Here is a 57671-nt window from a genome sequence, read left to right as displayed (position 1 = left end):
CTTGAAATATAAACGTAAACATATCATCCGTTTCTTCTATCGTTAATGGTACAAACTCAGATGATGCGCCCGTAATTATATCGAATTGACGGAAATCTTTTATACGCGTTTGAGATTTTGTCATTTCCAATTTCCAAATTTCTTTTTCTATTTGAAATTGATAGTTCATTGAATCAATTTGAATTGTTTTTTCCGTCATTTTTATCCTCTTCTCCTTTTGTTTATAAACCATAATAACAAAGCTATTTTTTGTAAAAAACTAAAAATAGGTAATATTCTTTACAAAACTTGTAAAATATCCCCATCTGTTATTTGATGATCTATTAAACGATCACTATCTGTTAAAACAATCGATTTATTTTTTACTTTTATTACAAAATGCGAACCTTCATGATTATCAATCTTTAGCGTATCTAATAAATTTTTCAATAAATATTTAATAGATTGATGATTTGGAATACGTAAATCATATGTATTTCCATTCCATTTACTAAAATCTACTGTTACGTTAATATGCGTTTGTATCGCCATTACCTTACCTCCAACTTTTGCGAAGAACCGTATAAATACCGATGCAAATAAGTACAATGCCGCCTCCAAACAATATTATTATTGTTGTACTAATTGGCTTTTCATTCATTGTTTGATTACTCGCTACTCCATCTGCGCTTTTTCTCACAACGTATTCACTACTAAACAAACTATTTTTCGTATCTTTAACACTATTTATTTCTTTTTGTTTTATAAAAAGAGAATCTCGTAAAGATTCCATCTCTTTTTGTTCTTTCTTTTTCTTTTTCTTAATTTCTTCTTCTATTTCTTTGTTAAATAACTCAATCGATGCTTTATCTAATTCTGTTTCCTTATGTTCCTTTTTATTTTTTTCTTGGTCCTTTTCTTCAACGCGGTCTACTTTAAAGTTTATCTTTCCATCATCACCAAGATAACTGTCAGCCGCGCTCCTTATCGGTAGCGCGACAAACAGTAAAAGGAAACAGATAAATGATAACTTAGCCACTATGCTCCATTGTTTGATCATTTACTTCTTTTTCCTCCCATTTCTTATGCCATACAAATAGATTACTAACCAATCCAATAATGGCAATTACAAACAACACAATAAAAATTACTTTTCCAGTATCTTTACCACTAATAAAATCATTCAGAAAACCTTCTATATACTGGAGGGGTGAAAATTGACGTATCTTTCCTACAGATGACATTTGATCTACTTTACTTCCAACTGCTTCAGTTAAAAATAGGTACATACTTAAAAATACTAATAATATAAACATCCCTACCATTTTCATTTGTCGCAATAAGTATGTTGAAACTAATACAAACGCCATCATAATGATTGTGATAAACGCAATCCACAGTAAACTTTGATCCTGACCGAACTGTAGCATACGTCCAGAAATGATCCCTATACTAATACCTTCTACTATCGATATACCGAATGCTACTACTGTAGTTGGTACATTCATATCGATTAACGAGAATCTTTCTTCAAAGTGATCTGTTTGCGTTCGTTTCTTTTCTTGATTCGCAATTGCGTATGCTGTAAATAGCGAAACGATGAAACATGCTAATACGATTAAGTATGGTGTAAAGGCATTACCAGCTACAATGACACCTTCATTTTGTTTCTGTACTGGACTAGATAAAAATTGATATAACATCTCATTTTGACGTTCACCAATACGGCTATTAGCCAAAATTTTCGTGAAGTTTTTCGAGAATGATTTATCATCTTCCATTTTCTTTGTGAAGTCATTTAATAACGAATCTGCTTTTGACACAATGGTTGTTCCGCTATCTTGAATTTCCTTAGCTTGTCCATTAATTTGGTCAAATGTTTTATATACATCGTCTGATGATGCTAAGCTATGTTTTGAGCTTTCAACTAATGATTGACTTTGCATCATTAATGATTTAATACCAGAGTCTAACGATAATGTGGCCGTTTGCTCACCAGCATTATTAGTCGTTAATACTTGCTGTTCCTCAACTAGCTTTAAGCTATTCTCACGCCATGTCGCTAAACCTTTTAAATATTCCCCTAAATTTTGATTCATACTATTTGCTTGCTGCGATGTTTCATTTAATTTCTCTGCTAGTAGCATTGAATTTTGATCCGCACTAGAAACAAGTTGTTGGTAGGAGTCTATCTTTTGTTTTAACCCTGTCATATCCTGCTTTACTTCTGCAGTAATATTAGATGAAACAAGATTTGAAATTAAATCAACTAAGCTTTGTTTGTTTAATAAATAGTACAGAGAGTGATCAGTCGCAATTGCATCTAAACTTCCCTCTTCTAGCTTAGGACCTACATCTTTCGTTCTTAAGTCAATCCCATAATACATTTGGTACAGACTAAGTAAACCTTGGTAACTTTGAACAGTATCTACTGCTTCTTTAATTAGTACATTAGATGTATTAGTTGTTAATACTTCTGTTTTTTGATGTACAACTTGATTCGTCGTACTTTCAATAGTCGTTGAGTTACCACCTTGATTTTGGTTTCCTCCGTTACCTGTTCCAGGGTCTGGGTTTCCTCCGTTACCTGTTCCAGGGTCTGGGTTTCCTCCGTTACCTGTTCCAGGGTCTGGGTTTCCTCCATTACCTGTTCCAGGATCTGGATTTCCTCCATTACCTGTTCCAGGGTCTGGATTTCCTCCATTACCTGTTCCAGGATCTGGATTTCCTTCATTACCTGTTCCGGGGTTTGGGTTTCCTCCATTACCTGTTCCAGGGTCTGGATTTCCTCCATTACCTGTTCCAGGGTCTGGGTTTCCTCCATTACCTGTTCCAGGGTCTGGGTTTCCTCCATTACCTGTTCCAGGGTCTGGGTTTCCTCCATTACCTGTTGCAGGGTTTGGGTTTCCTCCGTTACCTGTCCCAGTTCCACCTTCTTGGTTTCCTCCGTTACCTATTCCAGATCCACCTTCTTGGCTTCCTCCGTTATTCCCTGTTGTATTTTCCATTTTTTTGATAATAGGTTTTTTAGCATTGTGTACTAACGGCATTATGCCATACTGTGATTTATGAACCACATTTTCCACCTTGCTGTTTTCAGTTTGTGTTCCTTTATCTTCTTTATTAGGTTCTTCTTTTTCAGAACTAGTTTCTTTTTTATGATTCCCACTCAATTTCCAGTCCCACATTACAGGAGAGAAAACATCTATATTGATGTTTGGATTTTTTAACTTCACATGCAGATTAATCTTTATATCCCCTTCATTACGAGGCGGTATTGTAATTTCTCCTGCTTCGCTTTGAAGAAAGTCACTTGTACGATCTACATCATCAATATGTAAAGTCCCTGTATTTCCATATAGTTCAAATTCTTCTGGAATATTTATCTTCAAAGTTTGTGAAGATTCCATTTTAATTACGTTCGCCGTATCACTAAATGTAATTCCCTCTTTATAAAGTCTATCCTTTACTTCTTTAATGGCGTTTCCTAAAGAGATTTTATTTACAGAATCATAATTAAAGTTATTTTCTTTATTATATTTATTTGTAAATTGAATTACATTTTTCAGTTGTAATTTCGTTTCATCTGGCAAATCACTTTGAACGATTTCTTCCATATTTAAACTAGGTAATTTCGTAATTAAATTCTCGATTTGTTGCTTTATTCGAACATCTGGTTGTCTCATTAACGTATTTATAACTACTTCTTGTTGCCCATCATTTGAAAGAGACTTCTGTAATCGTTTATTTATCGTTGATTGAATGTCACTCTCTAACTTCCCTGCAAGTTCTGTATCATATTCTGATACTTGTTTTTTTACATCTGTTAAATATTTTTGAATTGCTGAAGCATCTGCTAAAATATTGGGTTCTTTCTCTGAAAGCGTAAATTGATTTGCAATAATTTTATTTGCCGATTCCAGTGTGCTTAACTGCTTTAAAGCATCGCCTGCACTCATCTCACTCATAAATTGATTAAATTGACTTGAAAAATTATTAGCTAACAAATTATTATCAGATTGTATTTTTTGAAAGTTATTAAAACCTTCCAAATAAGTATTATTAGATTTATTTCCTTCATCTAATGTTTGACCAAACCCTTTTAATACATCTTGAAATCCTTTAAAACTATTAACAGAAATCCCTGTATAGTCTTGTACCGTTTTAAATTGATTTGTATAATTTGCCAACGGGCTATGTACATCTTTTTTGTACATATTGGTTTGAGTGCTTCCTTTTTCAATTATTTTACCTATATTATCTTGTGCGCCTTGCAACTTTCCGATAATACTTGCAAAATAAACATCAATTATTTGTTTATTAAAGTCCTCTAAAATCATAGAAGCTGTATTTTCAGCCTCAGCTTTCAAATCTTTATTCCCAGTCGCGTTTACTTTGTAGTTTAACGTTAATTTCTCTGGAAGTTCTGAATCAATCGCAACGGCCTTCCTAGAAAAATCATTAGGTATTACAATCATCATATTGTAATTATTATTTTTCAAACCATTTTCTGCTACTCCGCGACTAACTACGTACCATTCTTGTTTCGTATTTTTATTTACATTTTTAACAAATTGATCTCCAAACGCTATTTTATTCCCTTCAAATACAGTTCCTTGATCTTCATTTACTAATGCAACTGTCATTTTTGGCGTGCTATTCTCATTAGCTTTCTTAACATTTTGATTTAATGCTAAATAGGAGACTCCTGTTGATAGCACAAGAGCTAAAATAATAAACAACAAGATGCTCCACTTAAACTTTTTCACTACTTATCACTCCTGCGGCTGCGAGTCTATTAAGTTAAGGACTCCTTATCTTACTCTAGTTTTAAAGCAATTTAGCCATACAACGAAAGTTGCATGGCTAAATTACATGTTTCTTTTTACCCGTTTTTATTGTAGACCGAAATTACGAGAAAGATCTTCGTCGTGTCTAGAAACAGCCTCTGCAGTTTTATTAAGCTGCATATTAATTTCTTGTAATAGCTCTGCGAAGTTTTGTACTTTTGGTTTTAATTGATTGAACTGTTGATCAAAACCTTCGAAAGCACGACCTTCCCATTCTCCTCTTAATTCATTTTGTAAGTTTTGTAACTGACGTAAAATGTCCTCAATTTGATTTGCACCTTGTCCATATCGAGTCGCTTTTGATTTAAGCTCCTCTGGTGACATACGAATTTGTCCTGCCATTATTAAATCCCCCTTAAAATTTTAAAATAGTAAAATTAACCCAAAATCAATTCTACAAATTGATTATAACAATAATTTAAAAATTTCTAAATAAAAAAATGATATTTTTCCAAAATTTCTCTTTTACTATAATAACATTATATTATATAATATAAATTTACTGTTTTTTTAAAAAAGGACTGCTAAGCGTTTCTACCTCTATTTAATAATAAAAAGAAAACATCTTTACTGAAAATCCAGAATATAACCTTTACAAATTACATACTCATTTTCTTTTTCTTGTTTCTTCGCCCACTTAAAATCGTTTTCTCACTTCAAAGTCATGATTACTTGTCTTTCAACGAAGCCAAAATCTTTGTACATTTCTTTTGCAAAGTTCCCTGCAAATACATTCAAGCGAATTTCTGAATACTTTTCTTGTAGTTCCTTGATCCCAGCTTTCATTAGTTTTCGTGATAATCCTCTCCCGCGATACTCTGAAAAAACATACAATTCATAAATAAAACCAAGTTTTTCACGAGAGAAATAGTCCACATTTCCTCCTATTAGTATCCATCCTACTACTTTATTTTCTTCCTTTGTAACTATATAATACGCCCCTTTTTCTACTAAAGGTTTTGTAATTTCAATCGCTTTTTCTGTACTTACCTGACAATTCCCCTTTGTTCCTTCGAAAAGAGATTGAGCTGCATAATGTAATATTTGTTTCGTTTCTTCCTCATTCGCTTTTGTAATCATTCCTTTCTCCCTCCTGCCCTCTAATCATCATTGAAATACCATTTTCAAGACCGTCTGACTCAATTACAATTGCCATCAATCCTTTTTCCGTACTCGTTTCATGTAACTCGCCCTTCGCCCAAAACGCAGCTTGTCCAGCTCCTATCTTCACTTTTTCTTTATCTGATCCGCAAACAAATCCTTCTCCTTGTACAATTAGAAGCAGTTGAGATACAACTGCTTCATGATATCCAATAACTCCATTCGGTTGTAGATGCATAGAACCGATATGTATATTCCCTTGATGTTTTAATATTTTTGACATTATAAAGTTAGATTGAAATGCTGATATATGCTTTCCCACTTTTTCACTGAAATCAAAAATTTTCATTTCTGATCCTCCTTATATGTATAAAACCATTCTCACTGTTTGCAGCATATGCCCTTCGAAATCTTCTTCAAATTGCTCTAAAGCCGCAAAACCTTTTGCTTCATAAAATCGTTTTCCTTTTTCATTTTCCGCTTCTACATGAATGTACATTTTTCGAATCCCTTTTAACGTCGTGATCCCTTTTTGTAACAAAGCTGTCCCTATCCCTTTCCCTTGCTGATCTGGCAACAAATAAATCGCACCTAATTCTGCTTCATTTTGCAGTCTAATTGGTGAAAAATTCGCAAAGCCAATTACTTCTCCTTCTTCTTCCGCAACGAATAAATGTGTATTTTTAAGACGATATTTCATTTTTTCATCAGAATATGCTTCATCTAAAAAGCTATCTTGAACCTCTCTCGGAATAATTCCTTCGTAAGTATCATGCCAAGCTATTTTTGCTACGTTTTGTACAGCATGAATATCTTCTTGCTTCATTTCTCTAATTACATATGTCATCTCGATGTCTCCATTCTCTTTAAATTATATTCTGCTAATATACTAGAAGAAATGGCAGAACCATTTTCATAATTTACCTTAATTAATTTTAACTTCTCAATCGAAGCTATTGTAACATCAAATTTTTCATATATATATTCCATTACACTTAAAAACTGATTTGAATTTAACCCATTAGCAATCGTGCAATGCGGAACCCATTTTCCTGGTACGTAATATGAATTCGAATTATCATGAAAAGTTTTGAGATAATCATGATAAGAATGATGAAATCTTAATAATTCATTGGTAATGGTCGGTGCTAGAAAGATCGTTCCGTTAGTAGGAAAAGTTCCAACAGAAGGAAAAGTTACAGCAGCAATGTTCTCTTGAAAAGCTACAAACTCCTTTAATTTCTCCGTATATAAATTAACATCTAACTCATTATAATCAGCCAATGTAATATGGGGTTCTACTCCAGCTAGTTGGTTTGTTCCGATTATATTCGTTAATTCACTTTGCAATTCTCTAATTTTATAAGTAAACACTCTATCAAATGTAGCAATAATAGCGTACACGCTTCCTCATCCCTTCGTTACACAAAGCTCTTCCCATTCTTCACGAATCATTCCCATTCGAATAGAATCATAGTATGTCCCGTTATAATATCGACAATTTCGCATTCTACCTTCTAATCGCATTCCTATTTTTTCCGCTACTTTCATCATTCGTTCATTTCCAGACCAAGTTGTGAGCCCTACTCTACCAATCTCCATATTTTCAAATAGTAAATCTCTATATAGTGTTAATGCTTCTGTACCGTAGCCACCATTCCAGTATGCTGGGTCATAAATAACGATTCCCATCTCTAACCAACGCGTCGGTTTATGTTCCCAATAAAAACCTACTGTCCCAATGATTTGACCATCATTTTCGACAATTAAATTCGATAGCGGTTCTTCTTTTAAACGTTTTTGTGAATTTTCTTTATATGGCGTGTATTCTTGCATTGATATTGGAAAGTATGGTGCATCCCATTTCTTCCATTCTGGGTTTTCTTCTTTATATACAATACTCCATAATGTTTTTATATCTGATTCCTCAATTGTACGAATTGTAACTTTGTTCCCCTTTAATATAACGTTTTGCATAATTTCCTCCTATATCTCTCTTTATTTCATATATAATTATAATGTTTTTTCTGAAAAATCAAAACAAAACTCTACTCTATATTGTATAATTTTGTTATAAGATACGAATTATTTATGTAAGTTCGCTAATTTTTTCGAGTTTAATTTAGAAACGGAACTTCAGAAAAAATTAGATGAGGTACGAACTCATAACATAGTTCACAAAAAATAGGAGGTTATATCCCTCCTATTTTAGCTAAATATTTTATTTCCCTTCTTTTCTATCTCAAGTAGAATCCCTTTCTCTATCCAGCCTTCTACTCCATCTTTTTTAATTAAATCATATCCCATGCAGCTATCATCAATGAGAGAAACGATATCCCCTTTTCTAACGCCTATTTGCGCACAAGAAATATCCGTTTTCACTGTATACTCACCTGATTCAAGTTGCTTTATATACTCGTTTTTTACATGAAGTAGTTCATTTGTTCCTTTTTGTTTACATACGGTAAAATCTTTCATTCTCTCCACAGGCTCTATGTAATAATGCGGATATGTAACCCCGCCCTGCATTACTGAATTCGTATTAAAATCGGCCAATACTTCATACTGCGGAAAATGATCTACATATGTATAGGAAAATGTATCATTTAAAATATCTCGATAAATAATAAATGCATTTAATTGCCCTGCTTCTTTAATCGCATTACCACCATCAATCGCAATAATTTTTTTCTCCTTATCAATAACTGGATTATTAGACGGCGCTTCTTCAGAATAGTTCACAACAGGCCAATGTCCAACAATTACGTACTTATCCGCTCTGTGTGCCTTATTAAAAAACTCTGGCATTGCAATTGCATTTTTCCTATCTGTTTGTTTCCAATCCTCTCTATCTTCAAGGCCAGCATGTACAAAGATATACTCCTCAGTTTCAATAGCAGTTGGCAATTCTGTTAGCCACTTTATTTCTTCTGAAAAATGGCTCATTAATATGTTTTTCAGTTCACGAATATCACTCTCTTCATGAACGGTAACGTTTAATTGCTTTAGCCATTCATTAAAAATTGTATTTTTTCGCGTACATAAATAATTTATTAGCGCAGGATTTTCATTTACAAGCGCTTCAACTACAACTTCACAATTCCCTTCAACAACATAAACATTTGACTTGCTAATTACTAGATCCATCACATAGTCTACGACGCCAATGCTATCGCTCCCCTTCTCACAAAGGTCGCCATTTATAATTAAATAATCATCATCTTTAAAATTAACTTTATGTAATAATTCTTTTAAAAGATTTAATTCCCCATGAATATCAGATATTACGATAACTCTTACACCTTTTGGGACTAATAGTTTCTGAATCTTTTCCAAGTATAAACTCCCCTAACCTTCTTTAAATTCAATATTATCGTCTCAATTGTAAAGAAACTATTCGACAAAATAAGCAATTAACCCTCTTCATCTTATACTTCTACATAAAAGTAGGTTCTATATGTTATCTCACATAGAACCTACTTAGTATTATAACTCTTTATAAAAAGAATAACTTACCTTATCATAGCCTTCTCTTTCATAAAAACGATGGGCATCAACCCTTTGAAACGCTGATGTAAGAACGATAGAACTGCACCCTTTCTCTTCCCCCCATTTTTCTACATATGATAGCAGAACCTTACCATACCCTTTTGATCTGTGAGCTTTCGCAGTTACAAGATCATATACAAAAACATGTTTCTCATTATAGAAATTCGTACAAATCGCTACACCAGCTAGACTAACAACTTCATCATCTTCATTCTGTAACGAGAGTAGTTTATAATTTTCGTCTTTCATTTTTTGAAATAAAGAACTTGCTTCTTCTCTTGAAAGTTTCGTTCGTAATTGCTGTAATACGAGGAATACATCATGTAAATCAGCTTCTGTTACTACTTCTCTAATATTCATTATGATTCTCTCCTTACTATTTATAAAATTTTCTAAATGTTATATCATTATTATAAAAAGTAACTGCCCCTAACTTAAGTGACAGTTCGATTATTTTTTATATGGCCAGTTTTTAAAGGAGAATTCATAAAATGGATCTTACTATCCCATTGCAATTAGAAAGTGAAATACCAATTTATTTACAAATTTACGAATATATGAAACGAGAAATCTCTCAGGGATTACTACCTGCCGGTACACGCCTTCCTTCTCACAGAAATTTAGCGGTACAACTTAATGTTAGCCGTATTACTGTTGAATCTGCTTATCAACAATTATTGGCTGAGGGCTATGTAGAAAGTAAACCGAAACGTGGGATTTTCGTTGCGGAAGTTGATATTGATGTCATTCAAAATAAACAACAAGTTGTGTCAAACAGCGCTAACAATATAAAGAAAGAACAATATGACTATGATTGTAGCCAAGGGCTTATTGATCAAAAAGCTTTTCCAATTACAAATTGGAAAAGAGCATTACACGAAACTTTATTCCAGTATGAAAATGAATTATTTGCTAAAGAAGATCCTCAAGGTGAGTTTGTTCTACGAGAGCATATTTCAAAATATTTATATCATGCCCGCGGGGTACATTCTTCACCTGATCAAATTATTATCGGAGCCGGTACGCAACCTCTTCTTTGGCTACTACTTCAACTTCTTGGTTCAAAAAAAGCATACGGAATCGAAAATCCTGGATTTCACCGTATAACTGCTATGATTCAAAGTGCTAATCTTCCCATTCACCCTATCCCTTTAGATGATAAAGGGATTCATATTTCAGCTTTACGTGAATCAGGTGCTAATGTAGCATACGTCACTCCATCACATCAATTTCCACTTGGAATAATTATGCCTTTATCTAGAAGACTCGAACTATTAAAATGGGCGAATGATTGCAAGGGATATATTATTGAAGATGATTACGACGGGGAATTCCGCTATGTAGGAAAACCTATTCCTTCTTTACAAGGACTGGATTCAAAGGAACGTGTTATTTATATGGGAACTTTCTCGAAATCCTTTTTACCTTCTTTACGAATGGGATATATCGTCTTACCACCTCATCTTTTAAAAACCTATAAAGAACTTGGTGGCATGTTTAAACAAACGGTTTCTACCCTGCAGCAACTCGCTTTTGCAACCTTTATTCACAATGGTGATTGGGAGCGTCATTTAAACCGTAGTCGTACGTTATATAAAAGAAAGCATACATTACTAGTTAAATCTATCAAAAATGAAATGGAATCTCGTGTTCAAATACTCGGCGAACAATCAGGACTTCATATCGTACTTCACGTTCATAATGGGATGAACGAACAAGAACTTATTCATGCCGCTGCGAAACAACGCATTAAGTTGTACCCTCTCTCAACATACGATTCTGTTCATAATTTAAGGGAGGCGTCGTATGTATTACTCGGTTTCGGCAGTATTCCAGAAGATTGTATCGAAACTGTTGTCAAATTACTGAAAAGAGTCTGGTTCCCTAACTAAAAATAACTCCAGGCAAGTTATACTTGCCTGGAGTTATTTTTAGTTACTATTTTTCTGATACTTGCCCTGATCTCGCTGTCCTTCCTGGACGCTTTACACCAGTTGTTTCTGTTGAATAAGAAGCTTCAATTATAGCACTTGGATCTACAGAGAGAACGAGATCTTTCATTTTCGGATAAATGAAACGGTTTGTAATACAATAAATAATTCTCTGGTGCTCTCCTAAAAAACCACCTTCTCCATGTAGATACGTAACAGACAGTTGTAATTCTTTCATAAGCAGTTCGCCAATTTCTTTATTTTTATTCGAAATAATCATGACGCTCTTTCCTTGATTAATACCGTCTAATATAAAATCAATCATCTTCGTAACAATATAGAAAATTGCTAATGAGAACATCGCTTGCTCAATTGAAAATAAAATAGCAACAAATACAAAAATAACCGCATTTACAGCAAGTAAAAATGTACTAATTGGTACTTTAAAATACTTATTCATCCAAACAGCTAACATTTCTGATCCATCAATTGCTCCGCCCATTTTTACAACAATCCCAACACCAACACCAAATAGAACTCCTCCATAAAGTACAATTAATAATTCCGAAGTCGTAATTGCTGGAAATGGTTTTAAATAAATTAATCCGAGTGTTGTAACAACATTTGCATAGGATGTACGGATAAAAAACTTCTTTCCCATTACTTTTGCAGTAAATAGTAAAATAGGAATATTAAGTCCTAAAAAAACTCCGTAAAGCGGTAATCCTGCAACTTTATTTGCCATAATAGCAATCGCAGTTACTCCACCATCTACTAATCCATTAGGCGCTAAAATAAGTTCCAGTGAACCAGCTACAATAATAGATCCAATTGTTAATAATACGTATTCGAATAATTTTTTCATTCATTACCCCCAAAACTTATATATTTTCTTAGTATTATCATAACTAATTTTTTTCGCAAATACAAAGAAATTGCTTTATATACACACATTCTTCACCTTTTTGGTAATTCTTATGTAGAACCTCAAACTTTAATACACTATATGTAGAAATAATAATATTCCCCTAATTTTCACCTCTTAATTACATTATGTTATATACTTAATTGATAGAATTCACAGAAAAAGGAGGGGTTTTATGCTACAACAACTCTTCACTTCACCTATCCTATCTGTTCAAGCACTACATCCAGGGTATGAAGACCATGCAAGCGACGTGTTTCTTGTTAAAACAGAAGCTGAAGAAGTTATTGTTCGCTCTTCAAAAATGACTGAAGAGCCAAACAATGATTTTTGGTGTGGATGTAAAAACCTTTTTGGAATTGATCCAAGAAATGTACATCATTTAGAAACAATACATACATTATTGAAAAAGCATACTACCTTACCCATCCCGACTATTTTGCAAAAACATGGTTTAAATGGACGAGAGTATGTTATCGTCGAAAAACTAACCGGAAGTACACTGCAATCATTTATCGGTCAACCTGATTCTATTTTATTCAGCCTTGGAAAAGGACTAGCAGAGATTCATTCATTTAAAGCTAATATCATAGGAAACCCTTCTGGTGCTTTCCAAGTTCCACTAGAAGAATTTAAATCTCACATTTTAAAAGTAAGCAAGAACCTTGTAAATATGTTTTATTCCGATAATATGAGTATACATAACGCATTTCATACTTTTGAGTCACAGCTCTCTTCCTTGCCGTCACCGAAGGAATCTACACTTGTTTTAATTGATATGGATCCTACTCAGTTTTTATCAGATGGAGAATCTATTACTGGTTTAGTAGATACAGAGGCTTATGCAATTGCCCCACGAGAGTTTGATTTTATTGGATTAGAATATGTACTTACTGAAAAAGAAGCACATACCTTTAAAAGAGGCTATGAAACAATTATGCCTATTCCTCATTTAGAACAATGTAGACAACCTTATCGATATTTATTCCGTTTATTATCTGTTCAAGGTAGTGTGGAATTAGAAAAGTGGTTAAGTCACCCATTCTATTTTTAATATATGATTGAGAGGGCCCATGAAATGAAAATTCAAAAAAAGAACTTTTTAGTTAAAAATGAAATACAACAGCTGAAAGATTTAGCTCATATTTGCGGACAACACGATCAAATTGATTACTCGTCAGATTTGCATGTCAACTTTTTAACTGCCCGTAATAAAGAAGTGGTAAATGATTTTCTATTTTATGATGATACTCAATTAATCGGTGCATTAAGTATGTATGACTTTGAAAGACCGACTAAGCTCGAGTTAATAGGGTTTGTTCATCCGAACTACAGGAAGCAACATATAGGCACTACTCTTTTACAAACTGCCATCAAAGAAATACAAAAAAGAGAGGCAGATGAAGCCCTTCTTATAATTAATGGTGACTCTATTTCAGGGAAATCATTTGCAAAACAAATGAACTTACCTTATTTATATAGTGAGTACGGTATGGAGTTCAAAATAAACGAAGCACAAAAAACAATGAAAAATCATATTAACCTTACCGTTGCATCTTCTGAATTACTTCCTGACCTTATAGAAATCGCTAGTAAAGCTTTTGGAGATTCGGCAGCAAATACATCCACATGGTTACAAAAAATGATGAAGTCACCTTCTCATCAAGTTTACATTGCTTTTATTAATGAAAAAGCAATTGGAACGATTACCGTTACTGAGCAAGAGCAGTCTACTACACTATCAGGATTCGCAGTTCATCCTTCTTATCAAGGTAAAGGATATGGTAAAGATATTCTTAGTTATATGGTACATACACTTATTACAAAAGGCGTTTCAACAATTGAATTAGACGTCGAAACGAAAAATAACAATGCCTTAAAACTTTATACACAGTGTGGATTTGAAATCATGACGAAGTATGATTATTATGGATTATTGGAATAGGAGTGACTTTTCTATCGAGGAAGCATGTTATTTTAGAGACGAAATTATTGCCTCTTTAAAATCTGTAGGATTTAACAATATACAACTACACGGTGCAAATAAAACATTTTTCATTTGCCAAAAGCAAAAAAGCTGAATCATAACGATTCAGCTTTTTTATTTTTTCTTAATATATTTACAACTGCAGTCGTTTCATCATTTTCTTTATAGACACGTGGAATTCTTCTGTCCAACATACATGTAACTTCATAGTTAATTGTACCTAGCATATCTGCTATTTCTTCCACCGCAATCTCTTCTTCACCTTGTTTGCCGTAGAATACAACTTCGTCTCCTACTTGTACTGGCATTGCATTTGTAACATCTAGCATAAGCTGATCCATACAAACACGACCAATAACAGGTACTCTAACTCCATTAATTAATGCATGCCCTTTATTAGATAACTGACGATTATAACCATCAGCATAACCAATTGGTACAGTTGCAATCCATTCTTCACCCGTTGTTACATACGTATTCCCATAGCTAACACCACGATTTTTCTTCGCATGTTTAACATGAGCTACTTTTGATTTTAAAGACAACGCTGGCTGTAAGGAAGCAACTGTATGATCCACTTCTCTTGAAGGATACATACCGTAAATTCCAATACCGACACGAACCATATTTTGAAATGTGTTACTAAGTTCCATTGATCCTGCACTGTTTGAACTATGAATATATGGAAAATGAATTCCTAATTCTTCCGCTGTATTTACAGCTTTCTCAAACAAACTTGTTTGCATATTTGTATAAGTTTTATCTATTTCATCAGCGGTAGAGTAATGTGTAAACATCCCTACTACTTCTACATATCGCATACGTTTTAACTCTTCAAAAAACGGTTTAACTTCTTCTTCCTGTAAACCAATACGGCTCATTCCTGTATCAATTTTCACATGAATTCGCACTTTCTTTTGAAAATGGTTTGCAACTTCATCTATACCATGTAAATCTTCTACTCTATAAACAGTCATCATAACGTCATATTGAATTACATCTTCTACAGCTGCTACTGGTGTATATCCTAAAATTAAAATAGGTACAGTGATTCCAGCTTCTCTTAATTCAATCGCTTCGTCTACAAATGCAACTGCAAGTTGGTTTATTCCTGCTTCAATAGCCGATTTCGCAACTTCAACTGCCCCATGACCATACCCATTTGCTTTTACAGCAGCCATCATTGCAATATTTTCATCATTCACACGGTTTTTAAATTCTTTTACATTATGTTTTACAGCATTTAAGTCAACTTCAACAATTGTATCTCTTCCATATTTCAAGCTCATTGGTCTAACTCCTAACTCAATAATTACATTCCATTCTATTTCATGTTTCATATGACCTTTTACAATATAATACTTTTCACTATGCTAGTCAAACTACTAGAATTTTCGGAATTTTGAGTATGATATAATACCCTTAAGAAATTATTATATACGGAGGCGAGAATAATTACAATGTTTGTTCCATCTGCATTGAATCAAGTTAAAATTGCTATCGATACTTCCATTCAAATACTGAACCAATATACTGAAAGTGATTTGAAAATACAACCGATTGAATCAAAGCGGTCATTATTTGAAATGTGTACACATCTTTCCCTTATTTGCCATGCTGATTTGCTCATATTAAATGGTATTACAGAAAAAGAATTACATACCTTTTATATAGAACAAACACCAGAAACAATTACTCAAATGCAACAAACGATGATACAAGGGTACGATTTACTTTCTAAAACTTTTTTATCCTATTCCAATGAAGAATTAGCAGAAATTATGACTGCTTATTGGGGTATTTCTTACTCTCGATTCGAATGGTTACTTGAAATCGTTGCACATTTTTATCATCATCGCGGGCAAATTCATGTTTTATTAGTTGAGCATATTAAAGATCCTTGCATTCCCTTATTTGAATAGCTTTTCCACCCATTCATTATTCTACATACATTCCTAATTTTTCGTTAATATGAAATCACCACTTTCTTTCTATATAAATGTAATTTAAAAATTTTGCATAAAAACGGTCACCCCCTGACAAAGTTAACATATAGAGAGAAAGCGAATGCCTGCTCACTTTATATAAACCATTTTCATGCCTTATCAAACATAGATTCGTTATTTATAAAAAGCGAAGCAACAAAACCAATAAAGAGTATCAACCCTAATAAAATAAACGTCTGAGCATAGTCCCCTATTTTCATAAGATAAATAGAAATAATAGGTCCTATACTAGTTCCTAAAAATAAAATGAAAGTATAAATAGAAACTGCTATTCCCCTTGATTTCCCTCCTAATTGGCCGACAAGAGAAACTAAAGACGGAACGGATATAGCAATACCTATTACAAAACAGACGCTCATCATTACAAGTAGCGGCAGGTTCGAAATAAAGCCCATTGAACTTAGACTAAAAATAGCGACCAACAATCCACCCTGAAAAACTTGCCTTACTTCGAACCTCTTTGTTAAGCGACCCGCAAGTGGTGACAGCAACATACCAAATAGCCCTGCTAAGCGAAAATAAAGAATTTGTTCTGCAGTTAAATTGTAAGTAGGAGAGCTCAAATAATTCCCTAAAACAGTATACATATTAACAAAAGCCATCAATAAAACAAACGCAATCACATAGCTCAATACTAAGTTTTTATTTGTAAAAACTTTACCCATCTGTTTAATTGGTGCCAAAATATCAGTATAGGATTGAGACGTTTCCCCTTTCGGAAGAGAATAATGAACCCATACAGCAGTAATGATATAGACAATACTAAGAAGAAAGAACACCATATGCCATCCAAAGTGCTGACTAACAACTGTACTTATTACTTGCCCTGCAATTCCAGCTACTAAAAAACCGGTACTAACAAATCCTATTGTTGTAACCTTTTTTCCTACTGGAAACATTTCTACAACGTAAGCTAACGCTACTGGAGAAAATGTAGCTGCTGCTATACCCTGTAATCCTCGAAGAATAACAAGCCAAAATAAACTATCCACAAACCCTAATAAAAAAGAAACAATCGACAGCGCAAGTAATCCGATAAAAATCACTTTCTTCCGCCCATATTTATCAGAGATTGCCCCAAATAACAAACAACCTATAGCAAAGCCTACAGAAAATATACTGCCTGTAGCCGCAGATTGTGCTAATGAAACCTTAAAAAGGTCTGAAAATAGAGCGATTAAAGGAATCGTCACATATAAGCTGGACATAACTACCATACCTGCCCAACATAACACCGCTGTCATTACTGCGTAGTTCCTTTCACTATTTACTTCTTTTGATATTTCCATCATAAAATCTCCCCCTTACAATGATTTTCCCCATCGGTTTAAAACATCTGAAGCAAATTACTCGAAAGGAAATTCCTTCAATACTCACTTAATTTGTTTACGTTAAAAGACATATCACCACCTTGATCAAATTAGCTAAACATATAATTAGGCAACCTAATTATATGTTTAAATAAAAAAGTTGACTCTCACAATCAACTTTTTTATCTACCTTCTCCTAATTTCACCTGCATAGTTACTTGCATTTTATTTAATAGCTTCTCTAAAAATTGACGCTCTTCTTGATTAAAGTCATCAACTAACGAAGCGCAAGATAACCAAAAAGTTGGTAAAGAATGCGTAACTAGTTCTTTTCCTTTTGAAGTAATTTTCACCTTTAATCTTCTTCGATCTTCAGAATGATGGAATCTGACGATTAACTCTCGTTTCTCCATCCAATCTAATAAGCCAGTGACAGAAGCACGTGTAATCCCTAATCGACTCGCAATATCCGAAGGACTCATGTTCACTTCTTCCCCATTCGATTCCATTTCACGCAAAATAAATAACAGTAAAAAATCTAATTTACTTTCCGAAATACCAAGCGGAGCTAAATCTACGTCAACAGCATCAAGAACATTATCAGACGTCCATAACATTAACAAACCAAGTTTTGCTGCGATTGGATCCGTATCCGCTGATGCTGTCTTTTTTATTAACTCTGCATAAGGCTCAATCCCTAAAGGAAGAGCACCTTTTTTTGAATCCATTCATTTTCACTCTCCTTCCTTTCATTTAATTAGCTTACCTAACTACTTTTCATTATACTCATTTCCTTCCTTTTATTGCAAGAATATTATTAGACAAAAAAATCCTGTTATTAAACAGGCTCTCTCTGCACTGGCTAGCTATTATTTTTAAATAATACGAAACTCTTTTAAAGCAAAAGCAATACCACCTTCGCTCGCCTTCTTTGTAACAAAATCAGCTTTTGTTTTTAACTCTTCTCCACCATTCCCCATCGCAATTCCTAAACCTACATACTGTAACATCTCAATATCATTTCCACCGTCACCAAAAGCAATTGCTTCTGATTTACAAATTTCCAGATGTTCCAATACCTTTTGAATTGCAGTTAGCTTCGATACTTTATTATCTTCCAACACATTCATAACGTAACCATGAAAACGTTCAAACGTAAGTGCTGGATATCTTTCAAAGAATTTTTGAGCTTCTGTTTCATCAGCATACAGACATACACAATAAATCTCTTCTGACAAGTTTCTAACTTTGTCAGGATACCGCTCTAAATTTAACGTTTCATTTAATGCTCGTATTACACGTTCGTCTTTTGAGGCAATACCATTCATTACAAATTCTTCTGTAAAATAAGAAACACTGTGACCATGTAATTCAGCGAAATTTGAAATGTCATGAACAATTTCAATTGAAAGTACCGATTTATGTATAACTTCATCAGCACATTTTATATGTGCACCATTTGCAGAAATAAACGTATTTATGCCCAGTTCTTTAAATTGTGAGCATAAACTATATGGTCTCCCAGTTGTAACAACGACGTGAATTCCTTTATCTATTAACCTTTGTATCGCTTCTTTTGTACTTTCGTGCATACTTCTATCAATCTCACTTAAAAGAGTACCGTCAACATCGAAAAATACAACTTTGTACATATCCTCTTACAATCCATCCAAATGATTTGTATCATTTATAAAATGAACAGTTTTCTGTTTATCCGTAAGTTCAATCAAACTAATACCCGTATCTCCCATTTTAAAATAATAGTCCATGCTAATTGGCATTTGGAAAAATGCTCGTAAAATACTATTTATTACACCACCGTGTGCAATAATTGCAATTCGGTCATATGTATTCTCTGTCACGATTTTAGAAAAGATTCCTTCTATTCTCATTCTAAATTCAATAAATGATTCCCCGTTTTCAAACCGATCATGAAGAAACTTTGGCTCTGGATATTTTTTTGCTTCCTCAAATGATAACCCTGCTTGTACCCCATTATTAAACTCCATTAATTCCTCTTCTAATTGAATTGGGCACTGAATCGCTTCAGCTAATGTTTCAGCCGTTTCTCGAGCACGTTTTAATGTGCTTGCCCAAATGAAATCTGGTGGAAAGTCCGCTTTCACTTTCTGTACAAGTCTTTGTACTTGCTGTCTTCCCTTTTCTGTTAATTCAAAGTCAGCTCGACCTTCATGTACATTTAAAATATCAGCTTCTGATTCACCGTGACGTATTAATAGTATTTGCATGTCTATCCCACTCCTTGTTTAATATTCACAAAATTCTATTATATCATATTTTAGGATTTCAAAAATAAAAAAGGAACGGTTTCCCGTTCCTCACCCATTCACTTTCTCTGCATCATTCCAATAATACTTACTAAACGCTTCCGTTAACACATCAATTGTGTTATATAATTCATCTAACGTATTATCAACACCACCAACTTCAATTAACATTGCGTTTTTAGATAAGTCTTGATTATAAACGCCATTTCCATCTTTTTTATACTTCGGAAAAATCCCTCTACTTAATCCGTAATAGTTTTCATCTAAATAACTATTGATTGCCCTTGCAATTTGTTCATTTTCAGCACGCCCTTCATTTTCCATCCCAATTATAAAATATAATCTTGCATACGATTTCCCGTTAATTACTTTTGTTGTTACCTTCTTCCGCTGATCATCACGGTGTATATCAATCGGAAACGCAATTTTATTATTTTGTGCTAATGTTTCTTTTACATATCCATGAGACGCTTTATATGATTGCGGCCATTTCCATTTTTTACTTGCTAATAAATCCCCCATATTCGTTTTATCATGAATTACCGGAATTCCTTGTCCTTCAAGTTGTTCTTTCATACGTTTCCCTAGTAAGGACACATTTACATCCGGACTTGATGGATCGGTAGCCCCTGGTAATAACGGAAAGAAGGATTCCCAGCTATGTGTATGATAAATGTATACTGCGCTTTCTCCTTTTTTCGTTCCGTTCTTTTTCTGCACTGGATTTTTCTTTTCTGCTTCTGTAACTTTATCTTTTGCTACTTCTCGCTCTTTCGTTACTTCTTCAATCGGTACACTAGATTCATTTGGAATATTCGTAAAGTTTGTCCCTTCCCCAGCTACGATAATATTCGAGTAATACTTTGACATACCAGGTACTTCTTTCCCGACAAATGTTCTTAAATCTTTTATTTTCAAATCTGTCGCAATAGAGAACATTAAATTCCCAACTGATTCTCGTTTATTTTGCTTAAAATAATCAAATCCATAATAGCGATTCTCACTTTCTATCATTTGAATAAAACCTTGCATAGATACTTTTCCAAACCATTGATTCGCATAATTCGATTTCATTGTATGTAAAAGTGACGTCAAAATCGACGCAATAATAATTACTATTAGTGCATATAGAAAGAGTAACGAAACTAGTTTTTTCCCATGTATACGAGTAGCATACTTTTTCACTGTATCACCTTCTTTATACATGGATATGTACAAGCCTTTCGCAATATACGCACAAAAAAGAGAAATGGCATCCCATTTCTCTTCCTCACTCTGATAGTTATTTTTCTGTATCTGACGAAGGTAATTTCTTCGCTTGTTTCTCTTTAAAAATTTCCCCAATAGCACCAAGAGTACCAAGTGTTTCAATTGCATTAGACGGAATAAAGACTTTATTTGCTGGTCCTTTTGCAACCTCAATCAATGATTCAAATGATTTATAAGCAAGTACGCGCTCATCTAAATCTGCTGCGCGAAGTAATTCAATTCGATTTTGTTCTGCTTTTGCGATTTCCTCAATCGCTCTTGCTTCCCCTTGCGCTTCTAATTCTTTTGCTTCTTTTAAACCTTCAGCTTCTCGAATACGCGCTTCTTTATCCCCTTCAGCCATTAAAATTTTACTTTGTTTTTCCCCTTCAGCACGAAGGACTTTATCTTGTTTCGCTGCTTCAGCTTCTAAAATGATCGCACGTTTATTACGTTCTGCTTTCATTTGTTTTTCCATTGATACTTGCACATCTTTTGGTGGGTTAATATCGACTATTTCGACACGCTCAATACGAACGCCCCATTTTTCTGTCGCTTCATCAAGTGCTAAACGAATTTCTGTTGAAATTTTTTCACGACCTGATAATGTTTCATCAAGCTCCATTTTACCAATAATTTGTCGCATTGTTGCAGATGTAATATTACGAACACCATATTCATAGTTTGAAATACCATATGTCGCAAGCTCTGGTTCAACAATTTGATAGAAAATAATTGTATCAATTTCTACTTGTACATTATCTTTCGTAATTACCTTTTGTGGTGGTACATTCGTTTGTTGAATACGCAAATCATGATATACACGAACACGATCTACAATTGGGATTAAAATATTTAATCCTGGGTGCATAATCCGTTGAAATTTACCAAACCTTTCAACAACCCCAACTTTTTGCTGCGAAATAATTTTAATCGTCAATGCAATAAATACAACGACAATCAATGCGAAAATAATCGTTAACGTTAATGCTACTGCCATATTTATTCACTCTCCTTTTTCACTTGTAAAATAGTACTATGCCTCTTTATAACAACGACTTTTTCTCCAGCATCAATAGGAGTATCCGAAATAGCTGTCCAAGTATCTCCATCCACTTTCACAATACCGTTCACTTCACTTGTAATCGCTTGCATAACAATTCCATTTTTACCAACCAGTTTATCTACTGTATCAGTAAAACCTTTTGCTTCTCGAAAGTTTTTTGAAATTCTTTTCGTAAAGAAAGTCAATGTTAAACTTACAATCGCCCCAACAACAACTTGTAAGAATAGTGCATCAGGAGCAAACAAAGCAATAAGACCTCCGACAACAGCTCCAATTCCAAGCCAAAGCATGTAAAAAGTAATCGACAACATTTCTGCAATAAATAAAATACCCGCTATTATAAACCAAATCACCCATCCAGCCATATGCAACCCTCACTTTCTTTCTCATTTTCTATATGTATATGAAGAAAAGAATGGTTTATCCGCCCTTTCTCATAGAGGGGCGTTTGCTACAAGCTATTATATATATTCGCTGTTACAACAAGCATTAATAAAATACTATATTAATATATTCTTCATTATACATGAAAATTCCTTTCAAAAAATGACAAAAAATTTAATTGTTTCAAAAATATATTTTTCAGATTATAATTTTAAAAATATTATTGATTTGAAGATGGGATTCTTATTGCCGAAACGTTCACTAGCTTACTATTTAGGCTCCAAAATATGTATTACCCTCGCTGACATTGTATATCTATATCACAACTAAATCAGCTACAATTACCGATATTTTCGGTGTTCGTACTATTTATATCATCGCTTCTTTTCTTATTTTATGTTCTGCTTGTTTGTCTTTTCGTTTATTAAAGCATCAGAGATTGCAAAAGAAAGAGATTTCTATTTAACATATTGTATCTAAGTGATTTATTTCTTATATAAGACTTCCAACTACATAGTCCAATGAATTTATATCAACGATTCGATATGAGATATCGATTCATCAACAGAAATCGACAATACTTTTAGCTATTAATAAGAGAAGGCCGGCCTCCATAAATCCATTTCAGGCAACCTTCTCTCGTTTCTATTTACGATAAGTTGGGAATCTTCCTATGTTTTGTCGCTTGTTCAAAAGCGTATGCTAGTTTAATTAATATTCCTTCACTAAAAGCAGTACTTGCAATCGTAATTCCAAAAGGTCTCCCGCTTTCCATATATCCCGCAGGTATTGCTATAGATGGGTACCCAGCTTTTGCACATATTGTAGAGCCTATATAGGAAGGGAACAGTATCGCATCAAGATCGTATTTTTTTAATGCAAAATCAATTCCTTGTTTTTGCGAAAAATATATATCTTCTAATCTTGCGTTTAAATATTCTGGATTTCTTAACGTATTAGGAAAATCTTTTCTTCTTTCTAACTTAGTTTGTCCATATTTCAAAGCTCTTTCTGCTATGTTTTTATTAAACTCCATTAACTCCGAAATAGAATGCACTGGAATAGTAGAAGGTAATTTAGAAAGATAGTTATCCAAGCTGTGCTTCAGCTCATAAAGTGGAACTCCCCAACTCCATTCCCTATGAAAAGACGGAATATCAATATCTTCTACTACTGTCGCTCCCTCACTACGTAATACTTGGATCGTTTCCTCAAACAATTTTTCATCGTACTCACCATTTTCGTAATAATCTTTTGGAGCATTGCTATAAACACCGATCTTCGCTCCCTTTAAACCATTAGCATCAAGATAAGATGTATAATCTTGATATGCCATGCCTTCACTTTTATAAGTAGCTACATCTTTTTCATCCACTCCAGTTAAACTCCCTAGTAAAATAGCCGCATCTGTTACCTTTCTAGCAAACGGACCGGCTGTATCTTGAGAATATGTGAACGGAATAATTCCTCTACGGCTAATTAAACCAACTGTCGGTTTAATACCTACTACAGAGTTTTGAACAGCTGGACTTAAAATAGAAGCATCTGTCTCTGTTCCAACGGATAATACAGTAAAGTTAGCAGCAACTGCAACGGCAGATCCTGTACTCGATCCACCAACAAACATATCATCCTTTCCTGTGCCGTAAGGATTTATCGTTTGACCGCCTCTAGCACTATATCCAGCCCACATTTCAAAAGACATTCCATTTGCTAACTCTGTCATATTTGCTTTTCCTATTATCACTGCTCCTGCTGCACGCAGTTTTTTAACAAGAAATGCATCTTGATTACTAACATTATGCTCAAGAGCAATTGTCCCTGCACTTGTATGCATAGAATCACTTGTTTCAATATTGTCCTTCAGTAATACAGGGATACCGTGCAATGGACCTCTTATACCTTTTGTCTTTCTTTCATGATCTAGCGCTTCTGCAATAAAGATAGCATCTGGGTTGATTTCTAAAATAGAATTGAGTTTCGGACCATCTTGGTCATACTTTGCGATTCTATGAAGATAATACATGACTAATTCTTTTGAAGTTAACTTCCCATTTTCCATTGCGATTTGTATATCATGAATTGTTAATTCTTTTTGCAATAATGTATTGAACTGAATTTCCATTTTCATTCTCCTTTTATAAGCCCTTTTATATATGACGTATATCTATTACTTTTTCATTTTCTCCGCTCCTCGCATAAACAACTACAATCCCTTTAAAGGACTTCAACTTACCAGTTTAAAAACCTTTAATTTCCAGAGAAATAAAAAGAGTCTGAAACGAATTCAATATCGCCTCAGACTCTTTTTATTATTTTACATATACCTCTTCTAGCAAATGTAAAAACTCTCCTTGTTTACCTGCTAATTCAGGGCATTTGTTAATATCAATCCACTCATAACAAAATACCAAACCTTTGTCTTCCTCACCAGCACTTACTATATGTTCCCACGTATCTTTCACATCTGTTAATAATGAAATGTGGAAAAAATGACGTTTTTGATATTCTTTTTTTTCTTTCATATAAATAATGTAATCAGATAGGAAGCGCTCGATACAAAAATGGCGTAGTCCTGACTCTTCTTGCACTTCACGTAAAATTGCTGCCTCTAACGTTTCCCCTTCATCTACTGTCCCACCTGGCACTTGGATACCAGCCTCTCGTATATCACGATGTTTAAAAACGAGTAGTTGCATAACCCCTTCTTTTTCTCTCGTAATATATGCATGTACCTTTTTCTTATATAACATCGTCATCTTAGCCCTCTCCCCTCAATTCATTATTGCGTTACTTCTTCAAGCGTCAGTTGGTTTTCATATAAATATGTAGCTTGCGGATTCCCAACATACCGTACATGCCACGGTTCATAACGATAGCCGGTAATCCCTTCTTTCTCTTTCGTATATCGAATGACAAAACCAAACTTATGGGCATTTTCAGAAAGCCACTTTCCTTCTTTCGTCTCCCCAAAAACAGTTTCTAACTGAAATTTAGCAGATTGAGATGTAATATCCATAGCTAGTCCTGTTTGATGTTCACTCGTACCAGGGACTGCACTAGACATCGCTGTCTTTGCTTCTCCATCTTGTTTTTTATACATTGTATTTAATGCTTTTTGTCGATCAAAAGATCTAAATCCAGAGACTGCAAAAAGGAAAATCCGCTCATTATCGGCTTGCTGAATCATTTCCTCAAGTGCCACCGCTGCCTCTTTCCTCATCTTTTTCTTCTCCTGATCACCTTCACTAGAATAACGTACTTTCGGAACAACTAAATCTGGCGGTCTATACCCATCTGGTAAACGCCTATTTTTATTCACAAGTACAAGCATCGAATTTGGATTACTAATGACTGCGATATCCCCATCCATATTAGCAATCGTTTCTTTTGCTTTCGGAAATATATTGTTTACATTTACTTCCCGCGCCTCTTGCTCCTTGTACATCTTATAATTTATTCCCGCTACTCCAATGATCAGTATCATTGCTACGGTACCAAGTAGTGCCCATCTTTTTTTCATATAACGACCTCTTATTTTAATAATTTGGCCATTTCATACTCATCGATACCTTTTCCATCGATGATAAGAGCAGATTTTTTGACACCTTCTTGCGCAAATCCAATTTTGCTATATAGTGCCTGAGCTCTTGTATTGTGGGCCATTACCGTTAATTCTAAACGCCATACATCATGTAATCTTGCCCACTTCTCTACTTCTTTAAACAAACTCGTTCCAATACCTCGGCCACTATACTCTTGCAAAATACCAATTACAATGCCTGCCACATGTCTCTTTCTTTGAACATCATTACCATTAGCTAAAATAAATCCAATTACTCTATCATCTTCAACTGCTACAAATATTGTCGCATATTCATTTTCTATAAAACGGTGGACCATCTTTTCTTGTTGCTCTACTGTAGTTTTTCGTTCTCCTGGTTCGTATAACATAAATTTCGTTTCTTCGTCTAATTGCTTACTTAATTGTAAAAATGATGCTGCATCTTCTACTCTAATCTCTCGTATCATCTTGATCCCCTATCCATTCTGTTAGTTTAAAATTTTCCTTGTAAAAACATTTTCTCCACTATTCTGAAAATTCCTTTCTAAATTTCTTACTATAAATAGACAAATTTCGATATTACTATAATAATAGGTAATTATGTCTATAATGTGACATGTCTTTCTACCTATAGATTATGAATAAAAAAAACGTAAGCTTCTCGCTTACGTTTTTCCCGTATTAACGGGTATCCCGATTGATGAGGGCTAATTAAATTCCCACTTTATCCATTCACTTTTTCCGCTTGCCAAAAATACCCTCCAAATGCTTTAGCAAGAACATCAATCGATCTATTTAATTCTTCATCTGTATTATCTACACCACCAACTTCAATTAAAATCGCTTGTCCCGATAAGTCTTGATTATAGACTCCATTTCCTGTTTGGAACCCTTTTTGAATGACACCACGGCTTACTCCTGGATATTTCTTATTAATTTCCTCATGAAGAGCTGTTGCTAATTGTAAGTTCTTTTCATAATTTTTATTTCCTTTCCCTATTACAAAAGCAAGCTTTGCATAGGATTTATCTCCAATTGTTTTTGTCGTGACATTTTTCCGTGCACTATCACGGTGCAAATCGAAAAAATATTGGAGTTCTTTATTACCAGCCATCGCTTCTTGTACAATTTCCCGTGACAGTTTATAAGAACTATTACTGTTTAATCCTTTACTTATTAATTTTTGACCAACATCAGTTTTATCGTTAGTAGCACCGATCCCTTCACTTTCTAACTGTTCACGCAATCGATCGCCAACTATTGAAATATTCGTTACAGAACTCGTTGCTTTATTTGGATTTGGATCATTCGTTAAGTTGAGTAACGGCAAATAAGATTCCCAGCTATGTGAATGATAAATCAATGCAACTTGTCTTTTTCCCGTCGTTTGAGATGGTTGTTTCTTCTCTTTATTCGGATCAGACTTAGGAACTTGTCCAGCTTCTCCAGTCCGTTCCTTCACTACTTCTTCAAGAGGAACGCTCGACTCTATCGGTAAGTTGGAGTAATTTGTTCCTTCACCTGCTATAACGATTTCTGTATCATATTTCCCAAATCCCGGAAGTTCTTTCCCGACAAAACTACGTACATCATCAAAACGAATATTCGTAGCCATCGAAAAGAGGAATGAAGAAATAGAAAAGTCTTGATTCAAATTCCGGTATTCCTGTGTAAAATAATGATTCTCTTTCCCAATAACGTACATGTAACCATTCATTGATAACTCATTTAACCAATTATATAAATACGTTGACTTTGTCTCTTTCATGGAAGTTACCATTACACTAATAAGAAAGAAAGTCGCTAATACCGTAGTAATAACAAATATAATTAACTTGCGTACACTTGTTAATTTCACGTAAAAAAAGCCTCGATTCATACTATCACCCTCTCTATTTCAAGTTATGTACAAGCTCTAGAGAATAGACCGCTTAAATTCCGGCTATATTGTTAATGAGGTGAAATGAATTGAAGCTACTAATAGGAACATTACCAATCGTCTTATCATTTATTTTTTATTTGTTTGCTTTACATCCTAAAATTCGTATTACGCTACATATTTTCGCATACTTAGCACTGTATGTACTCGGGACAATTATTTCTATTAATATATATGATGTTTTAATACAAAATTTAGTTTTCATGACAAGCATTCATGGAATTTTACTAAATCCACTTTTTCTACTTGCAGGAGCATATATAGGGGTATACACTTTGTACTTAATTTTGTCTCAAATTATTATGAAACTAATGAATTCCAAAAATGGAGTGTAACGAAATGCGGCCACCATTCATCTGTCATACATGCAAAAAAAGAATTGTACGAAAGAAAGATATCATTACCACTACGCGGTACTTCCGTTTTTATTTATTTCACAACTGTTGTTTTAAACAGCAACAACTGTTCGCCTCGTGTTTTATCCCTATGAATACACTTTTGAGTTTCTTTCTTATTACATATGGGCTTATTGTAGGCAGCATTCTTATGTTCACAGAACCCTCTATTATTTGGCTTATTTTTTTGCTTCCTATTTTATATCGGTTTCTGTCATATTATTATATTGAACGTTTTTTCTGTAAATAACTAGTAGACTGACCTCTAGGAATACTTAAACATTCCCAATCATTTTCTTTTAACATTTTGCCAATGTAAATGATTTGTCCAATATGTAAAGCATAATGAGAAATTTGCCTTTCGATCGCTTGCATTACAGTGTGCTCTTCTCCGCGAATGTATACTTTCTGCAAAACCTTCTCTGGCGTTACATTATCCAAAGCTCGAAAAACATAATCCCACCCTTCTTGCCACGCTGCAAGAGCTTCTTGTTTTGAATTGTAGCCGCCTTCAAATTCACCATCTCGATTACGATCTGTTTTTTCACCATCAGACGTTAAAAAATCCGTCCATCTTGAACGCATATTACCATGCAAATGCTTAATAATAATCGCAATACTATTTGTCTCCTCATGAGAAGACCACATTATCTGTTCATAAGATAATTGAGAAAGTACTCGTTCTCCTTGGTTTTGTGTTGCTTTGAAATTCGAAATTGCACATTTTAAATACTCTCGTCCAATATCCAAATTAACACCTACCTTCACACTAACTAATTTTCGTTCCATTCGGTAGTTCCATATTAGGCTGAAGTAAAACAACATCGTCAGCTTCAGGAACTCCGCCAAGTACAAGCACTTCCGATTTAAATCCTGCCACACGCTTTGGTGGAAAATTCACTATAGCAACGACTTGTTGACCGATCAAATCTTCTGGATTGTATCTTTTCGTAATTTGAGCACTTGATTGCTTAATCCCTAACTCTCCAAAATCAATTTCTAACTTAATTGCAGGAATCCTTGCTTCTTTAAATTCCTCCGCCTTTCTTACCGTCCCAATACGCAAATCCAAAGTTAAAAAATCTTCAAAACTAGCCATTTTATCAATCCTCCCAATTATTACTTAGACGAAACATAAAAATCCCCTTTAAAAAAAGAAAGGCGCCTAGGCACCTTTCTTTTGTAACTCACTTGATTCATTTGATTTATAGAAGAAGAAACCGAGAACCCCGCCAACACATGCTGGGATTAACCATCCTATTCCTTCTTTATATAATGGTAACATTTGTAGTACATTTGAAATTGCGTCAATTTTTATGTTCGCACTTTCTAAGCCATTAAATAAACTAATCGACAATGCACCTAATATTGCACCAATATAAATTGTATTACGCTTTCCAATCCATTTATGGAAATACGAAAGTACAATTAATACAATTGCAACTGGATAAATGATCATTAACACTGGTAAAGTTACTGCGATTAATTGTGTCAATCCTAAGTTAGATACAATTAAACTAAATACACATACTATTGTTACAATCGTTTTATGTGAAAATTTCGGGAATAAGTTTGAAAAGAACCCTGCACAGGCAGATGCTAATCCAACCGAAGTCGTTAAACAAGCAAGTGTAATAACAAGTCCTAATAAAATTTTCCCACTCGTTCCATACAACTCATTTACAACATTCGTTAAAATAAGACCACCGTTCTCTGAAACACCAAGTGATGTACTCGTTGAACCTAGATAAGCAAGTGATAAATATATTAACGTTAAACCTATTACAGCAATTACTCCTGATACGACTGTTATTTTTGCGATTTGTCCGCTCTCTTTTATTCCTTTTGAGCGAATAACTTGTACAACAACAATTCCAAATACAAGAGCACTAATTGCATCCATCGTTAAATACCCTTGAATAAACCCACCAAAGAAAGCATTTTCTTTATAAGCAGCGAGTGGTGCAGCCGGTGTTCCAATCGGATCAATAATTGCCTTTCCGACAATAACAGCAACAATTAATACTAACAACGGTGTGAGAAACTTTCCAAACCAATCAACTAATTTAGATGGATTTAATGATAAATACCACGTTATTCCGAAGAAAACTATAGTGTAAAGGAATAGCATGTACCATTCTGAAACCATTGCTTCTGATAAAAACGGCTTCATTCCCATTTCAAATGAAACAGCTCCAGTACGCGGGATCGCAAAGAATGGTCCAATTGCTAAATAACTAACCAGTGGAAAAACAAACGCAAATATAGGGTGAACTCTAGAAGATAGCGCTTTCAAGTCCCCCTCTACAAACGCGACAGCTGTGACAGCTAATAGGGGAAGTCCGACTCCCGTTACAAGGAATCCAATTGTAGCAATCCAAACATTTTCTCCTGCTTGTTGACCTAAAACTGGTGGAAAAATTAAATTTCCTGCTCCTAAAAATAATGCAAATAACATTAAACCGATTGCTAGCGTATCACCTGGCCTTAATCGTCCCTTCATCTCTTTCATTTGCATAGCACTTTTTCATTGTTTTTCTCTATTCTCACAATATGCTATGCATCCTCCTCTCCGTTCATAATCATAAAGTATGCCCCTTACAAAGCAATGTCCTTCTCCATAATTTCTCCATTCCCCTTTTAATTACTCTAAATAATAAATTTTGATTTTTTTGAAAATTTAAGTCATTAGAGTGTTATGACGTGGAGTTTAGTTGTCAGACCTCTTTGTTTTTATCACACATATAGTAACATATTTGGCTGAAAAATAAAAACATATTTTTAAATAGAATTTTTTGAAAATCAAAATTATCCACGCATACCTCCTTTATTTATTCTATTACACAAATATTTTTAGAAATTTACGATTTTTATACTTTATTATATTTGAATATCTTTATACAAAAGAAAGTGAAAGCCATCCAAAAAATAAGATGGCTTTTACTTGTTACTCTATCGTTTCAACTTCACGTGGATTCTTCATCTCTTCAACATACACAACTCTAAATCCATGATCTTCTAAATCTTTTAGCAATGTTTCTAATTCACTATCTTCAAACTCTTCTCCCAATGTAAACATAATTCTACGTACTAATAAAGCATCATTATCAAAAGTCATTAAGCTTTGAATACCCGTGTATTTCTTTAGCACTGTCGATAATTTTTGAATGGCCCCATTATAATCTTGTGTTCCAATCATGACAGAATATTTACTAGAATGGACTCCCCATGCATCTTCTAATAGTTCAAAAACTTTTTTATGAGTTAAAATACCAAGGAAGACCCCTTTTTCATCAACTACTGATAAATACGGTAATTTTTTAATTGTAAAAAATACTTTAAAGAAGGAAGAGTCTTCTCTCACGTACCCATTTTTATCGTTCAATAATTGTAATACATCATCTTCAAGTGAACCTTTATATTCTAAAATATCTACTTTGTATACATTCCCTAAAAACTTCTCTTTTTTTTCATCTAAAACTGGTACACAACGATACCCCGTTTTATTTAAATGCTCCAGCGCTTCCCCTATCGTAATTGAACTTGAGCAGAACAAAACTTCCCTCTTTGGCACATAATTCCCTTTAATCCTCATAAAAAGCCTCCTTATGCTAAAATACTTTCTGTGCCATAACTATATTATATTTTCAGAAAAAAATAAATATATTATTTTATTTTTCTGAAAATTATTCATTTTTCTGTCATAATTTATTCATTAATCATACACTTGTTTAAAGTGAAACCTTAATAAGTGGGGATTTTTCCACCCCATTTATTATTAGCCTTCACCAATCGGGCTTTTATGGGCAGTTGATCTCCCCACCTAACTTCTACGCATTCGCCAAATTTTGAGGTGGAGTCTACTGCCCGTTAAAGCGGGATAATCTCAGTATAGTATATTCTCTCTAACTTACTTCGAGAAAAATGTGTTGTAACTTCATCCGAAAAAAGTTAAAATAAGAATAAGAATTTTCTGAATATTCAAAGAGTAGGTGATTGAATGTCCTTATTGCGCTCACATATATGTAAATTTATAGCCGGTATTTTGATTATTTTTGTCATAAGTCCTCTTCCAGCATTATTCATTACACATAATTATTCCTACTTAACTGGATTTGTAAGCATTTTCCATAATTTAGTGCAGTCTTCTTCCATTTCAATTCCAACAATTGATTGGATGCATGAACCTATCCTTTTCTCAGCAAATCAGCTTATACATACACAAAATATAATACATACCTCTAACCATTCGTCACCACTGTTCCCCTACATATGGGAAATATATTTTTTATCGATCGTTCGTTTCACATTCACTCTTGTAATCGGTTTCTTTATAAGTCTAGGAATTGGCCATCTATTTTTAAAAGCACCAAACTCATTAAAAAAGTGTAGTTCTTTATTTCGCTGGATACCGTATTCTTTTGGCACTGTGATATTACAATGTTTAGTCCTATTATCACTTCTCTACATCGCGAAATTCATAAAGTTTCCTTTCTTCTCCTCTTTTATCATCGTATGTAGCACTTCTATGATAATCGTTATGCAAGCAATTAAAAAATGGCTACCGTTCTTAAATACTACTAATGAATACGAAATAAAAAATTCATCTTTCCTTGTTGATACGTTATTTATTGCGCTTACTTCCAATCATAAATCTATTTTGAGTTCCATTATTCTTTCATTCGTTTTTATGGAATGTATTTTTCATACAAATGGACTATTACAATTTATCGTCCAATTTGGCAAAAATGCACCTATAGTTGTCACAATTGGTTTATTACTACTTTATATTCCATATAGCATCTTATCGTTTCTCCAAGCTTTATGGACAACAAACTACGCTAAACAGAACACGTATACTTTAACTAGAAGTATTTCGAAACCATAACATAGAATAACCGTCTACCTAAATTAAAAGTAGACGGTTATTCCTATTATATAGAGGACAAAATAACAGCAAATTAAAAAACTACTATTAAAACCTACCATTATTTACCCATTTTCTTTGACTAATCTTTTCATTTAGATTTATTATAAAAGTATAACATAATTGCAGGAGGTGACATCTTTATTCCAAAGTAGGAATAAAGAACACACTTGGACATATTAAATATTTTTCTCATCTTTATACTTATCCTTATTTCTGGTTTTTTCGTTGCTTCAGAATTCGCTGTCGTAAAAGTACGAAAAAGTCGAATTGACCAGCTTGCTAATGAAGGTAATAAACAAGCATTAGCTGCAAGAAGCGTCTTATCTAATTTAGATGTTTATTTATCTGCTTGTCAGCTCGGTATTACTATCACTTCTTTAGGACTTGGTTGGCTTGGTGAACCAACTGTAGAGCATTTATTACGACCACTATTTGAAAGAATCAATATTACTGGAACAATGGCTAACACGCTATCCTTTATTATTGCTTTTAGTGTGATTACTTTTTTCCATGTTGTATTAGGCGAGTTAGTTCCTAAGTCTTTCGCAATCCAAAAAGCTGAAGCAATCACATTAAAATTTGCAAAACCGCTTATTTTGTTTGATAAAATTATGTATCCATTCATTTGGTTACTGAATAGTTCAGCTGTATTTTTCACTAAATTATTAGGTTTAGAACCTGCAAAAGAAAATGAACTTGCTCATTCCGAAGAAGAACTACGACTCATTTTAGGTGAAAGCTATAAAAGCGGCGAAATTAATCAAACCGAATATAAATATGTAAATAATATTTTTGAATTTGATGATCGTGTTGCTAAAGAAATTATGGTACCTAGAACTGAAATGGTTTGTTTATCTACTGAAAATACGTTAGAAGAAAATATGAAAATCGTTGCAACTGAAAAGTATACACGTTATCCTATTATTGAAAAGGATAAAGATGATATTATCGGAATGATAAATACGAAAGAGATTTTTCATAATCAAACAAAAGGCATTTACAAACCACTTGATGCTTACATACATCCTGTTTTAACTGTATTTGAAACAGTTCCCATTCGTAAAACGTTAATACACCTCCAAAAGAACCGCGTACAAATGGCGATTGTTATGGATGAATACGGTGGAACTGCTGGCCTTTTAACGATGGAGGATATTCTTGAAGAAATTATCGGAGAAATTCAAGATGAATTTGACGCAGACGAATCACCAATGATTGAAAAGCGTACTCCTAAGCTTACTGTTTTAGATGGGAAAGTACTCATTTCTGAAGTAAATGATATGTTTGGCCTACATATCGATGAAAGTGATTTAGATACAATTGGTGGTTGGCTTCTCTCTCAATCAATTGATTTAAATATTGAGGCTGGCTATTCAGTTGAATATGATGGTTTTCAATTTAAAGCATTAGAACTTGATGGGCATCAAATTAAAAAGATTGCTGTACATAAATTAGATACTACAAAGGAGTTATAAAGTGACTGTTTTACTAACAATTTGTATCATTTCTTGTTTCATTGTTTCATTTCTTGCCTTTATTTACCCCATTATTCCTGGCATCCTTGCCGTATGGGCTGGCTATTTCATTTATCATTTTGGAATAAATGGCGGAGAGTTAACGACATCTTTTTGGATTATTCAAGTCATTTTTACACTCTTCATTTTCGTTGCTGACTTTATTGCAAATGGATACTTCCTAAAAAAATACGGAAGTACAAAATCGGGCGAACGTGTTGGTATGGTTTCTATCATTGTCGGATCGTTCTTCTTCCCACCATTCGGGCTTATTATCATACCGTTCTTATCTGTATTTATTACGGAACTAATGCATAAAAAGGCGCCAAAAGACGCCCTTTTAGTCGGAATTGCAACTGTAGTCGGTTTTTTAAGTAGTACAGTTGCCAAAGCCATTCTCCAAATCATTATGATTATCATCTTTGTATGCTATATCATTTTTTAGCCATCCCTATTTTGGGATGGTTTTTTAATATGAAATACCTACTCGGCTTTTCTCGTATAAGCTTTTATTACGTAAACTCCATGCAAAATGAGCTGTATCACCAACTGTGATTTTCGATCCATCTGTTGGCAACATATCTTTTTCAGTTCGATATACACCTGTTACATCACCATCTATTAAATGCGTCGGACAAACAACAGTCCAACATAAATTACTGTTATGTAGTGCTTTATAAGCAGCTAAGTGATCTTCCGCAGCTGTTGTCATTTTTCTTTTCGATTCTTTTGATTGGAAACGATATATATTGGGATTTGTTCGCGCTTGTAAAATACCAGCAGTTCCTATTGTAACAATTTTCTTTATGCCCTCTTCTTCCATTTGCTTTATAATAATCGGTAAACTCTTCTCTAACGTCCCATTCCGATCAGTTCCAAGAGCACTAATTACAATATCACATCCTTTAATCGCTTCCTTTATATCATTTCCGTTTAACACATTTCCCTCTATAATATGTAACCTTTCATGCTCTATTTCTACTTTACTCAAATCACGAACTAATACCGTCACTTCATATGAATCATGTAATGCCAATTTCATAATGTGTGACCCTACTCTACCTGTCGCTCCTAATATACATACTTTCATTTACTTTCTCCTTTTCAATTCTTTCTCTCTATTTTTCCGCAAAACTTACAAATACGCAACAAAAAAGCTCCCTCATATATGTGAGGAAGCTCTATTATCCATTTATCCCGCTATTTGCGGGCAGTAAGACTCCCACCTCAAAATCCGGCGACCGCGAGGGAGTTAGGTGGGAGATCAACTGCCCGTAAAAGCCCGATTGGTGAAGGCTAATAATCAGTGAGGGATGGACAAAACCCCCACTGATTAAAGTTTCACTTTATTTCTTTTCTTTTGAATCTGAAGACTTATCTGTTCCGCTTGTTTCTTTATCTTTCTTTTCATCTTGCTTTGTTGTTGTGTCATCCTCTTTCTTTTTATCCTCATCTTTACTACAACCTACCATTAATAAAGAACTTGCAAGTGCCATAGCAGTTAATGACTTAACCCATTTGTTCATTTGCGTTTCCTCCCTTTGATAGAATATGTACAATCCCATATTACTCTTTATTTTTAAAGGAAAGATTTAAAAATAGTAAAGATACAGTAAACTTTTGTAAATTTTCGGATAACATAACCAATCTTTAATCCCCCCTCTAATTAGACATAAAAAAACTAAGGCGCCTTTCATTCCACCTTAGCTTTTCACGCGAATTTTTCGTTTTCATATAAATGTTTAATTTTATATTCCTTCTTCACAACATATTGCCAAACACTATAAGCATAACGATTCATTTTCACAAAACAATTTTCCAAGAAAGAACGAAACTCTGGGTTCGCAACTTCCACTGCCACTTGAGCAAACTTTAATGCCAATCGTTTCAAATGTGTAATATAACAAATAGCAATCCCCATATCCCCTGTATATTCATTATCTGTTTCCCTATCCATTTCAGTAAATTCCGGCCACATTTGTTTACAAGTTATATGCTGTACATTTTCTCCTTCTTGAAAATTTACTTGTTCATTATATGCTTGCAACATATACGGTAAATGATGCTTTAAAATATCCTTTAATTCTTCATCTCGAACCTTGCCCGTGTACTCTCCAACTTTATATATAAGTGTGTAACTATATGTCATCAATTCTTTCATACAATCCATTAAAGCGCCTCCCTTCCTATTTTCCATCTATATACTATAAATATGATGCAATAACATTCGCTATTCTTCCTAGAAACCAATCCCAGCGACTAATTTTCTCAAAATCTTCTTCTGAAAATCGTTTTGACTTATGAAAGTCTTCTTTTAGTCGATTCCAGACATCAGCAACGACTGTCTTATCATATATGACACAGTTTGATTCGTTATTTAAATAGAAGCTTCTATTATCAAAATTCGCTGTACCGATATCAACGATGTCCTCATCAATGATTGTTACTTTCCCATGAAAAAATCCATTTCGATATTGATAAATCTCCGCTCCAGCATCTAACATGTCTTTCAAATAAGGATAGGCAGCCTGTTTTAACAATACGGCATCACTTTTAAAGGGAACGAGAATTTTCACACGGACACCACGATTTAATGCATCTTTCAGTCCTTTTACCATTTCTTTACTCGGTACAAAATATGGTGTAGCAATAATTAAGGAGTGTTTTGCCTTCTTTAATAGTGCCCCGTACTTCCGCCATAAGCCTTTTCCATTCGAAAATATATATTGATATTTTACATTTCCTTGTGCCGGCAACTCTTGATGTATAAGGAATTTCTCTCCCGTATCTTCTTGCCAATCTTCCGCAAACTTCCGTTCCATATCAGTAGCTCCATTCCCTTCGATGCGTACATGATAATCACGCCACGGACCAAATTTAGGATCCTGCCCAAGATATTCCTTTCCGATATTGAAGCCACCAATGTATGAAACTTTCCCATCTATAGTAACAATGCGTCTATGATTACGTTGATGCAAAGAATAAAATAAGTTTTTTAATTTAAGTTTTTTACTAAATGTAAATTTCACGCCTTTTTCTTTTAATTGATTAATTATCTTTTTCTTGAGCTTATATCCACCTATACGGTCTACTGACAATTTCACATCTACTCCGCTAGATGCTTTTTTCTCTAACAATTGTAAGAATTCTTTGCTTACTTCATCTTTACCTACAATATAAAAATGAATATATACATTCTTTTCTGCACGATTTATATTCTCAAATAAACTTCTATATAACTCATCACCGTTCGTATATAATTGAAAATCCCCTGATCGAATTTTTTCTAATTCATATCCACTAGCCATTTTCTTCCCCATTTCCACATCAACGTTCATCCATATGAATACACCTATAAAACAAATTATTACAATTAAAAAGTGCTTCATGGATACGTTCCTTTCTCTAACTACAGTTATTCCTATATCTTTCCTTTTTTTAAACATTATCATACAAAAAAATATGTCATTGCATGATATACGTCCATATCAAACAAGAGCTCATCTGCATATTGTATGTTGTATCTTAAAATAAAAGGAGGAAATAACAATGGGCTTCGCACATGGTAATGGATTTGCGCTACTAGTCGTATTATTTATCCTCTTAATTATCGTCGGTGCTGCTTGCTTCTGCTAAGCAGTTATTGTAATACGATATGGGGATGAAAAAACTATAAAAGCGGACACCTATTTTTAGGTGTCCGCTTTTCATTTCATAAAATCCCCTAGCCCATTACAAAAATAGTACCACTAGGAAAGTATTTCACATCAAAAAGTTAGCAGTGTAGCTACCTTCTTACTCTCCGCCTTACGAATATGACGCTGTTCTGCACGTAACACAGCAATTCGATGCAATTCTTTCTCCTCTTCTGTCTCAGGGATAACACGAGGTACAGGGACTGGATTATTCTCCTTGCTCAGCGCAACAAAAGTAACGAATGAAGTTGCTGCTACACGTTTTTCACCTGAAATTAAATCTTCTGCTACTACTTTCACAAATATCTCCATAGAAGTTCTTCCCGTCCAAATTACGAAAGATTCATAGCTAACACAATCTGAAGAACGTACTGGGTATAAGAAATCTACCCAATCCATAGACGCTGTGACACATTCCATTCTCGAGTGTCTCGTCGCTGAAATTGAAGCAACCATATCCATCTCCGCCAATATCTTTCCACCAAATAGCGTGTTATGATCATTTAAATCTGTTGGAAATACTCGACTCGTTTTAAAAACTCTTGATTCATTAGCTGTTTTACCCTTTACTTCAGTCATTATTATCACCCCTTTAATTATATATCCCTAATATCCAAACATTTACTACATCTCATGAACTACACGTTTAATATTAACAATTTTTAGAACTTTTAGTCCACAAAAAAGAACCGATTTTATCAATCGGCTCCTCTAAATACATATTGTTCTTTCGGCTGTTCAACTTTATTCCATTTCGTTACTTCTAACACTGGAATATTTGCATGGAATGGCTGATAAAATTCAGTTGAAATTTCTCCTTCCACCTGAATCCAATCATCATTTTTCCACTCTACACCTTCTGGTTTTTTAACTAACATGCCATATACACCCGAATCCGCAACACAATGTATAATACCGAAACGGAATAAGAAATATTGTTCCTTTTTAGAAGAATCATCTCGGAAAACAAATCCTTTATAAGACAGGGTTTTACCAGTAAATTCACCAGGATAATTATAAATTGTCTCCATACCCTTTAAGAAATCTTCATCTTTTAAAGTGATATTGTCTTTCGTAACAAACTCTTTCTTCCCTTTTTCCATTACACCACGATATCCTTCTTTCCCGTAATAAATACTCGTATCCGGTCTTAAGAATTGTCTTGTCATAAATGGATCTTTACTTTCCGCTTGTGCAACAGGAAAGTGAAACCCCTTCGCCTTAACAATGTCCGAATCTAATGTTGCAATTGGGAAAAATAATCCTGAAATAATCGGAAAACAGAACAGAGTATAAGAAAACGTTCGTTTCCACCATGTATTTTCATCTTTCGAATGATCATGCCCACAATGGCTATGATCACAACTGCAATCATGTTTCTCTTTTTCCTTTTGATGCTCTTTCTGGAAAACGATAATAATTTGTATAATCGTTAAGAAACCTAAAATAATAGCTGCAGTTTTTGATAAATAGGCATACTTCATATTTATATACTTCGTAATGTTACCGGAAATATGAAGCTGTCCAATTAAAATTGTAAAACCTAATAATATATATGCCCGAAACATAACCTACCACCCCATCGCATAAATGAGTAGTGAGCTTGCATAAACAACAAGTGTAACTGTAACCGTCACAACAATTACAAATTTTGTTTTAAATGTCGCAAGCATCATAAACATATTTTTAATATCCACCATCGGTCCATATACGAGGAACGCGACTAGTGACGCTGTTGAAAATGTACTTTGGAATGAAGAAGCAATAAATGCATCTGCCTCTGAACAAAGTGATAAAATGAAAGCAAGTCCCATCATAACAGCTGATGAAGAAAACGGACCTTGTCCAATTGCAAGCAATGTTGACGTTTGTACAAATGTTTGAACCGCAGCTGCAATTAACGCACCTAGCACTAAATATTTTCCCATTGAGAAGAATTCCTCAACAGCATGTGTACATACATCCCACATTTTTTTACGTAACGGACGCTTATGATTCACTTCTGGGAAGTGATCATCTCTTAATTGATGTTCTTTAAACATAAATGATAATATAATTCCAACGATAATTGCTACGATAATCGCTACTATAGAACGATACCATACCATGTGCATACTACTTCCAAAAGCAACATATGTTGCAAATAATACAACTGGATTAATAATCGGTCCAGTTAACATAAATGCAATTCCTGCATAGGGTGGAACCCCTTTTCCGATTAATCGTCTTACAATCGGAACAATTCCACATTCACACCCAGGAAACATCATACCTAAAAAAGTAGCTAATAAAACAGACAGAAATCGGTTTTTAGGCATCCATTTTGCCACCATATCTTCTGTCACAAACATTTGAATGAATCCTGAAATAAATACACCAATTAGCACAAAAGGAAGTGCTTCGATTAATATTGAGATAAAGATTGTATTCATTTGCAGGAATGCTTTCGGTAATTGAAACAATTCCATGATGTATTTCCTCCAACTTTTCATTAACAATATGTAATTTTAACTCCATTTTATTATTTGAACAAGAGTTATATGGAATTCATAACCTTCATACACATTACATTTCACAAGTTATATTCTGTTCCAAAATTGAGATTTTATAGCAAAAAAAGCTGCTCTAGCGCAGTTTTATAACTATGCTAGAGCAGCTTTCTTATCATTAAAAGTAACGTTTCTTCCAAAAAACAAATGCTAAAGTGAAAGATAATGTTACACATATTATAAGTACAATTACAAAACCATATGCTTCCCCTTCAAATGGAACCTTTACATTCATTCCAAAGAAACTAGAAACCATCGTTGGTAATGATAAAATGATTGTAATAGAAGTCAACAGTTTCATAACACTATTTAAATTGTTAGAAATAACCGAACTAAATGTATTCATCATTCCACTTAAGATGTGACTATATATTTCCGCCATTTCAATAGCCTGCTTATTCTCAATTAATACATCTTCTAGTAAATCTTGATCGTCTTCATACATTTTCAAAAATGTACTGTTTCGCATTAATTTTTGAATTACAATTTTATTTGCCTTTAATGATGTTGTAAAATAAACTAAACTTTTTTCAAGGCCGAGCAATGTGAAAATTTCTTTATTTTTCATCGACTTATTTAATTGGTGCTCTAAATCGATTGTTTTTCGATTAATTTGCTTTAAGTACCTTAAATAATAAGTAGAAATTGTATATAAGAGCTGAAGTGCGAAGCGCGTCTTTTTAAACGTATAAAATTCTTTAATACGTTGATTAATAAAGCGTTCAAAAATTGGATTTTCTTCTAAGCAAATAGTAACAAAACAATCTGGCATTACAATCATACCTATTGGAATCGTGTCATAAATTGAATTTCCTTCTTCATCATGGCTGACTGTCGGAATATCCACGATAATTAAAGTATTATTGTCTTCCTTTTCAATACGAGAGCGTTCTTCATCATCCAAAGGGTCTTTAATGAAATCTAAGTCTACATTTAAAGTTTGTACTAGATACTGAATTTCTTCTTCTGTTGGATGAAGTACATTAATCCAGCAGCCCTTTTGCATTTCCTCAATCTCTTGTAGTTTTCCGTTTCGGTCTGTTAAATAAATATTTAACATACTATCACCCCGATTCTTTTTACATGTGGGAATCTACCTCACTTAAACAACAGTTTTTGAACCGCTATTTTCAGCATATGAAACAAACGATTAAATTTCAATAGAAAAATTATTTTGAAAACGTTTTTTTAAGAAAAATCTTGTAAACATAGAAAAAGACAGAGTGTTCTCTGCCTTTAAAAAAGCTTATGTTGCCTTTATAACATATTTAGAAAGCATCCACAAGTTAAAGCCGACTGAAATCGTATAGCCAGCGTATGTTGAAATGATAAAACTTACATAATCAAAATACGGTAGCAATACAATATTTAAAACTATCTTCACAGTTATTCCGATTACTAATCCTAGCACTGTTTTCTGTTGTTGATTAATTCCTTGTAACATGGCAGCGGTTACTGTAAATAGTGAGAATAGTATACAAGCAGGAGCATAATACTGCAAAATAATACTGCCCATCTCCGGATCATTTCCCGCACCAAATAAAAGAGTATACACTGGTTTTGCTAAAACCATCATTCCAATCGCCGCCGGTACGGTAATTCCTACTACTAATAAATTTGTCCTTGTAAAGTGTTTATACAGTAGCTTCTCATTTCCCGCTGTATAAGCTTTCGTCATTTCAGGTACAAGGGACATACTAAAAGCCGTTGCAACAGAAACCGGGATAAGTACAACCATCTGAACAAGACCAATTATCGCATTAATCTTTTCAGCTTCTCCTTGCATATATCCTATTTGTATAAGTAGTTTATTAATTGTAAATGTATCAATTGTCTGATACAACGGAATTGCTAAACCAACCACAACAAACGGTATTGAATATGTAAAGAGCTCCTTATATAACGAGAAAAAAGATTTCGTTGTTTGTGGTATACTTGCCATCTCTTTTTTCTTTAAGTGCCTTCTCCTCTTTACATAATACGCACTTAAAACCGTTAATCCACCTATAGCTCCCATAAATGCACCAAACGTTGAAATACCGACCGCTAGCGAAATAGACTCTTTTAAAACATATAAAACGACAAAACTTCCTATTAAAATGGTTAAGACCCGAAAAAATTGCTCTACAACTACACTTAGTGCAGAAGGTCCCATCGATTGAAATCCTTGAAAGAAGCCCCTTAATAAACTCATTACTGGTACAAGTATTAGCGCAAAACTTACAATTTGAATGTTATTAGTGACCTCCGTTATACTATTCCCGGTTTGATCATTTCCATCAATTACAAGTTTAGCTAAATGTGGAGCTAATATATATAGTGTAAAACATGAAATAACTCCCATTATAAACATAAAAACGATACCACTCTTTAATGCTCTTTTAACCGTATGATAATCATTGAGTTGATCATATTTTGATACCATTTTCGAAACGGCAAGTGGCAATCCCATCGTTGCAATACTAAGCATAATTGTATAAGGACGGTATGCATACGTATATAATACGTACCCACTCGTACCTACCATTGCTGTAAATGGTATAACATATATGAACCCTAACATTTTAGATATCATCGTTGCCATCGTTAAAAATATCGTTCCACGTAAAAACGGTGATCCTTTCATCACATTCCCCCGCTACGCTTTATTATTACACATTATGGACAACTCCTTTTTTTTAGAACCAAAACAATTAAAAAAAGCCAATGAAAAATCATTGACTTTAATGCGTTGTTTTTCTCTTTTTCAAAAGCTTTAAACCGAAGTAAAGAGCAATAAAGAAAACCGCACCTATAATTATGTAATGTGTGTAATCAGATGCATACTCTTTAATATGTCGCCAATTTCCACCAAGCTTTTCTCCTAAGTATATAAAAAGAATTGACCATGGAATAATCGCTACTACTGTATACAGTGTAAAGAGCTTTAACGGCATCTTAGCTAGTCCTGCAGGAATAGAGATAGCATGACGTACAACAGGAATAAAGCGTGCAGAGAATATTACACCCGCCCCGTATCTTTTAAACCAATTTTCTGCTATGTCTAAATGATGTTTATTAATAAGCAGATATTTCCCAAACCTCTCAACAACCGGACGCCCTCCGTAGTATCCAAGCCAGTATAAAAAGATTTGCGCTAAAGTACCACCGATTGTTCCGGCAATAACAGCACCGACAAAACTAATTTTCCCTTCTGCCACTAAAAATCCAGCATACGAAAGTACAATCTCACTTGGGATAATTTCAATCATTAAACCTAGTGCTACTCCAAAGTATCCTAGATTTGCAAAGAATTGTAATAACTGATCTATTATATTCGCTAACATATTCTTTTCTATCTCCTTTTTTCTTCACATACCATCCCATTATCACATAAAGATTGCCATCTGCCAATATAATCATGTGAATCTCTTCACCTAACTCATAGACTTTAAAGAGGACTACACTATACTCTTTTTTGTTACAAGAACATGTACAACCCTTCATCAATATACCCTAAAAAGATACTTGATTCATTTAATTAATCAAGTATCTTTTCCTTATTTCGATCCTTCATAAACGCAAACATTTCTTTAATCTGCCATTCTGTATTTCTAGCGATTGATAAATCAGGTATTTCATTTTCACTAAAAAAATCTATATCCTCTGTTTCAATACTTAGTTTCTTTTCTCCACCAACAATCTCACAACCTATAAAAATCTTATATATATGGGTTGCTGATGGGGACGGTTGATGTTTTTCTTTATCAAATATTGCTAGTAGCCTAAAATGATCTACTTTATAACCTGTCTCTTCTAATGCTTCTTTTGCTGCGACTTCTGTTGGCGTATAACCAATATCGGCCCATCCACCTGGCAATGCCCATTTCCCATCACTTTTTTCTTTCACAAATAATAATTTTTCATTTTGAAAAATAACTGCCCGTATATCAACTTTAGGTGTTTGATAGCCTGTCTCACTTGCAAATAAATTCTCTACTACTTCCCAATCTGTTTTTGTGTAATGTGACATCATCGCAATTGAAATGTCTCGTAATTGTTGGAAACGCTCTAAATCATACACATCTTTGGAGTACGTTAAACCTGCTTGTGCTATTGATTGTATTTGTTTTACCCAATCAATCCATTTAACCGTCATATTTACACAACTCCATTCTACTAAATTTTATTTCTCCATCTTTAGTATACAAAAAAAGAGATTGATAATGTTTCAATCTCCTTTAAAATCATCCCAATTCATGAAGATGTTCTTGTATATAGTTTCTTCTTTTATTTATATATTGAAAAATCATCTCAGCCTCTTGATTAAAAACTTCTATTTTCTCTTTCATATATGGATCCTGAAGTAAATATGGACGAATGGATTCGCACATGTCTTCTACTTTTGGTTTTATAAAGGATTCTGTAAATTGTAATTCTAAAATTTCTTCTAATATATTTCGATATTGCTTTCTAAAAACAGGTATATCTAACAATCTTGCACTTAACGTATTATATCCTTTAATGCGAATGTACTCATGATTAAGCGGTCTCCCTTGTACATCACGCCCCCAAGTCGCATCGTAATCCCACGGGATGACCTCAAATAAATTTGTTTCATCGTTATGATACAGTGCATAGTTATGAACAAAACCATCAAAGTTTTGAGTCAAAATAACGCCAGCTAACCAGCGTAAATATTTATCAACATGAAGGTATTTCCCAATTTCTTTTTCATAATCATCCCTCGATAGTGTATTTGCTTGAAAAACGAATTCACTCAGTTGCTCTTCACTATTTTTATTCGAACATTTAAATTCATACCCTGCAAAAAGCTCAGTTTTAACATCTTTATCTCTCTCACTCATTAAAGAAAAATTCGCGTCATCATCTATCGCATAATAAATAGAACCACTCGGCAACCCTCTACTTTTTAAAAAGTTTTCATCAACCGATTCTAACTGTAAATATACGCCTTGGATTTGACCATTTATTTTTATAAATACGTGCTGTGACTTCGGTGAAAGTACCCCAATATCATTAAAAAAGTCTAGTGATAATTTATTACGAATAAGAGATGGATCCATAAATTCAGAGTTTAAATGAAATTCCTTCACCCCTTGAAATTTTTTTGGCTTATAAAACTTAACATGATAAGACTTTTTCTCAAACTCACGAATATGAGCGCCTCGATAAACGATATCAATATCATACTTCTTTTTTCCATATGTTAACTTTGCTGGCACTGGGCTATCTGACCAAATATCTTTTTTTAATTCCACTAAGTACATTGGATGAATAAAAAAATCATATGAAGGTAGCATATATTCTCATCCCTTCTCTGTTCTCTTCATTCAATGTATGCGCCTTGTCTTGTCCATACATCCGCTATCATCTATTTATATAAAATTACACTCTTGTCCTGTTCAGAAAGAAGCCGAATCTCATATCATGTTAAGGAAAAAGAATACCTTTTCAATTTAAAACTCGATAAGGAGGATTTCTATGAAACGTGATATTAGAAAAGCTGTTGAAGAAATCAAAAGTGCTGGTATGGAGGATTTCTTACACCAAGATCCAAGTACTTTTGATTGTGATGATGATAAATTCTCTCATCATAAATGTACAACAGGGTGTAACTGTACAACAGGACGTAAATGTACAACAGGGCATAAATGTCCAAGAACAAGATGTACTCGCGTGAAACATTGTACTTTCGTTACAAAATGTACTCATGTAAAAAAATGGACATTCGTTACGAAATGTACTCGTGTACGCGTTCAAAAATGGACATTCGTTACGAAAGTTACTCGTAGAAAAGAATGCGTTTTAGTTACAAAACGTACTCGCGTGAAACATTGTACTTTCGTTACAAAATGCGTTCGCTTTGAAAAGAAATGTTTCTGGACAAAACGATGTTGCTGTAAAAAATGTGTATTTTTCCCTCATAGCCATCATGGTTCTTGTGATGATTCGCGGGATCATGGTAAGGACTGTCACGATGACGGGCACAAATGGGACGATTGCAAAGGTAGCGGACACAAGTCCTCATCTTGCAAAAATAAAAAATTCGATCACTTCTGGTATAAAAAGCGTTCTTGCTAGTTTTTTATACCCACCAAAAAAGGCCGCATTGCGGCCTTTTTTACGTTTACTGAAAATGGCTTATATCTGCAAATTGTTTTACTTTACCAAAATTTTCATCAAATTCAATCACACTAAGACTCGCGCTATGCATAAATGGCTCTCCCCATACATGTTCAATTTCAACACCTGCAAAATGCCCTACAAGTAATTTCGCTGCTGCAGCATGAGAGACAATTAAAATACTTTCACCTTTATGCTTTTCTAAAAGAAAGTGGATCCCTTCAATTACTCTTTTATGAACGGCCGCAAAGTTTTCCCCTGATGTTGATTGAAAAAGATGTGGTTCATTCCAAAATAAATGTACTTCTTCTGGATATTGCATTTCCAAATCAGCAATTGTTTTCCCTTCCCATGTCCCCATATTTATTTCATAGAAACGTTCATCTGCTATAATTGGAATATTGCGTTCTCCTTTAATCAATTCAGCAGTATGAAGCGTTCTTTTGCTTGGGCTACTATATATGGCATGGAGTGGCAACTCCTTCATACGCTCCCCTAATTGTTTCGCTTGCATCATACCATTCTCTGTTAATGCTGAATTTTTGCGCCCTTGCATCCGCTTTTCTACATTCCATTCCGTCTCACCATGCCTTGTTACATATACCGTTGTCTTCATTTCCCATTTCCCCCTTACCATTTTGGCCGCAATCCCCACGGCTCTACTCTCCCTACAATCCATTCCGTGCATTTACTTTCAATTCCTTTTATAACTCCGTCAGCTATCTCTTCATGAGTAAGCCACCTTGCATATGTATCTTCTAAAATAAACCCTAATATAACTCTATAATAACTACATAATGCCCCGCCTATTTTTTGTGACTTCGTACGCGATGCACTACTACCTAATATATGAAATAAACTATACTTTTCCGATGACAATTCAACTTCATTACAAATGAGTCGTAATGCATGCTTAGCACCCGAATGTACCCACGCGACAACTAATGTAATTGGACCATTTTGTTCAATTGTATTTGTAATAGATTGCTTTACAGCATCGTCATTTTGATAATCTAAAGGAAGGCACGTAATATTTCCCGGTACAGAACTCCCTTGCTTAACATTTTCCAATTTCGCATTATCTCGTCCAATAATAGAAACATGAAACCCTTGATCACAAAGCCACATAGAAACTTTCTTTAGCATTCCTGTTCCACCAATTACAAGTGCATGCAACTTCTTCCCCCCTTAGTAAAATGTCATATGAGGTTTCTCTTCCCTATAATAATTTAGACGATCTTGCAATGTCCCTGAATGAAACTCAAATTTATGACCATCTGGATCTAGAAAATATATAGATTCACAATCTCTCACATCCCGTTCTCTTCCTTGTAAAATATGAACTTCCTTTTCTTCTAATCGCTGCAGTAGGCGTTCAAAGTCTTCTTGTTCAACAGAAAATGCAATGTGCGTATAAGATTGATGAATCTCATTTCTCGGAATATGTGCCTCTTCATTAAGCGCTATCCATACTCCGCATATGTTAAAATACGCTAGTTTTCTCCCTTTAACTAATAACTCTCCTTCTAGTACTTTTTCGTAAAATATAATAGATTTTTCTAAATCTGAAACTGAAAAACAAAGATGATTGATTCCCCTTAACAACTATAGCTCCTCCTTATACAATAAAAGATGAGTGAAAATTCACTCATCTTTTATTGTACTATTTTTTTGTAATATACGCCCATTTATAACTAAAGTCCCCACCAAACGTATGATTTGCAATACCTTTTACAAACGGCTTCTCTAAATAAGCTGTACTTTGCTGGTACGCAGGTGAGATTGCAGCATCTTGACCAATCAAGATTTTTTCAGCTTCTGCAAGTGCTTTCCAGCGTGCTGCATCATCTTTTAATAGTTCTCCTTTTGATTTCGCTACTAAATCATCATACTTCGGATTAGAATAGGCCATTTCGTTAAATGTGCTTCCTGTAATAAACATATCAATATAAGTCATTGGATCTGGATAATCTGGGCTCCATGCAGATAACGAGAATTCATATTGTAACTTCTTCTCTAAATCTAATTTTTGTTTGTATGGTTGTTGTTTTAAATTCACCTTTAGACCCGGTAAATTTTTCTCTAACTCTTCTTTAATAAAGTCGCCCACTTTTTTACGGCTACCGTTATCATCATTTAGGAATTCCACTGTTATTGTATCTTGACCAAGTTCTTTCTTCGCTTCTTCCCATAATTTTTTTGCTTTCGCTGCATTATCTTGACTATCACGGAAATTTTTATTTACAGAGCGGAAGTCTTTTCCATCTGGCCCTGTCGTAAATTTTTCAGGGACTAAGAAATATGCTGGTAATGAGCCATCATTTAAAATAACATTTGCAATTCCCTTTTTATCATATGCCAAATCAATTGCTTCACGAACTTTTTGGTTTTTAAATGTTGCATTTTGTTGATTAAAGCGCAAGAAATACATACGTGGATCTAGCTTCGTTTTAAATTCATCTGGCTTACTCTTTTTATATTTGTCAACAAATTCAGAACTTAGAATAACTCGATCTGCTTGATCACTATCGTATAAATTTACTCCTGTGCTTGTTTCCTTCACAACACTTACATTAATTTCTTCTAACTTTACAGTATCTTTATCCCAGTAATTAGGGTTTTTCTTTAACTGATAACTTTGTTCATGTTTCCATTCGCTCATTGTAAATGGTCCATTGTACAATAGTTTATCTGCTTCTAATGCGTATTTATCCCCTTGTTCTTTCACATATTTTTCATTTAAAGGGAAAAATGTTGGGAATGAAGTAAGCTCAAGGAAATACGGTGCTGGTTGTTCTAATTCTACTACTAACGTTTTATCATCCTTCGCTTTAACTCCTAATTGATCTAACGGTAATTCTCCCTTATTTACTTTCTGTGCATTTTTCACATCGAATAAAATAAATGCATACTCAGCAGCAGTTGCTTTATCTAATGCGCGTTGCCAAGCATATACAAAGTCTTGTGCTCGAACTGGATCTCCGTTAGACCACTTTGCATCTCGTAATTCAAATGTATATGTTGTTTTATTTTCACTAATTTTCACATCTTTTGCCATACCTGGCGTTGGCTTATTATCCTTATCTAAACGATATAACCCTTCCATTGCATTTACAAAGGCCCGGAATGATACAGAGTCTGTTGACTTTGATGTATCCATTGAAGGAATTTCTGCTGTTTCTAATAAATTTAATACTTGCTTATCCGCTACTCCCTTACCTGCTTCTTTCTTCGTTGTAGATGCCTTCTCCCCATTTCCGCAACCTGCAACTAATACACTAGTCGATAATGCGACTACAGCAATCGTTGTTACCTTTCTCTTCATTCTTCCTTCCCCCAATCTATATGTATAAATGAAAGCCAGTATAATATATATTATTATACAAAAGATTCAGATTATTTCAAATATTATTTTTCACAAATAAAAAAGAAGCAGATAGAGAGTTCTTTCCATCCGCTTCTTTTTCTATCATTTTTACTTGCAATCCATCCTCTATTTCAAACGGATTTTGAACCTTGAATATTTCTTCCATCATCTTCAAAAACTCTTCTTCATTTTTAGATTCACCATTAATCGTAAGGGAGTATGGCTCAATTTCACTCAATTTATAATCAACAATAAATTGAATTGTAACTTTTTGTCTTGGCATCCCTGGGCTGTATCCTTGAAATTCTACTAATTCCATACCTTCCGAACCACGATAATATATCCACCCTGAATTTTGAAAATAGCTTTCAAACGATTCACCAATCGAAAAGAACGGATATTCATAAAGCGAACTTGTACGTACTTTTTGTATAATATCTCGATCAGTCGGAAAAAAGAAATGACTGAAAAAAATACTAGCAACTGCTAAAATAGTAACAATTGTTGCTCCCATTTTACTCGTTCCACCACTATCATGGATGAGATAATTTTCAACCGATTCATCTTTAATTCCCCGTGCTTTTATTCGATATATACGCCTTTCTGCAAATTGATAAAATAATCCATTTGCAAAAATCCCCATCCCAAATAGAATGAAAACGAGTAATAAAAACGTGAGAGGCACCATATTAATGATTGGCAATGCTACGTTGAACCCCATATAATAAGAAAATGCATCACATGCTACTAATAACAGTATAAATAAAGCAGCAGGTAAGTAATACTTACGATATCCAAGCCAACCTACATTGAAAATAGCAGCCAGACCATTCCAGCTCCACCTAGCAATTCGCTTATTCTCAAGCTCCCATTTTCTTTTGTAATATGGATATTGTCTCCCTACATATACTTCTAATTCTTTGTCTATTAGCGAGCTTTCTTCACCTTGTTCATTATGCAAGTTTCTTTGACAATTCGCACAATTCAACTGATCATTAATACAAGGTCGCCCACAATTTATACATTTCAAAACAATCCCTCTTTCCATCCATACTTCATTTTAAAATGCCTTCATGCTTCAATAACCACTCTTTCCTCCATAAACCACCCGCATACCCAACAAGTTTTCCACTCTTTCCTATTACACGGTGACATGGAACGATAATTGAAATTGGATTCCGGCTATTTGCCCCTCCTATCGCCCGTACAGCTTTCGTATTACCAACCTTCTCCGCAATATCTAAATATGAAGCACTTACGCCATATGGTACAGTGTAAAGTGCATCCCATACATTCTTTTGGAATAGTGTTCCTTCAGCAGACAATGGAACTGTAAACTCTTTTCTTTCTCCTTTAAAATATTCATCCAGCTCATTTATACATTGATCTATCATTCCATTTGTATTTTCCTCTTGTCTTTCATCAACAAATATAACAGACGTAATTCCTTCTTCGTTCGCTGTAATTTCTAACAAACCTAATTCACTATCATAATAAGCCTGGTACATATGTCATCCTCCAATTCATTACATATCATTTATTGTAACACGAATAGACGAAATTTTTCGTATAAGCGTTTTATTAGAGAAACAAAAAAGAAAATGCAAGAAAATTCAATTAAGGAGCATATTAACATCGCAACTGGTGCGGTAGGATTAATTACAACCGGATCACAAACAGAGCAAATTTTTATCGGACGCGAGTTACTTCCCAAGAATAGCAGCCAATGAACTTGGCTTTGAATCAAAAGAACCATATCAGTACCGACGAGTACCCGGGAACATTAAATCTAATAAATAAAACCGAGAAGTTATTCTTCTCGGTTTTATTTATTTTATCTCTATAATATCGTTTGAACTATAAATATGAATACCAGATTCTTCACGCAGCGCTGTTATATACATTCCTTTCGCCACATCTTTAGCTGAAATTGGTTTATACTTTTTAAAAGCCCCTTTAAATATAAACGGAAGAATACGAGATAATTTCTCGGCCATTCTTTCCCCAAAACGATATTCTTGTCGATTTCCTACTAATAATGACGGCCTGAAAATATGTATGCCTCCAATAACTAGCTTTTTCAGCTCCTCTTCCATTTTCCCCTTCACTTGCGAGTAAAAGAAAAGTGATTTAGGATTTGCTCCCATTGATGAAATAACAAGAAAATTTTGCACGCCTTGTTTTTCAGCTAAGCAGGCAGCTCGCAATGTATATTCATAATCTACTTTTTTAAAATTCGCCTTCGACTTCGCTTTTTTTATCGTTGTTCCTAAACAACTAAAAACATCATCTACTGCAAAAAATTCTTTATATTCCTCTAATACTGAAAAATCCACCTGTTTCTGCTGCAATTTCTCATGCTGTAATTGTAATGGTTCCCTTACAAAAATAGTAACCGAATCGTAGTAATCTGAGTCAAGTAATAGACGCGTTATTTCTTGTCCAACTAATCCACTTGCACCAAGTACTAACGCTGTTCGTTCATTCATATATATGCATACCTCTTTATTTACTTTTCTCTCCTATAGCTAATCGTCGCTAACAGGAGTTTCCGTTCCCCCATTTTACCATAAGTAAAGCACTATGCGTATGCATAGTGCTTTACTTACTCTTTTTTCTTTTCTTTTTCTTCCGCTGGCAATTTCGTAATTGTTGTAGCATCTCCTAAATTACTTATTAATCTCCTTAAAAAAATTAAAACAAAAGATAATGGCAATACTACGGCAAGTATTAATAAGATAGCCTCCATAAAGTAACCCAAGCACTCATCCCCTTTTTTTCCGCTCCCTCCCAATATATGAAAGTAACATTGTCACATATGCACCAATCATACAAATTAATACCGTTCTTTTTGACAAATTTATAACAAAAACAAATCGTAATGATTATTATTTATTGCAACTTTCATAAAGATGTATTATACTAGGTTCGCAAACTAAAACGTAATTATTCCGTTTTGTATTAAGACGATATTTTCTTCTTATATTTGGAGAAAATATAATTGTAAAAAAGAAAAGAGGAGAATTATATGCCTAAAAAATTAGCTCTATTTTCATTTATACTTATTTTCACACTCATCTTTGCTGGATGTTCTAACAACAAAGATGGTGCAGCGAAAAAAGATGGGAAACTTTCTGTTTATACAACCATTTTCCCACTCGCTGACTTTGCAAAAAAAATCGGTGGTGATTATGTAAATGTAGAAACAATTTACCCACCTGGTGCGGATTCTCATACATTTGAACCAAGTCAAAAGCAGACTGTACAAGTTGCGAAAGCCGATTTATTTGTTTATAACGGCGCAGAATTAGAACCATTTGCCGAAAAAATGGAAAAATCATTAAAAAAAGAAAACGTAAAAATTGTAAATGCATCTAAAGATATCGAACTTCGTGCTTCATCTGAAGAAGAGCAGCACGATCATGGAGACGGTCATAAAGAAGATGAACATCATCACGATAAAGACCCACACGTTTGGATAGATCCTACTCTTGCGATGAAACAAGCAGAAAAAATTAAAAATGCACTTGTAGAATTACAGCCTGAACATAAAAAAGAGTTCGAAAAAAACTTTGCAGCACTACAAACAAAATTTACTGATTTAGATGATCAATTTAAAGCTGTTGTTGCAAATGCAAAAACGAAAGAAATATTAGTTTCACATGCAGCTTATGGCTACTGGGAACAACGATACGGTTTAAAACAAATTCCAATCGCTGGAATTTCAGCATCTGATGAACCATCCCAAAAACAGCTTGCTGACATTACAAACACAGTAAAAGAGCACGGTCTAAAATATATTTTATTTGAAACATTCTCTACTCCAAAAGTAGCATCAGTTATTCAAAAAGAAACAGGTACAAAAATTTTACGCTTAAATCACCTTGCTACTATTTCTGAGGATGATGCAAAGAACAATAAAGATTACTTCACATTAATGGAAGAAAACGTAAATACTTTAAAAGAAGCAACAAGCTAATCAACTATATTTTCTAGGCAGCTGAATATGTCATTCAGCTGCCTTTTTATGTATTTATCCTTGACTTGACCGAAATAACAAGTAAAATTATCCATATTAGCTTTTAAGCTATAATAATTTAGAAGGTGAGTTGGAACTATGAATCTTCACATTTGTGAAGTAACAGCAAATAATTGGCGTTCAGTTGCTGCTTTAGACGTAGCAAAAGACCAGCAGCAATTTATTGAAAGCAATGCGTTTTCTTTAGCAGAATCATTATATGAAGAAAACGGAACGTCAGTAGGCTTATATGACAAAGAAACACTCGTTGGATACGCAATGTACGGTTGGTATTCCCAAAAGCATGAAAGCGTATGGTTAGATCGTTTTATGATTGATCAGCATTTTCAAGGAAAAGGATATGCAAAACGTTTCCTTCGTTTACTAATCCAATATTTACAACAAAAATTTGAATGTAAAATAATTTATTTAAGTTTACATCCAGACAACAAACACGCAATGGGACTATATGAGTCATTTGGATTCCGCTTAAATGGGGATATTGATGATGAGGGCCCAGTTGTAGGTGTTGTAATGGAATTACTAATAGATGAAAATACAAGCCTGTGAGAACAGGCTTGTATTTATACGTTTATCAATGTTATATTTTCTATTTTTAGTTTCTTCCCCTTATATACTTCATTTTTGCAATCTAGTATTATCTCATTGAAATGCTCATAAAAAATAAGCCTGCGATTTACGCAGACTTATTTCACACATTCTTCAAAATGTTCTTGGAACCATTCTTTATTAATATCTTTTCCGATGAAAACTACTTCACTCACTCGCTCTTCGCCCTCTTGCCACTCTCTATCGTACGAAGCAGCAAACAGTGTATGTACACCTTGGAAAACGATACGTTTGTCTACTCCATCAATAGATAAAATTCCTTTGTAGCGATATAAATACTCCCCTAGTTCTTGAACGACAGCTGACATCCATTCATTCAATTTTTGTAAATCTAACGGACGTTCTTCACGTAGTACAAACGATTTTACACCTTCTAGATGGTTATGTTCTGTATGAGGGTAAATTTGTAACGTATCTTTCGTTTTAAACGTTTGAATTTGTAGTAATGATGGAATATCTACCTCACAGTTAGTCGCCTCGATTAACTTTGCAGTCGGGTTAATTCCTTGAAGTTCGTGCAAGAGATTTTCTTTCTCATTTTCTTCAATTAAATCTAATTTATTAACTAACACAACATCAGCAAATGCAATTTGTTCTTTTGCTTCTAGTCCCTTTTCAAAATGTTTATGTATATGGTAGCTATCTACAACTGTTACAACACCGTTTATTTGGTACGCTGATTGAATAACTGGATCTAAAAAGAAAGTTTGAATAATCGGACCTGGGTTTGCAAGACCCGTTGTTTCAATTACTAAACCATCAAAGTCCATTTTCCCTTCTGCTTTTACGTCCAGTAATTGTTTTAAAGCAACGAGTAAATCTTCACGCACAGTACAGCATAGACAACCGTTTGTCATTTCCATAATTTCTTCTTCAACGTTCATAATTAATTGATTATCGATACCAATTTGCCCTATTTCATTTACAATCACCGCTAATTTCTTACCGTGATCCTCTGATAAAATTCGATTTAATAATGTCGTTTTCCCTGATCCAAGAAAACCCGTTAATATTGTTACTGGAATCATTTCTTACCTCTCCTTATAGCTCTATGTTTCTACATTATAGCATATAGAAAAAATCGTTTTTGTAGCAAAACATATTTATTGTATGTACGACCCTGTAACTATATAATAATATGTAGCAAGAAAGCCTTTTCAAAAACATTATCATTCATCAAGGGGGTACTTATAATGGAACGAGTTCAAATGGCCGAAACACTAGAATTTTCTCGTATTATTCAAGGGTTTTGGCGTTTAGCAGAATGGAATATGACGAAACAAGAATTACTTTCTTTTATTGAATCTTGTATGGATATGGGAGTTACTACTTTTGATCACGCTGACATTTATGGCGGATATACATGTGAAGGATTGTTTGGAGAAGCGTTACAATTAAAGCCTTCCTTACGCGAAAACATGCAAATTATCACAAAATGTGGAATCGCTCCCCCATCACCGAAATTTCCAGAGCGATATGTTGCTCACTACAATACGAGTGCTGAACATATCATAAAGAGCGCGGAGGATTCATTACAAAACTTACATACAGATTATATTGATGTATTGCTCATTCATCGCCCTGATCCATTCACGGACCCAAATGAAGTGGCAGAAGCGTTCTCACGCTTAAAGCAAGAAGGAAAAGTTCGTCACTTCGGTGTTTCTAACTTTTTACCTTCTCAATTTAATATGTTAAGTTCATATTTAGATTTCCCGCTCATTACAAATCAAATTGAAGTATCTGCGATGCAGCTTGAGCATTTTGAAAAAGGTACGATTGATTTATGCCAAGAAAAACGAATCAATCCAATGATTTGGTCACCTCTTGCTGGTGGAGAAATCTTTACTGGCCAAACTGAACGTGCTGTACGTTTACGTGAAACTTTACAAAAAATCGCTACTGAGCTAGGCGTTGATAGCATTGATACTGTTATGTATGCATGGTTACTTGCTCATCCAGCTAAAATGATGCCAATCGTTGGCTCTGGCAAATTAGATCGAGTAAAAACGGCTACAATGGCAACAAAAGTTAACTTAGACCGTCAACAATGGTTTACAATTTTCGAAAGCTCTAACGGACATCCTGTCCCATAATGTACAAAAAGAAGAGCCGTTACTTTACAGCTCTTCTTTTTCATATGTATTTCTCGTCATTGCAAATACACACATATCTCTTAATCCATTTTCATCTACCGCAACACTCGCACTTTCTAAAATCCCCTCTAATTTAAAACCTAATTTCTCAGGTATCGCTCTACTCTTCTTATTTAGAGAATCACAACGAATTTCTACCCGGTTTGCTTTCAGTTCAGTGAAA

General features: G+C 34.1%; 66 protein-coding genes and 3 pseudogenes (2 of these 69 running past the window's edge). 17 read left to right on the top strand and 52 right to left on the bottom strand.

The window, feature by feature from the left end:
- The 12 genes from essB to JTF23_RS03130 form a co-directional block, all read right to left on the bottom strand.
- Window positions 1-199: the start of a type VII secretion protein EssB gene (gene essB / locus JTF23_RS03185; protein WP_204208087.1), read on the bottom strand. It extends 1001 nt beyond the left edge of the window; only the first 199 of its 1200 coding nucleotides appear in the window; its start codon is at window positions 197-199; the stop codon falls past the left edge of the window.
- 80 nt (window positions 200-279) lie between these two features.
- A complete protein-coding gene (locus JTF23_RS03180; protein ID WP_033714701.1) occupies window positions 280-531 on the bottom strand; it encodes an EsaB/YukD family protein in 252 nt (83 codons plus the stop codon).
- A gap of 4 nt (window positions 532-535) precedes the next feature.
- On the bottom strand, window positions 536-1039 hold the full coding sequence (essA, locus tag JTF23_RS03175) for a type VII secretion protein EssA (RefSeq protein ID WP_016104651.1): 504 nt from the start codon (window positions 1037-1039) through the stop codon (window positions 536-538).
- Window positions 1011-4748, bottom strand: a complete 3738-nt coding sequence (gene esaA, locus JTF23_RS03170) for a type VII secretion protein EsaA (protein ID WP_307839135.1) — start codon at window positions 4746-4748, stop codon at window positions 1011-1013. The genes essA and esaA overlap by 29 nt, the downstream gene beginning before the upstream one ends.
- A 126-nt stretch (window positions 4749-4874) precedes the next feature.
- The gene (locus JTF23_RS03165; RefSeq protein WP_016104648.1) at window positions 4875-5171 is read right to left on the bottom strand and encodes a WXG100 family type VII secretion target; all 297 of its coding nucleotides are present in this window, start codon (window positions 5169-5171) and stop codon (window positions 4875-4877) included.
- Window positions 5172-5480: 309 nt separating this feature from the next.
- Window positions 5481-5909 (bottom strand): GNAT family N-acetyltransferase, encoded by a 429-nt coding sequence (locus JTF23_RS03160; RefSeq protein WP_204208086.1) that lies wholly within the window; start codon window positions 5907-5909, stop codon window positions 5481-5483.
- The gene (locus tag JTF23_RS03155) at window positions 5890-6279 is read right to left on the bottom strand and encodes a cupin domain-containing protein (protein WP_204208085.1); all 390 of its coding nucleotides are present in this window, start codon (window positions 6277-6279) and stop codon (window positions 5890-5892) included. Before JTF23_RS03155 ends, JTF23_RS03160 begins: the two co-directional genes overlap by 20 nt.
- 12 nt (window positions 6280-6291) lie before the next feature.
- Window positions 6292-6777, bottom strand: a complete 486-nt coding sequence (locus JTF23_RS03150; RefSeq protein WP_199661721.1) for a GNAT family N-acetyltransferase — start codon at window positions 6775-6777, stop codon at window positions 6292-6294.
- Window positions 6774-7334, bottom strand: a complete 561-nt coding sequence (locus JTF23_RS03145; RefSeq protein ID WP_204208084.1) for a 2'-5' RNA ligase family protein — start codon at window positions 7332-7334, stop codon at window positions 6774-6776. The genes JTF23_RS03150 and JTF23_RS03145 overlap by 4 nt, the downstream gene beginning before the upstream one ends.
- 6 nt (window positions 7335-7340) lie before the next feature.
- Complete coding sequence (locus JTF23_RS03140; protein ID WP_002202247.1) at window positions 7341-7907, bottom strand: GNAT family N-acetyltransferase; 567 nt, start codon at window positions 7905-7907, stop codon at window positions 7341-7343.
- Between the two features lie 231 nt (window positions 7908-8138).
- Entirely contained in the window at window positions 8139-9266 is a 1128-nt protein-coding gene (locus JTF23_RS03135) for a metallophosphoesterase (RefSeq protein WP_204208083.1), read from the bottom strand.
- Between the two features lie 150 nt (window positions 9267-9416).
- Window positions 9417-9839, bottom strand: coding sequence for a GNAT family N-acetyltransferase (locus JTF23_RS03130; protein WP_204208082.1), 423 nt, complete (start codon window positions 9837-9839; stop codon window positions 9417-9419).
- Window positions 9840-9970: 131 nt separating this feature from the next.
- Here JTF23_RS03130 and pdxR point away from each other — a divergent pair, with 131 nt between their 5' ends.
- Complete coding sequence (gene pdxR / locus JTF23_RS03125; protein WP_204208081.1) at window positions 9971-11371, top strand: MocR-like pyridoxine biosynthesis transcription factor PdxR; 1401 nt, start codon at window positions 9971-9973, stop codon at window positions 11369-11371.
- Between the two features lie 46 nt (window positions 11372-11417).
- Here pdxR and JTF23_RS03120 read toward each other — a convergent pair whose 3' ends face one another.
- Window positions 11418-12275 (bottom strand): YitT family protein, encoded by an 858-nt coding sequence (locus tag JTF23_RS03120; protein ID WP_204208080.1) that lies wholly within the window; start codon window positions 12273-12275, stop codon window positions 11418-11420.
- 235 nt (window positions 12276-12510) lie between these two features.
- Here JTF23_RS03120 and JTF23_RS03115 point away from each other — a divergent pair, with 235 nt between their 5' ends.
- The 3 genes and pseudogenes from JTF23_RS03115 to JTF23_RS27670 all read left to right on the top strand — a co-directional run.
- Window positions 12511-13389 carry an aminoglycoside phosphotransferase family protein gene (locus JTF23_RS03115; protein WP_204208079.1) on the top strand — a complete coding sequence of 293 codons (879 nt, stop codon included), beginning with the start codon at window positions 12511-12513 and terminating at the stop codon, window positions 13387-13389.
- Between the two features lie 24 nt (window positions 13390-13413).
- A complete protein-coding gene (locus tag JTF23_RS03110) occupies window positions 13414-14280 on the top strand; it encodes a GNAT family N-acetyltransferase (protein WP_204208078.1) in 867 nt (288 codons plus the stop codon).
- Window positions 14273-14416, top strand: a pseudogene (locus JTF23_RS27670) (class I SAM-dependent methyltransferase); the annotation flags it as partial. The gene JTF23_RS03110 and the pseudogene JTF23_RS27670, both read left to right, overlap by 8 nt.
- Window position 14417: 1 nt before the next feature.
- On the opposite strand, the gene alr reads toward JTF23_RS27670, so the two are convergent.
- Window positions 14418-15611: an alanine racemase gene (gene alr, locus JTF23_RS03105; RefSeq protein WP_204208077.1), complete on the bottom strand. Its 1194-nt coding sequence runs from the start codon at window positions 15609-15611 to the stop codon at window positions 14418-14420.
- A 171-nt stretch (window positions 15612-15782) separates the two neighbouring features.
- On the opposite strand from alr, the gene JTF23_RS03100 reads away from it, so the two are divergent.
- Window positions 15783-16244, top strand: coding sequence for a DinB family protein (locus JTF23_RS03100; protein WP_204208076.1), 462 nt, complete (start codon window positions 15783-15785; stop codon window positions 16242-16244).
- A gap of 173 nt (window positions 16245-16417) precedes the next feature.
- Here JTF23_RS03100 and JTF23_RS03095 read toward each other — a convergent pair whose 3' ends face one another.
- The 7 genes from JTF23_RS03095 to JTF23_RS03065 form a co-directional block, all read right to left on the bottom strand.
- Entirely contained in the window at window positions 16418-17617 is a 1200-nt protein-coding gene (locus JTF23_RS03095) for an MFS transporter (protein ID WP_204208185.1), read from the bottom strand.
- Between the two features lie 203 nt (window positions 17618-17820).
- Window positions 17821-18366, bottom strand: coding sequence for a MarR family winged helix-turn-helix transcriptional regulator (locus JTF23_RS03090; protein ID WP_204208075.1), 546 nt, complete (start codon window positions 18364-18366; stop codon window positions 17821-17823).
- Window positions 18367-18513: 147 nt separating this feature from the next.
- Window positions 18514-19290 (bottom strand): Cof-type HAD-IIB family hydrolase, encoded by a 777-nt coding sequence (locus JTF23_RS03085; protein ID WP_204208074.1) that lies wholly within the window; start codon window positions 19288-19290, stop codon window positions 18514-18516.
- A gap of 6 nt (window positions 19291-19296) precedes the next feature.
- Window positions 19297-19887 (bottom strand): histidine phosphatase family protein, encoded by a 591-nt coding sequence (locus tag JTF23_RS03080; protein WP_204208073.1) that lies wholly within the window; start codon window positions 19885-19887, stop codon window positions 19297-19299.
- Window positions 19888-19977: 90 nt separating this feature from the next.
- Window positions 19978-21111: a stage II sporulation protein P gene (spoIIP, locus tag JTF23_RS03075; protein ID WP_307839134.1), complete on the bottom strand. Its 1134-nt coding sequence runs from the start codon at window positions 21109-21111 to the stop codon at window positions 19978-19980.
- 97 nt (window positions 21112-21208) lie between these two features.
- Complete coding sequence (locus JTF23_RS03070) at window positions 21209-22174, bottom strand: SPFH domain-containing protein (RefSeq protein ID WP_002158136.1); 966 nt, start codon at window positions 22172-22174, stop codon at window positions 21209-21211.
- A gap of 2 nt (window positions 22175-22176) precedes the next feature.
- Complete coding sequence (locus tag JTF23_RS03065; protein WP_002158137.1) at window positions 22177-22605, bottom strand: NfeD family protein; 429 nt, start codon at window positions 22603-22605, stop codon at window positions 22177-22179.
- 359 nt (window positions 22606-22964) lie between these two features.
- On the opposite strand from JTF23_RS03065, the pseudogene JTF23_RS03060 reads away from it, so the two are divergent.
- Window positions 22965-23090, top strand: a pseudogene (locus JTF23_RS03060) (MFS transporter); the annotation flags it as partial.
- 183 nt (window positions 23091-23273) lie between these two features.
- Here JTF23_RS03060 and JTF23_RS03055 read toward each other — a convergent pair.
- From JTF23_RS03055 to spoIIP (JTF23_RS03035), 5 genes are all read right to left on the bottom strand, one after another.
- Window positions 23274-24749, bottom strand: coding sequence for an amidase family protein (locus JTF23_RS03055; RefSeq protein ID WP_204208071.1), 1476 nt, complete (start codon window positions 24747-24749; stop codon window positions 23274-23276).
- A 187-nt stretch (window positions 24750-24936) separates the two neighbouring features.
- Window positions 24937-25383, bottom strand: a complete 447-nt coding sequence (locus JTF23_RS03050) for an NUDIX hydrolase (protein WP_002200751.1) — start codon at window positions 25381-25383, stop codon at window positions 24937-24939.
- Window positions 25384-25406: 23 nt separating this feature from the next.
- Complete coding sequence (locus JTF23_RS03045; protein ID WP_002200752.1) at window positions 25407-26147, bottom strand: M15 family metallopeptidase; 741 nt, start codon at window positions 26145-26147, stop codon at window positions 25407-25409.
- Window positions 26148-26158: 11 nt separating this feature from the next.
- The gene (locus JTF23_RS03040) at window positions 26159-26656 is read right to left on the bottom strand and encodes a GNAT family N-acetyltransferase (RefSeq protein WP_002202264.1); all 498 of its coding nucleotides are present in this window, start codon (window positions 26654-26656) and stop codon (window positions 26159-26161) included.
- 257 nt (window positions 26657-26913) lie between these two features.
- Window positions 26914-28068: a stage II sporulation protein P gene (gene spoIIP, locus JTF23_RS03035; protein ID WP_204208070.1), complete on the bottom strand. Its 1155-nt coding sequence runs from the start codon at window positions 28066-28068 to the stop codon at window positions 26914-26916.
- Between the two features lie 89 nt (window positions 28069-28157).
- Here spoIIP (JTF23_RS03035) and JTF23_RS03030 point away from each other — a divergent pair, with 89 nt between their 5' ends.
- Together JTF23_RS03030 and JTF23_RS27665 are read left to right on the top strand one after the other, a co-directional pair.
- Window positions 28158-28463, top strand: coding sequence for a hypothetical protein (locus tag JTF23_RS03030; RefSeq protein ID WP_204208069.1), 306 nt, complete (start codon window positions 28158-28160; stop codon window positions 28461-28463).
- Window positions 28464-28467: 4 nt separating this feature from the next.
- Window positions 28468-28773, top strand: a complete 306-nt coding sequence (locus tag JTF23_RS27665) for a permease (RefSeq protein ID WP_252187990.1) — start codon at window positions 28468-28470, stop codon at window positions 28771-28773.
- Here JTF23_RS27665 and JTF23_RS03025 read toward each other — a convergent pair.
- The 4 genes from JTF23_RS03025 to cbpA all read right to left on the bottom strand — a co-directional run bounded on the left by JTF23_RS03025 (window position 28746) and on the right by cbpA (window position 32118).
- Window positions 28746-29312: a DUF1572 domain-containing protein gene (locus JTF23_RS03025; protein ID WP_204208068.1), complete on the bottom strand. Its 567-nt coding sequence runs from the start codon at window positions 29310-29312 to the stop codon at window positions 28746-28748. The genes JTF23_RS27665 and JTF23_RS03025 overlap by 28 nt on opposite strands.
- On the bottom strand, window positions 29293-29622 hold the full coding sequence (csaA, locus tag JTF23_RS03020; RefSeq protein ID WP_002158147.1) for a chaperone CsaA: 330 nt from the start codon (window positions 29620-29622) through the stop codon (window positions 29293-29295). The genes JTF23_RS03025 and csaA overlap by 20 nt, the downstream gene beginning before the upstream one ends.
- 66 nt (window positions 29623-29688) lie before the next feature.
- The gene (gene brnQ4 / locus JTF23_RS03015; protein ID WP_483862067.1) at window positions 29689-31026 is read right to left on the bottom strand and encodes a branched-chain amino acid transport system II carrier protein BrnQ4; all 1338 of its coding nucleotides are present in this window, start codon (window positions 31024-31026) and stop codon (window positions 29689-29691) included.
- Between the two features lie 444 nt (window positions 31027-31470).
- Complete coding sequence (cbpA, locus tag JTF23_RS03010; protein WP_204208066.1) at window positions 31471-32118, bottom strand: cyclic di-AMP binding protein CbpA; 648 nt, start codon at window positions 32116-32118, stop codon at window positions 31471-31473.
- A 405-nt stretch (window positions 32119-32523) separates the two neighbouring features.
- Between cbpA and JTF23_RS03005 the strand changes: the two genes are divergently transcribed.
- From JTF23_RS03005 to JTF23_RS02995, 3 genes are all read left to right on the top strand, one after another.
- A complete protein-coding gene (locus JTF23_RS03005) occupies window positions 32524-33411 on the top strand; it encodes a hypothetical protein (protein ID WP_204208065.1) in 888 nt (295 codons plus the stop codon).
- A gap of 209 nt (window positions 33412-33620) precedes the next feature.
- The gene (locus JTF23_RS03000; protein ID WP_002200762.1) at window positions 33621-34928 is read left to right on the top strand and encodes a hemolysin family protein; all 1308 of its coding nucleotides are present in this window, start codon (window positions 33621-33623) and stop codon (window positions 34926-34928) included.
- Window position 34929: 1 nt separating this feature from the next.
- A complete protein-coding gene (locus tag JTF23_RS02995; RefSeq protein WP_204208064.1) occupies window positions 34930-35412 on the top strand; it encodes a DUF456 domain-containing protein in 483 nt (160 codons plus the stop codon).
- 24 nt (window positions 35413-35436) lie between these two features.
- On the opposite strand, the gene JTF23_RS02990 is transcribed toward JTF23_RS02995, so the two are convergent.
- From JTF23_RS02990 to cls, 4 genes are all read right to left on the bottom strand, one after another.
- Complete coding sequence (locus JTF23_RS02990) at window positions 35437-36057, bottom strand: NAD(P)-dependent oxidoreductase (protein WP_204208063.1); 621 nt, start codon at window positions 36055-36057, stop codon at window positions 35437-35439.
- 256 nt (window positions 36058-36313) lie between these two features.
- Entirely contained in the window at window positions 36314-36493 is a 180-nt protein-coding gene (locus JTF23_RS02985; RefSeq protein ID WP_002148549.1) for a hypothetical protein, read from the bottom strand.
- A 185-nt stretch (window positions 36494-36678) separates the two neighbouring features.
- On the bottom strand, window positions 36679-37137 hold the full coding sequence (locus JTF23_RS02980) for a spore coat protein (protein WP_204208062.1): 459 nt from the start codon (window positions 37135-37137) through the stop codon (window positions 36679-36681).
- Window positions 37138-37171: 34 nt separating this feature from the next.
- Complete coding sequence (gene cls / locus JTF23_RS02975; protein WP_204208061.1) at window positions 37172-38356, bottom strand: cardiolipin synthase; 1185 nt, start codon at window positions 38354-38356, stop codon at window positions 37172-37174.
- Window positions 38357-38516: 160 nt separating this feature from the next.
- On the opposite strand from cls, the gene JTF23_RS02970 reads away from it, so the two are divergent.
- Window positions 38517-38603 carry a YjcZ family sporulation protein gene (locus JTF23_RS02970; protein ID WP_000505094.1) on the top strand — a complete coding sequence of 29 codons (87 nt, stop codon included), beginning with the start codon at window positions 38517-38519 and terminating at the stop codon, window positions 38601-38603.
- 131 nt (window positions 38604-38734) lie between these two features.
- Here JTF23_RS02970 and JTF23_RS02965 read toward each other — a convergent pair whose 3' ends face one another.
- From JTF23_RS02965 to cotH, 8 genes are all read right to left on the bottom strand, one after another.
- On the bottom strand, window positions 38735-39241 hold the full coding sequence (locus tag JTF23_RS02965; protein WP_002200764.1) for an acyl-CoA thioesterase: 507 nt from the start codon (window positions 39239-39241) through the stop codon (window positions 38735-38737).
- Window positions 39242-39360: 119 nt separating this feature from the next.
- Window positions 39361-40230 carry a TIGR03943 family putative permease subunit gene (locus tag JTF23_RS02960; RefSeq protein ID WP_002200765.1) on the bottom strand — a complete coding sequence of 290 codons (870 nt, stop codon included), beginning with the start codon at window positions 40228-40230 and terminating at the stop codon, window positions 39361-39363.
- Window positions 40231-40233: 3 nt separating this feature from the next.
- Window positions 40234-41130, bottom strand: coding sequence for a permease (locus JTF23_RS02955; protein WP_002118586.1), 897 nt, complete (start codon window positions 41128-41130; stop codon window positions 40234-40236).
- Window positions 41131-41329: 199 nt separating this feature from the next.
- Window positions 41330-42271, bottom strand: a complete 942-nt coding sequence (locus tag JTF23_RS02950) for a magnesium transporter CorA family protein (RefSeq protein WP_078181202.1) — start codon at window positions 42269-42271, stop codon at window positions 41330-41332.
- Window positions 42272-42457: 186 nt separating this feature from the next.
- Complete coding sequence (locus JTF23_RS02945) at window positions 42458-43837, bottom strand: putative polysaccharide biosynthesis protein (protein WP_131231191.1); 1380 nt, start codon at window positions 43835-43837, stop codon at window positions 42458-42460.
- 97 nt (window positions 43838-43934) lie between these two features.
- Window positions 43935-44537: an undecaprenyl phosphate transporter UptA gene (gene uptA / locus JTF23_RS02940; protein WP_204208060.1), complete on the bottom strand. Its 603-nt coding sequence runs from the start codon at window positions 44535-44537 to the stop codon at window positions 43935-43937.
- 194 nt (window positions 44538-44731) lie between these two features.
- Window positions 44732-45349, bottom strand: coding sequence for an NUDIX hydrolase N-terminal domain-containing protein (locus JTF23_RS02935; RefSeq protein ID WP_088078394.1), 618 nt, complete (start codon window positions 45347-45349; stop codon window positions 44732-44734).
- Between the two features lie 88 nt (window positions 45350-45437).
- Entirely contained in the window at window positions 45438-46514 is a 1077-nt protein-coding gene (gene cotH, locus JTF23_RS02930) for a spore coat protein CotH (protein WP_204208059.1), read from the bottom strand.
- Window positions 46515-46695: 181 nt separating this feature from the next.
- Between cotH and exsB the strand changes: the two genes are divergently transcribed.
- Complete coding sequence (exsB, locus tag JTF23_RS02925) at window positions 46696-47295, top strand: exosporium protein ExsB (RefSeq protein WP_204208058.1); 600 nt, start codon at window positions 46696-46698, stop codon at window positions 47293-47295.
- Between the two features lie 46 nt (window positions 47296-47341).
- Here the strand turns inward: exsB and JTF23_RS02920 are convergent, their stop codons facing one another.
- The 6 genes from JTF23_RS02920 to JTF23_RS02895 all read right to left on the bottom strand — a co-directional run bounded on the left by JTF23_RS02920 (window position 47342) and on the right by JTF23_RS02895 (window position 52212).
- The gene (locus JTF23_RS02920) at window positions 47342-47953 is read right to left on the bottom strand and encodes a phosphoserine phosphatase 1 (RefSeq protein WP_204208057.1); all 612 of its coding nucleotides are present in this window, start codon (window positions 47951-47953) and stop codon (window positions 47342-47344) included.
- A 14-nt stretch (window positions 47954-47967) separates the two neighbouring features.
- Window positions 47968-48513 (bottom strand): short-chain dehydrogenase, encoded by a 546-nt coding sequence (locus JTF23_RS02915; RefSeq protein ID WP_204208056.1) that lies wholly within the window; start codon window positions 48511-48513, stop codon window positions 47968-47970.
- Between the two features lie 12 nt (window positions 48514-48525).
- Entirely contained in the window at window positions 48526-48942 is a 417-nt protein-coding gene (gene fosB, locus JTF23_RS02910; protein ID WP_002158165.1) for a FosBx1 family fosfomycin resistance bacillithiol transferase, read from the bottom strand.
- Between the two features lie 58 nt (window positions 48943-49000).
- Window positions 49001-50662, bottom strand: a complete 1662-nt coding sequence (locus JTF23_RS02905; RefSeq protein WP_204208055.1) for a peptide ABC transporter substrate-binding protein — start codon at window positions 50660-50662, stop codon at window positions 49001-49003.
- 76 nt (window positions 50663-50738) lie between these two features.
- Window positions 50739-51734: a DUF2628 domain-containing protein gene (locus JTF23_RS02900; RefSeq protein WP_204208054.1), complete on the bottom strand. Its 996-nt coding sequence runs from the start codon at window positions 51732-51734 to the stop codon at window positions 50739-50741.
- 25 nt (window positions 51735-51759) lie between these two features.
- Window positions 51760-52212 carry a methylated-DNA--[protein]-cysteine S-methyltransferase gene (locus JTF23_RS02895; protein ID WP_078181209.1) on the bottom strand — a complete coding sequence of 151 codons (453 nt, stop codon included), beginning with the start codon at window positions 52210-52212 and terminating at the stop codon, window positions 51760-51762.
- 108 nt (window positions 52213-52320) lie between these two features.
- Here JTF23_RS02895 and JTF23_RS02890 point away from each other — a divergent pair.
- Window positions 52321-52504: pseudogene (locus JTF23_RS02890) on the top strand (NADPH dehydrogenase); the annotation flags it as partial.
- Between the two features lie 29 nt (window positions 52505-52533).
- Here the strand turns inward: JTF23_RS02890 and JTF23_RS02885 are convergent.
- Together JTF23_RS02885 and JTF23_RS02880 are read right to left on the bottom strand one after the other, a co-directional pair.
- Window positions 52534-53193: an oxidoreductase gene (locus JTF23_RS02885; RefSeq protein ID WP_002200778.1), complete on the bottom strand. Its 660-nt coding sequence runs from the start codon at window positions 53191-53193 to the stop codon at window positions 52534-52536.
- 116 nt (window positions 53194-53309) lie between these two features.
- Window positions 53310-53465, bottom strand: coding sequence for a hypothetical protein (locus JTF23_RS02880; protein WP_157383767.1), 156 nt, complete (start codon window positions 53463-53465; stop codon window positions 53310-53312).
- Window positions 53466-53732: 267 nt separating this feature from the next.
- Here JTF23_RS02880 and JTF23_RS02875 point away from each other — a divergent pair, with 267 nt between their 5' ends.
- Together JTF23_RS02875 and JTF23_RS02870 are read left to right on the top strand one after the other, a co-directional pair.
- Window positions 53733-54683: a metal ABC transporter substrate-binding protein gene (locus JTF23_RS02875; protein ID WP_204208053.1), complete on the top strand. Its 951-nt coding sequence runs from the start codon at window positions 53733-53735 to the stop codon at window positions 54681-54683.
- 138 nt (window positions 54684-54821) lie between these two features.
- Window positions 54822-55292 (top strand): GNAT family N-acetyltransferase, encoded by a 471-nt coding sequence (locus tag JTF23_RS02870; RefSeq protein ID WP_016104610.1) that lies wholly within the window; start codon window positions 54822-54824, stop codon window positions 55290-55292.
- Between the two features lie 137 nt (window positions 55293-55429).
- Here JTF23_RS02870 and JTF23_RS02865 read toward each other — a convergent pair whose 3' ends face one another.
- Window positions 55430-56380 carry a CobW family GTP-binding protein gene (locus JTF23_RS02865; protein WP_002158207.1) on the bottom strand — a complete coding sequence of 317 codons (951 nt, stop codon included), beginning with the start codon at window positions 56378-56380 and terminating at the stop codon, window positions 55430-55432.
- A gap of 165 nt (window positions 56381-56545) precedes the next feature.
- On the opposite strand from JTF23_RS02865, the gene JTF23_RS02860 reads away from it, so the two are divergent.
- On the top strand, window positions 56546-57448 hold the full coding sequence (locus tag JTF23_RS02860) for an aldo/keto reductase (RefSeq protein ID WP_204208052.1): 903 nt from the start codon (window positions 56546-56548) through the stop codon (window positions 57446-57448).
- A gap of 24 nt (window positions 57449-57472) precedes the next feature.
- Here the strand turns inward: JTF23_RS02860 and JTF23_RS02855 are convergent, their stop codons facing one another.
- Window positions 57473-57671: the final stretch of a GNAT family N-acetyltransferase gene (locus JTF23_RS02855; protein WP_002200781.1), read on the bottom strand. 386 nt of this gene lie beyond the right edge of the window; 199 of the gene's 585 nt are visible here — the last part of the coding sequence; its start codon lies beyond the right edge, outside the window; the stop codon is at window positions 57473-57475.

It is taken from the genome of Bacillus sp. RIT 809, assembly GCF_016892495.1.
GTDB lineage: Bacteria > Bacillota > Bacilli > Bacillales > Bacillaceae_G > Bacillus_A > Bacillus_A cereus_U.
Note: the sequence above shows the minus strand (reverse complement) of the source record. Positions and strands in the feature narration are given on the sequence as shown.

What these genes read in the sequence shown, in the direction of transcription:
- JTF23_RS02955 (WP_002118586.1), bottom strand. Translation starts at nt 41,130, where the DNA reads ATGGAATTGTTTCAATTACCGAAAGCATTCCTGCAAATGAATACAATC.
- essA (WP_016104651.1), bottom strand. Translation starts at nt 1,039, where the DNA reads ATGATCAAACAATGGAGCATAGTGGCTAAGTTATCATTTATCTGTTTC.
- JTF23_RS03095 (WP_204208185.1), bottom strand. Translation starts at nt 17,617, where the DNA reads ATGGAAATATCAAAAGAAGTAAATAGTGAAAGGAACTACGCAGTAATG.
- JTF23_RS03130 (WP_204208082.1), bottom strand. Translation starts at nt 9,839, where the DNA reads ATGAATATTAGAGAAGTAGTAACAGAAGCTGATTTACATGATGTATTC.
- JTF23_RS03160 (WP_204208086.1), bottom strand. Translation starts at nt 5,909, where the DNA reads ATGATTACAAAAGCGAATGAGGAAGAAACGAAACAAATATTACATTAT.
- JTF23_RS03180 (WP_033714701.1), bottom strand. Translation starts at nt 531, where the DNA reads ATGGCGATACAAACGCATATTAACGTAACAGTAGATTTTAGTAAATGG.
- JTF23_RS02945 (WP_131231191.1), bottom strand. Translation starts at nt 43,837, where the DNA reads ATGAAAGGATCACCGTTTTTACGTGGAACGATATTTTTAACGATGGCA.
- JTF23_RS02895 (WP_078181209.1), bottom strand. Translation starts at nt 52,212, where the DNA reads ATGTACCAGGCTTATTATGATAGTGAATTAGGTTTGTTAGAAATTACA.
- JTF23_RS03080 (WP_204208073.1), bottom strand. Translation starts at nt 19,887, where the DNA reads ATGCAAATACTATTAATACGTCACGGTGAATCAGAAGCTGATATTTTA.
- JTF23_RS02935 (WP_088078394.1), bottom strand. Translation starts at nt 45,349, where the DNA reads ATGACGGTTAAATGGATTGATTGGGTAAAACAAATACAATCAATAGCA.
- JTF23_RS02960 (WP_002200765.1), bottom strand. Translation starts at nt 40,230, where the DNA reads ATGTTTCGGGCATATATATTATTAGGTTTTACAATTTTAATTGGACAG.
- JTF23_RS02885 (WP_002200778.1), bottom strand. Translation starts at nt 53,193, where the DNA reads ATGAATGAACGAACAGCGTTAGTACTTGGTGCAAGTGGATTAGTTGGA.
- JTF23_RS03070 (WP_002158136.1), bottom strand. Translation starts at nt 22,174, where the DNA reads ATGGCAGTAGCATTAACGTTAACGATTATTTTCGCATTGATTGTCGTT.
- uptA (WP_204208060.1), bottom strand. Translation starts at nt 44,537, where the DNA reads ATGTTAGCGAATATAATAGATCAGTTATTACAATTCTTTGCAAATCTA.
- JTF23_RS03025 (WP_204208068.1), bottom strand. Translation starts at nt 29,312, where the DNA reads ATGGAACGAAAATTAGTTAGTGTGAAGGTAGGTGTTAATTTGGATATT.
- JTF23_RS02865 (WP_002158207.1), bottom strand. Translation starts at nt 56,380, where the DNA reads ATGATTCCAGTAACAATATTAACGGGTTTTCTTGGATCAGGGAAAACG.
- JTF23_RS03115 (WP_204208079.1), top strand. Translation starts at nt 12,511, where the DNA reads ATGCTACAACAACTCTTCACTTCACCTATCCTATCTGTTCAAGCACTA.
- JTF23_RS03055 (WP_204208071.1), bottom strand. Translation starts at nt 24,749, where the DNA reads ATGGAAATTCAGTTCAATACATTATTGCAAAAAGAATTAACAATTCAT.
- alr (WP_204208077.1), bottom strand. Translation starts at nt 15,611, where the DNA reads ATGAGCTTGAAATATGGAAGAGATACAATTGTTGAAGTTGACTTAAAT.
- spoIIP (WP_204208070.1), bottom strand. Translation starts at nt 28,068, where the DNA reads ATGAATCGAGGCTTTTTTTACGTGAAATTAACAAGTGTACGCAAGTTA.
- JTF23_RS02970 (WP_000505094.1), top strand. Translation starts at nt 38,517, where the DNA reads ATGGGCTTCGCACATGGTAATGGATTTGCGCTACTAGTCGTATTATTT.
- JTF23_RS03040 (WP_002202264.1), bottom strand. Translation starts at nt 26,656, where the DNA reads ATGATACGAGAGATTAGAGTAGAAGATGCAGCATCATTTTTACAATTA.
- cls (WP_204208061.1), bottom strand. Translation starts at nt 38,356, where the DNA reads ATGAAGCACTTTTTAATTGTAATAATTTGTTTTATAGGTGTATTCATA.
- JTF23_RS03110 (WP_204208078.1), top strand. Translation starts at nt 13,414, where the DNA reads ATGAAAATTCAAAAAAAGAACTTTTTAGTTAAAAATGAAATACAACAG.
- JTF23_RS03100 (WP_204208076.1), top strand. Translation starts at nt 15,783, where the DNA reads ATGTTTGTTCCATCTGCATTGAATCAAGTTAAAATTGCTATCGATACT.
- JTF23_RS02990 (WP_204208063.1), bottom strand. Translation starts at nt 36,057, where the DNA reads ATGAAAGTATGTATATTAGGAGCGACAGGTAGAGTAGGGTCACACATT.
- JTF23_RS03150 (WP_199661721.1), bottom strand. Translation starts at nt 6,777, where the DNA reads ATGACATATGTAATTAGAGAAATGAAGCAAGAAGATATTCATGCTGTA.
- JTF23_RS02905 (WP_204208055.1), bottom strand. Translation starts at nt 50,662, where the DNA reads ATGAAGAGAAAGGTAACAACGATTGCTGTAGTCGCATTATCGACTAGT.
- JTF23_RS03165 (WP_016104648.1), bottom strand. Translation starts at nt 5,171, where the DNA reads ATGGCAGGACAAATTCGTATGTCACCAGAGGAGCTTAAATCAAAAGCG.
- JTF23_RS03005 (WP_204208065.1), top strand. Translation starts at nt 32,524, where the DNA reads ATGTCCTTATTGCGCTCACATATATGTAAATTTATAGCCGGTATTTTG.
- cotH (WP_204208059.1), bottom strand. Translation starts at nt 46,514, where the DNA reads ATGCTACCTTCATATGATTTTTTTATTCATCCAATGTACTTAGTGGAA.
- cbpA (WP_204208066.1), bottom strand. Translation starts at nt 32,118, where the DNA reads ATGAGGATTAAAGGGAATTATGTGCCAAAGAGGGAAGTTTTGTTCTGC.
- JTF23_RS02920 (WP_204208057.1), bottom strand. Translation starts at nt 47,953, where the DNA reads ATGAAGACAACGGTATATGTAACAAGGCATGGTGAGACGGAATGGAAT.
- exsB (WP_204208058.1), top strand. Translation starts at nt 46,696, where the DNA reads ATGAAACGTGATATTAGAAAAGCTGTTGAAGAAATCAAAAGTGCTGGT.
- JTF23_RS02965 (WP_002200764.1), bottom strand. Translation starts at nt 39,241, where the DNA reads ATGACTGAAGTAAAGGGTAAAACAGCTAATGAATCAAGAGTTTTTAAA.
- JTF23_RS03120 (WP_204208080.1), bottom strand. Translation starts at nt 12,275, where the DNA reads ATGAAAAAATTATTCGAATACGTATTATTAACAATTGGATCTATTATT.
- JTF23_RS02980 (WP_204208062.1), bottom strand. Translation starts at nt 37,137, where the DNA reads ATGGATTGTATGAAAGAATTGATGACATATAGTTACACACTTATATAT.
- JTF23_RS03045 (WP_002200752.1), bottom strand. Translation starts at nt 26,147, where the DNA reads ATGAAAAAAAGATGGGCACTACTTGGTACCGTAGCAATGATACTGATC.
- JTF23_RS02870 (WP_016104610.1), top strand. Translation starts at nt 54,822, where the DNA reads ATGAATCTTCACATTTGTGAAGTAACAGCAAATAATTGGCGTTCAGTT.
- brnQ4 (WP_483862067.1), bottom strand. Translation starts at nt 31,026, where the DNA reads ATGAAGGGACGATTAAGGCCAGGTGATACGCTAGCAATCGGTTTAATG.
- JTF23_RS03090 (WP_204208075.1), bottom strand. Translation starts at nt 18,366, where the DNA reads ATGGATTCAAAAAAAGGTGCTCTTCCTTTAGGGATTGAGCCTTATGCA.
- JTF23_RS03085 (WP_204208074.1), bottom strand. Translation starts at nt 19,290, where the DNA reads ATGTACAAAGTTGTATTTTTCGATGTTGACGGTACTCTTTTAAGTGAG.
- JTF23_RS03065 (WP_002158137.1), bottom strand. Translation starts at nt 22,605, where the DNA reads ATGGCTGGATGGGTGATTTGGTTTATAATAGCGGGTATTTTATTTATT.
- JTF23_RS03155 (WP_204208085.1), bottom strand. Translation starts at nt 6,279, where the DNA reads ATGAAAATTTTTGATTTCAGTGAAAAAGTGGGAAAGCATATATCAGCA.
- JTF23_RS02875 (WP_204208053.1), top strand. Translation starts at nt 53,733, where the DNA reads ATGCCTAAAAAATTAGCTCTATTTTCATTTATACTTATTTTCACACTC.
- JTF23_RS03140 (WP_002202247.1), bottom strand. Translation starts at nt 7,907, where the DNA reads ATGCAAAACGTTATATTAAAGGGGAACAAAGTTACAATTCGTACAATT.
- JTF23_RS02950 (WP_078181202.1), bottom strand. Translation starts at nt 42,271, where the DNA reads ATGTTAAATATTTATTTAACAGACCGAAACGGAAAACTACAAGAGATT.
- JTF23_RS02860 (WP_204208052.1), top strand. Translation starts at nt 56,546, where the DNA reads ATGGAACGAGTTCAAATGGCCGAAACACTAGAATTTTCTCGTATTATT.
- csaA (WP_002158147.1), bottom strand. Translation starts at nt 29,622, where the DNA reads ATGGCTAGTTTTGAAGATTTTTTAACTTTGGATTTGCGTATTGGGACG.
- JTF23_RS27665 (WP_252187990.1), top strand. Translation starts at nt 28,468, where the DNA reads ATGCGGCCACCATTCATCTGTCATACATGCAAAAAAAGAATTGTACGA.
- JTF23_RS02985 (WP_002148549.1), bottom strand. Translation starts at nt 36,493, where the DNA reads ATGAACAAATGGGTTAAGTCATTAACTGCTATGGCACTTGCAAGTTCT.
- JTF23_RS03050 (WP_002200751.1), bottom strand. Translation starts at nt 25,383, where the DNA reads ATGACGATGTTATATAAGAAAAAGGTACATGCATATATTACGAGAGAA.
- pdxR (WP_204208081.1), top strand. Translation starts at nt 9,971, where the DNA reads ATGGATCTTACTATCCCATTGCAATTAGAAAGTGAAATACCAATTTAT.